This is a genomic window from Streptomyces sp. NRRL WC-3618 (assembly GCF_001280005.1).
Lineage (GTDB): Bacteria > Actinomycetota > Actinomycetes > Streptomycetales > Streptomycetaceae > Streptomyces.
Map to the genome: position 1 here is coordinate 57114 of NZ_LGDW01000348.1, position 55165 is coordinate 112278.

Annotated in this window: 58 protein-coding genes and 1 riboswitch (2 of these 59 only partly in view); of the genes, 32 read left to right on the forward strand and 26 right to left on the reverse strand. The window is 71.0% G+C overall.

All coding sequences use genetic code 11. From position 1 onward, the window contains the following. Positions 1-50, forward strand: the 3' end of a protein-coding gene (locus ADL01_RS25570; protein WP_078960754.1) for a phosphodiester glycosidase family protein. 1186 nt of this gene lie to the left of the window's left edge; 50 of the gene's 1236 nt are visible here — the last part of the coding sequence; the start codon falls outside the window, past its left edge; its stop codon occupies positions 48-50. A gap of 22 nt (positions 51-72) precedes the next feature. Here the strand turns inward: ADL01_RS25570 and ADL01_RS25575 are convergent, their stop codons facing one another. From ADL01_RS25575 to ADL01_RS25600, 6 genes are all read right to left on the reverse strand, one after another. Beyond that, the gene (locus ADL01_RS25575) at positions 73-267 is read right to left on the reverse strand and encodes a hypothetical protein (protein ID WP_053744360.1); all 195 of its coding nucleotides are present in this window, start codon (positions 265-267) and stop codon (positions 73-75) included. A 157-nt stretch (positions 268-424) separates the two neighbouring features. Then, positions 425-1288 (reverse strand): phosphatidylinositol-specific phospholipase C/glycerophosphodiester phosphodiesterase family protein, encoded by an 864-nt coding sequence (locus ADL01_RS25580; protein ID WP_053744361.1) that lies wholly within the window; start codon positions 1286-1288, stop codon positions 425-427. Between the two features lie 185 nt (positions 1289-1473). After that, positions 1474-2556 carry an acyl-CoA dehydrogenase family protein gene (locus ADL01_RS25585; protein WP_053744362.1) on the reverse strand — a complete coding sequence of 361 codons (1083 nt, stop codon included), beginning with the start codon at positions 2554-2556 and terminating at the stop codon, positions 1474-1476. Then, complete coding sequence (locus tag ADL01_RS25590) at positions 2553-3770, reverse strand: acyl-CoA dehydrogenase family protein (RefSeq protein ID WP_053744363.1); 1218 nt, start codon at positions 3768-3770, stop codon at positions 2553-2555. Before ADL01_RS25590 ends, ADL01_RS25585 begins: the two co-directional genes overlap by 4 nt. Continuing rightward, positions 3767-4744 (reverse strand): NADPH:quinone oxidoreductase family protein, encoded by a 978-nt coding sequence (locus tag ADL01_RS25595; protein WP_053744364.1) that lies wholly within the window; start codon positions 4742-4744, stop codon positions 3767-3769. The genes ADL01_RS25590 and ADL01_RS25595 overlap by 4 nt, the downstream gene beginning before the upstream one ends. 117 nt (positions 4745-4861) lie before the next feature. Then, positions 4862-5479, reverse strand: coding sequence for a helix-turn-helix domain-containing protein (locus ADL01_RS25600; protein WP_053744365.1), 618 nt, complete (start codon positions 5477-5479; stop codon positions 4862-4864). Between the two features lie 77 nt (positions 5480-5556). Here ADL01_RS25600 and ADL01_RS25605 point away from each other — a divergent pair, with 77 nt between their 5' ends. From ADL01_RS25605 to ADL01_RS25625, 5 genes are all read left to right on the forward strand, one after another. Beyond that, the gene (locus ADL01_RS25605; protein WP_234354792.1) at positions 5557-6498 is read left to right on the forward strand and encodes an NAD(P)/FAD-dependent oxidoreductase; all 942 of its coding nucleotides are present in this window, start codon (positions 5557-5559) and stop codon (positions 6496-6498) included. Between the two features lie 251 nt (positions 6499-6749). Further along, positions 6750-8288, forward strand: a complete 1539-nt coding sequence (locus tag ADL01_RS25610) for an ATP-dependent DNA ligase (protein ID WP_053744366.1) — start codon at positions 6750-6752, stop codon at positions 8286-8288. A gap of 20 nt (positions 8289-8308) precedes the next feature. After that, on the forward strand, positions 8309-8785 hold the full coding sequence (locus ADL01_RS25615) for an NUDIX domain-containing protein (RefSeq protein WP_053744438.1): 477 nt from the start codon (positions 8309-8311) through the stop codon (positions 8783-8785). A gap of 99 nt (positions 8786-8884) precedes the next feature. Then, a complete protein-coding gene (locus ADL01_RS25620; protein WP_053744367.1) occupies positions 8885-10279 on the forward strand; it encodes an NADP-dependent succinic semialdehyde dehydrogenase in 1395 nt (464 codons plus the stop codon). 25 nt (positions 10280-10304) lie between these two features. Next, positions 10305-10541 (forward strand): DUF6213 family protein, encoded by a 237-nt coding sequence (locus ADL01_RS25625; RefSeq protein WP_053744368.1) that lies wholly within the window; start codon positions 10305-10307, stop codon positions 10539-10541. A gap of 116 nt (positions 10542-10657) precedes the next feature. Here ADL01_RS25625 and ADL01_RS25630 read toward each other — a convergent pair whose 3' ends face one another. Beyond that, positions 10658-11884, reverse strand: a complete 1227-nt coding sequence (locus ADL01_RS25630) for an acyl-CoA dehydrogenase family protein (RefSeq protein ID WP_053744369.1) — start codon at positions 11882-11884, stop codon at positions 10658-10660. A 169-nt stretch (positions 11885-12053) separates the two neighbouring features. Here ADL01_RS25630 and ADL01_RS25635 point away from each other — a divergent pair, with 169 nt between their 5' ends. Then, positions 12054-12698, forward strand: coding sequence for a TetR family transcriptional regulator (locus ADL01_RS25635; protein WP_053744370.1), 645 nt, complete (start codon positions 12054-12056; stop codon positions 12696-12698). 80 nt (positions 12699-12778) lie between these two features. Here ADL01_RS25635 and def read toward each other — a convergent pair whose 3' ends face one another. Further along, a complete protein-coding gene (gene def / locus ADL01_RS25640; RefSeq protein ID WP_199834925.1) occupies positions 12779-13324 on the reverse strand; it encodes a peptide deformylase in 546 nt (181 codons plus the stop codon). A 147-nt stretch (positions 13325-13471) separates the two neighbouring features. Between def and ADL01_RS25645 the strand changes: the two genes are divergently transcribed. The 7 genes from ADL01_RS25645 (at position 13472) to ADL01_RS43990 (ending at position 21477) form a co-directional block, all read left to right on the forward strand. Beyond that, positions 13472-14710 (forward strand): MurT ligase domain-containing protein, encoded by a 1239-nt coding sequence (locus ADL01_RS25645; RefSeq protein WP_053744372.1) that lies wholly within the window; start codon positions 13472-13474, stop codon positions 14708-14710. A gap of 37 nt (positions 14711-14747) precedes the next feature. Next, positions 14748-15479, forward strand: coding sequence for a type 1 glutamine amidotransferase (locus ADL01_RS25650; protein WP_053744373.1), 732 nt, complete (start codon positions 14748-14750; stop codon positions 15477-15479). 212 nt (positions 15480-15691) lie between these two features. Further along, positions 15692-16717 carry a 6-phosphofructokinase gene (locus tag ADL01_RS25655; protein ID WP_053744374.1) on the forward strand — a complete coding sequence of 342 codons (1026 nt, stop codon included), beginning with the start codon at positions 15692-15694 and terminating at the stop codon, positions 16715-16717. Between the two features lie 155 nt (positions 16718-16872). Beyond that, on the forward strand, positions 16873-17823 hold the full coding sequence (locus ADL01_RS25660; RefSeq protein WP_053744375.1) for a cytochrome c oxidase assembly protein: 951 nt from the start codon (positions 16873-16875) through the stop codon (positions 17821-17823). 180 nt (positions 17824-18003) lie between these two features. Next, complete coding sequence (locus tag ADL01_RS47305; RefSeq protein ID WP_267889940.1) at positions 18004-19353, forward strand: PASTA domain-containing protein; 1350 nt, start codon at positions 18004-18006, stop codon at positions 19351-19353. Positions 19354-19430: 77 nt separating this feature from the next. Then, on the forward strand, positions 19431-21293 hold the full coding sequence (locus ADL01_RS25670; protein ID WP_053744377.1) for a serine/threonine-protein kinase: 1863 nt from the start codon (positions 19431-19433) through the stop codon (positions 21291-21293). A gap of 13 nt (positions 21294-21306) precedes the next feature. Continuing rightward, positions 21307-21477 (forward strand): hypothetical protein, encoded by a 171-nt coding sequence (locus ADL01_RS43990; RefSeq protein ID WP_107090993.1) that lies wholly within the window; start codon positions 21307-21309, stop codon positions 21475-21477. Between the two features lie 44 nt (positions 21478-21521). Here the strand turns inward: ADL01_RS43990 and ADL01_RS25675 are convergent, their stop codons facing one another. Genes ADL01_RS25675 through ADL01_RS25690 form a run of 4 tightly spaced genes read right to left on the reverse strand, consistent with a single transcriptional unit; the run spans position 21522 to position 25689 of the window. Beyond that, on the reverse strand, positions 21522-22736 hold the full coding sequence (locus ADL01_RS25675; RefSeq protein WP_053744378.1) for a sensor histidine kinase: 1215 nt from the start codon (positions 22734-22736) through the stop codon (positions 21522-21524). Further along, positions 22733-24514, reverse strand: a complete 1782-nt coding sequence (locus ADL01_RS25680) for a cation acetate symporter (RefSeq protein WP_053744379.1) — start codon at positions 24512-24514, stop codon at positions 22733-22735. Before ADL01_RS25680 ends, ADL01_RS25675 begins: the two co-directional genes overlap by 4 nt. Positions 24515-24538: 24 nt before the next feature. Continuing rightward, complete coding sequence (locus ADL01_RS25685) at positions 24539-24904, reverse strand: hypothetical protein (RefSeq protein WP_053744380.1); 366 nt, start codon at positions 24902-24904, stop codon at positions 24539-24541. A 17-nt stretch (positions 24905-24921) separates the two neighbouring features. After that, positions 24922-25689 (reverse strand): LytR/AlgR family response regulator transcription factor, encoded by a 768-nt coding sequence (locus ADL01_RS25690; protein ID WP_053744381.1) that lies wholly within the window; start codon positions 25687-25689, stop codon positions 24922-24924. Between the two features lie 100 nt (positions 25690-25789). On the opposite strand from ADL01_RS25690, the gene ADL01_RS25695 reads away from it, so the two are divergent. The 5 genes from ADL01_RS25695 (at position 25790) to ADL01_RS25715 (ending at position 30513) form a co-directional block, all read left to right on the forward strand. Continuing rightward, complete coding sequence (locus ADL01_RS25695; RefSeq protein WP_053744382.1) at positions 25790-26305, forward strand: Lrp/AsnC family transcriptional regulator; 516 nt, start codon at positions 25790-25792, stop codon at positions 26303-26305. Positions 26306-26429: 124 nt separating this feature from the next. Further along, a complete protein-coding gene (gene ddaH, locus ADL01_RS25700; protein WP_053744383.1) occupies positions 26430-27242 on the forward strand; it encodes a dimethylargininase in 813 nt (270 codons plus the stop codon). Further along, positions 27239-28489: an ornithine--oxo-acid transaminase gene (rocD, locus tag ADL01_RS25705; RefSeq protein ID WP_053744384.1), complete on the forward strand. Its 1251-nt coding sequence runs from the start codon at positions 27239-27241 to the stop codon at positions 28487-28489. The genes ddaH and rocD overlap by 4 nt, the downstream gene beginning before the upstream one ends. Before the next feature lie 177 nt (positions 28490-28666). Then, on the forward strand, positions 28667-29404 hold the full coding sequence (locus ADL01_RS25710) for a lysophospholipid acyltransferase family protein (protein WP_053744385.1): 738 nt from the start codon (positions 28667-28669) through the stop codon (positions 29402-29404). A gap of 86 nt (positions 29405-29490) precedes the next feature. Continuing rightward, positions 29491-30513, forward strand: a complete 1023-nt coding sequence (locus ADL01_RS25715) for an NAD-dependent epimerase/dehydratase family protein (RefSeq protein WP_107090994.1) — start codon at positions 29491-29493, stop codon at positions 30511-30513. Positions 30514-30597: 84 nt separating this feature from the next. Here the strand turns inward: ADL01_RS25715 and ADL01_RS25720 are convergent, their stop codons facing one another. The 8 genes from ADL01_RS25720 to ADL01_RS25755 all read right to left on the reverse strand — a co-directional run bounded on the left by ADL01_RS25720 (position 30598) and on the right by ADL01_RS25755 (position 37843). After that, positions 30598-32193, reverse strand: coding sequence for an alpha/beta hydrolase (locus tag ADL01_RS25720; RefSeq protein WP_053744387.1), 1596 nt, complete (start codon positions 32191-32193; stop codon positions 30598-30600). Positions 32194-32381: 188 nt separating this feature from the next. Next, positions 32382-33185, reverse strand: coding sequence for an urease accessory protein UreD (locus tag ADL01_RS25725; protein ID WP_053744388.1), 804 nt, complete (start codon positions 33183-33185; stop codon positions 32382-32384). Next, positions 33149-33829 carry an urease accessory protein UreG gene (gene ureG / locus ADL01_RS25730; protein ID WP_053744389.1) on the reverse strand — a complete coding sequence of 227 codons (681 nt, stop codon included), beginning with the start codon at positions 33827-33829 and terminating at the stop codon, positions 33149-33151. The genes ADL01_RS25725 and ureG overlap by 37 nt, the downstream gene beginning before the upstream one ends. A gap of 216 nt (positions 33830-34045) precedes the next feature. After that, positions 34046-34711 carry an urease accessory protein UreF gene (locus ADL01_RS25735; protein WP_053744390.1) on the reverse strand — a complete coding sequence of 222 codons (666 nt, stop codon included), beginning with the start codon at positions 34709-34711 and terminating at the stop codon, positions 34046-34048. A gap of 28 nt (positions 34712-34739) precedes the next feature. Next, complete coding sequence (locus tag ADL01_RS25740) at positions 34740-36461, reverse strand: urease subunit alpha (RefSeq protein ID WP_053744391.1); 1722 nt, start codon at positions 36459-36461, stop codon at positions 34740-34742. After that, positions 36454-36765 carry an urease subunit beta gene (locus tag ADL01_RS25745; RefSeq protein ID WP_053744392.1) on the reverse strand — a complete coding sequence of 104 codons (312 nt, stop codon included), beginning with the start codon at positions 36763-36765 and terminating at the stop codon, positions 36454-36456. The genes ADL01_RS25740 and ADL01_RS25745 overlap by 8 nt, the downstream gene beginning before the upstream one ends. Before the next feature lie 13 nt (positions 36766-36778). Then, positions 36779-37081, reverse strand: coding sequence for an urease subunit gamma (locus ADL01_RS25750; protein ID WP_053744439.1), 303 nt, complete (start codon positions 37079-37081; stop codon positions 36779-36781). Positions 37082-37192: 111 nt separating this feature from the next. Further along, a complete protein-coding gene (locus ADL01_RS25755; RefSeq protein ID WP_053744393.1) occupies positions 37193-37843 on the reverse strand; it encodes a TetR/AcrR family transcriptional regulator in 651 nt (216 codons plus the stop codon). 157 nt (positions 37844-38000) lie between these two features. Here ADL01_RS25755 and ADL01_RS25760 point away from each other — a divergent pair, with 157 nt between their 5' ends. Further along, complete coding sequence (locus ADL01_RS25760; RefSeq protein ID WP_063783587.1) at positions 38001-39050, forward strand: ABC transporter permease; 1050 nt, start codon at positions 38001-38003, stop codon at positions 39048-39050. A gap of 151 nt (positions 39051-39201) precedes the next feature. On the opposite strand, the gene ADL01_RS25765 is transcribed toward ADL01_RS25760, so the two are convergent. Beyond that, positions 39202-39480, reverse strand: a complete 279-nt coding sequence (locus tag ADL01_RS25765) for a type II toxin-antitoxin system Phd/YefM family antitoxin (RefSeq protein WP_053744395.1) — start codon at positions 39478-39480, stop codon at positions 39202-39204. 177 nt (positions 39481-39657) lie between these two features. Between ADL01_RS25765 and ADL01_RS25770 the strand changes: the two genes are divergently transcribed. The 3 genes from ADL01_RS25770 to ADL01_RS25780 all read left to right on the forward strand — a co-directional run bounded on the left by ADL01_RS25770 (position 39658) and on the right by ADL01_RS25780 (position 41659). Further along, the gene (locus ADL01_RS25770) at positions 39658-40302 is read left to right on the forward strand and encodes an ATP-dependent Clp protease proteolytic subunit (RefSeq protein ID WP_053744396.1); all 645 of its coding nucleotides are present in this window, start codon (positions 39658-39660) and stop codon (positions 40300-40302) included. A 7-nt stretch (positions 40303-40309) separates the two neighbouring features. Further along, positions 40310-40618, forward strand: a complete 309-nt coding sequence (locus ADL01_RS25775) for a hypothetical protein (RefSeq protein WP_053744397.1) — start codon at positions 40310-40312, stop codon at positions 40616-40618. A 384-nt stretch (positions 40619-41002) separates the two neighbouring features. Then, a riboswitch (cyclic di-AMP (ydaO/yuaA leader) is annotated at positions 41003-41182 on the forward strand. 3 nt (positions 41183-41185) lie between these two features. Then, entirely contained in the window at positions 41186-41659 is a 474-nt protein-coding gene (locus tag ADL01_RS25780; protein ID WP_053744398.1) for a C40 family peptidase, read from the forward strand. 333 nt (positions 41660-41992) lie between these two features. Here ADL01_RS25780 and ADL01_RS25785 read toward each other — a convergent pair whose 3' ends face one another. Next, a complete protein-coding gene (locus ADL01_RS25785; RefSeq protein WP_053744399.1) occupies positions 41993-42454 on the reverse strand; it encodes an ATP-binding protein in 462 nt (153 codons plus the stop codon). A gap of 212 nt (positions 42455-42666) precedes the next feature. Here ADL01_RS25785 and ADL01_RS25790 point away from each other — a divergent pair, with 212 nt between their 5' ends. Together ADL01_RS25790 and ADL01_RS25795 are read left to right on the forward strand one after the other, a co-directional pair. Continuing rightward, entirely contained in the window at positions 42667-43524 is an 858-nt protein-coding gene (locus ADL01_RS25790) for a helix-turn-helix domain-containing protein (protein ID WP_053744400.1), read from the forward strand. A 9-nt stretch (positions 43525-43533) separates the two neighbouring features. Continuing rightward, entirely contained in the window at positions 43534-43758 is a 225-nt protein-coding gene (locus tag ADL01_RS25795) for a DUF397 domain-containing protein (protein ID WP_053744401.1), read from the forward strand. Positions 43759-43845: 87 nt separating this feature from the next. Here ADL01_RS25795 and ADL01_RS25800 read toward each other — a convergent pair whose 3' ends face one another. Continuing rightward, positions 43846-44973: an 8-amino-7-oxononanoate synthase gene (locus tag ADL01_RS25800; RefSeq protein WP_053744402.1), complete on the reverse strand. Its 1128-nt coding sequence runs from the start codon at positions 44971-44973 to the stop codon at positions 43846-43848. Between the two features lie 154 nt (positions 44974-45127). Here ADL01_RS25800 and bioB point away from each other — a divergent pair, with 154 nt between their 5' ends. Genes bioB through bioD form a run of 3 tightly spaced genes read left to right on the forward strand, consistent with a single transcriptional unit; the run spans position 45128 to position 48289 of the window. Continuing rightward, a complete protein-coding gene (bioB, locus tag ADL01_RS25805) occupies positions 45128-46291 on the forward strand; it encodes a biotin synthase BioB (RefSeq protein ID WP_053744403.1) in 1164 nt (387 codons plus the stop codon). Continuing rightward, a complete protein-coding gene (locus ADL01_RS25810) occupies positions 46284-47564 on the forward strand; it encodes an adenosylmethionine--8-amino-7-oxononanoate transaminase (RefSeq protein ID WP_053744404.1) in 1281 nt (426 codons plus the stop codon). Before bioB ends, ADL01_RS25810 begins: the two co-directional genes overlap by 8 nt. A 2-nt stretch (positions 47565-47566) precedes the next feature. Then, the gene (gene bioD / locus ADL01_RS25815) at positions 47567-48289 is read left to right on the forward strand and encodes a dethiobiotin synthase (protein ID WP_053744405.1); all 723 of its coding nucleotides are present in this window, start codon (positions 47567-47569) and stop codon (positions 48287-48289) included. 46 nt (positions 48290-48335) lie between these two features. On the opposite strand, the gene ADL01_RS25820 is transcribed toward bioD, so the two are convergent. Further along, entirely contained in the window at positions 48336-50564 is a 2229-nt protein-coding gene (locus ADL01_RS25820) for a helix-turn-helix transcriptional regulator (RefSeq protein WP_053744440.1), read from the reverse strand. A 217-nt stretch (positions 50565-50781) separates the two neighbouring features. On the opposite strand from ADL01_RS25820, the gene ADL01_RS25825 reads away from it, so the two are divergent. Together ADL01_RS25825 and ADL01_RS25830 are read left to right on the forward strand one after the other, a co-directional pair. Further along, positions 50782-51468, forward strand: a complete 687-nt coding sequence (locus ADL01_RS25825; protein WP_053744406.1) for an esterase/lipase family protein — start codon at positions 50782-50784, stop codon at positions 51466-51468. 48 nt (positions 51469-51516) lie between these two features. After that, positions 51517-52212: a class I SAM-dependent methyltransferase gene (locus tag ADL01_RS25830; RefSeq protein ID WP_053744407.1), complete on the forward strand. Its 696-nt coding sequence runs from the start codon at positions 51517-51519 to the stop codon at positions 52210-52212. Here ADL01_RS25830 and ADL01_RS25835 read toward each other — a convergent pair. Continuing rightward, positions 52207-52545, reverse strand: a complete 339-nt coding sequence (locus ADL01_RS25835; protein ID WP_053744441.1) for a hypothetical protein — start codon at positions 52543-52545, stop codon at positions 52207-52209. The genes ADL01_RS25830 and ADL01_RS25835 overlap by 6 nt on opposite strands. Positions 52546-52582: 37 nt before the next feature. Further along, on the reverse strand, positions 52583-52834 hold the full coding sequence (locus tag ADL01_RS25840; RefSeq protein ID WP_053744408.1) for a hypothetical protein: 252 nt from the start codon (positions 52832-52834) through the stop codon (positions 52583-52585). Positions 52835-53003: 169 nt separating this feature from the next. Between ADL01_RS25840 and ADL01_RS25845 the strand changes: the two genes are divergently transcribed. Next, the gene (locus tag ADL01_RS25845; RefSeq protein WP_053744409.1) at positions 53004-53852 is read left to right on the forward strand and encodes an ABC transporter ATP-binding protein; all 849 of its coding nucleotides are present in this window, start codon (positions 53004-53006) and stop codon (positions 53850-53852) included. Between the two features lie 6 nt (positions 53853-53858). Continuing rightward, positions 53859-55165 carry the 5' portion of an ABC transporter permease gene (locus tag ADL01_RS25850; protein ID WP_053744410.1) on the forward strand. It continues 1261 nt past the right edge of the window, so the window shows 1307 of its 2568 coding nt (coding positions 1-1307); the start codon lies at positions 53859-53861; the stop codon falls past the right edge of the window.

The following is a 55165-nucleotide window of genomic DNA, read 5'->3' on the forward strand; positions in this document are numbered from 1 at the left end:
GCGCCGAGCGACCCGTCCCGAACGCCATCGGAGTCTTCCTGACGTCCTGACGGCGACCTCAGGGTGTGAGGGTCAGGGCCTGAGGCTGCTCACCATGTCGGTCGTCGCCGTGAGCCCGCTGTGGATGGTCGGCGCCATGTTCGTGCTGGCCAGATAGAACCCGAGCAGCACACAGACCACGGCGTGGCTGGGCTTCAGCGCTCCGTTGCGCAGAAAGACCACCGCCAGGATCAGGAGCAGCACCACCACAGAGATGGAAATGGCCATCGTCAACCTCCTCCGCCACGCCGGTTTCGCGGCTTTAGGCCGCAAGTGTGGCGTAGCGGAGGGTTCGTCCGTGCGGCTGACGTGTCGGCCGAACGTGTGGTCTCTCACGAGTACTACGGCATGACTACGGCACGACGACGCCATGCCTGCACCACGCCTACGGCGTCTCGTGGCCGTCGAGGAACGCTTCGAGCCCGGTCAGGTCGTCCGTGTTGAGGTAGTCGACCCCGGCGGCGAGGAGTTCGCCCCAGAGCGCGTCCCGAGCCGGGCCGGCCGCGTCGGGCGTGGCCCAGAAGCGCACCTGCTGCCCACGGGCATGGGCCGCCGAGACGATGCCGTTCAGCTTGGCGCGCTCGGCCTCCGGGAACGTACCGATGCCGAGCCAGGTGAAGTTGAGCGTCCAGTTGTCGGAGATCAGCGGCACGAAGGAGGCGGGCGCCGACGTGGCGAGGTCGGCGAGACGCCCGTCGTAGAAGGCCCGCCGTACGCTCTGGGCCTCCATGGGCCCCCGGGCGGCGCGGTCGCCCGAGATCACGGCGGTGACCGGGCCGGGATGGACGCGGCCGTGGGCGTACGTGGTGAACAGGCCCGGGTAGCGGCGGAGATGGCGGTCGAGTTCGCGATACGTCGACGAGCCCTCGGTCTTGATGTCGACGAGGAGCTGGAGCGGCCGACGGTAACCCCGGTACACGGAGCCGTGGTTGGCCTTGACGCGGGCGGCGAGGGTGTCCAGGTAGAGGGATTCGAGGGTACGGGCCGGGTCGAGGTCCGCCGGGTCGTGGGCGACGAGGAGCTGGTCGCCGGCGAGGTGGATGTCGGCCTCGACGCTGTCGAAGCGGTGGTCGAGGGCGTCGAGGAGGGGACGTGGGTGCTCGTAGTCGTTGTGGGCGTGGGCGCGCCACAACGGGCGCGGACCGTATGTCGGTTCTCCAGCGACGGCACGCGCGGCGGGCAGGGCGACGCTGCCCGCGAGGACGGCACCGAAGGCGGTGAGGGCTCTGCGACGGGTGGTGGGGGCCATGCGGCTGCCTCCCGGGTGGGGCCGGTGGTGGACCCACCGAGTATGCGAGCCGGAAGGGGGCAAGGGGCAGCGCCGGACGGGGAGTTGGCCGGACCAACGTCGTTCGTTCACTTGGCCGGCCGTACCAGCACGGGAAAGCCCGCCCCGGTTGGGGCGGGCTTTCACCGCGCTTCTCCAGGTGTACGTCAGGGGGCGCGCAGGTCGACCAGGTCGGCCAGCGCCTCCCGGTGGGCGCCCGCCGTGCCGTACGCGAGGGAGTCGGCCTTCGCCCGCTTCAGGTACAGGTGGACCGGGTGCTCCCAGGTCATCCCGATCCCGCCGTGCAGTTGCAGCGCCTCCTCGGCCGTGCGGACGGCGACGGGGGCCGCGTAGGCCTGGGCGACGGCGACCGCCACATCGGCGTCGACTCCGTTCGCCAGGGCGTCGGCCGCGTTGCGGGCGGCGGCCCGCAGGCTGACGACCTCCAGCCACAGCTGGGCGAGCCGGTGCTTGAGCGCCTGGAAGCCGCCGACGGGCCGGTTGAACTGCGTGCGCTCCTTGAGATAACGGACCGTCTCGGTCAACGTCCACTCGGCGAGGCCGAGTTGCTCGGAGGCGAGCAGTCCGGCCCCGGCCCGCAGGGCCCGGCGTACGGCGGGTTCGGCGTCGCCCAGCAGCCGGGCCGGCGCTCCGTCGAGGGTGACCGTGGCGACCGGCCGGGTGAGGTCGAGGGAGACCTGCGGGGTGACGGTGGCCGCGGCGGCGTCCACCGCGTACAGGCCGCCGTCGTCGGCGGGCACCAGCAGCACATCGGCGACGGCCGCGTCCGCGATGCCGGTCAACTCCCCATGCAGGCCGCCGTCCTCGAACCGTACGACCTTGTAGGCACTGCCGGCGGGAACGCTCAGCGAGACCGCGAGGGCGCCGATCGTCGTCGCGGACGCCAGCTGGGACAGCAGGTCCTCGGTCCCGCACTCCAGCAGCGCCTCGGTGGCGACGACGGCACTGGTCAGATACGGGACGGGGGCGACCGCACGCCCCAACTCCTCCAGCACGACGGCGACTTCCCGGTGGGTGGCGCCCTGACCGTCCAGTTCCTCGGGGACGAGCAGGCCGGCGAGGCCCATTCCCCCGGCGAGGGCCTTCCAGAGCGGGATGTCGTGCGGGGTGTCCGACTCGACGCGCGCGATCACACCGGCCGCGTCGCAGTGGTCGGCCAGCAGGTCGCGGACGGCCGCGCGGAGGGCGTCCTCCTCCTCCGAGTACAACAGGTCGGGCTGCGTGCTCATCGGGCGAGGTCCTTCCAGGCGACGTCCTTGTCGGTGCGCGGTTCGCTGGGCAGGCCCAGGACGCGTTCGGCGACGATGTTCAGCAGGACCTCGCTGGTCCCGCCCTCGATGCTGTTGCCCTTGGAGCGGAGGTAGCGGTACCCGGCGTCGCGGCCGACGAAGTCGACCAGTTCGGGCCTGCGCATGGTCCAGTCCTCGTACAACAGGCCTTCCTCGCCGAGGAGTTCGACCTCCAAGCCGCTGATCTCCTGGTTGAGGCGGGCGAAGGAGAGCTTCATGCCCGCGCCCTCGGGACCGGGCTGGCCGACGACGAGCTGCTGGCGCAGCCGCTCCCCCGCCAGCCGGGCGACCTCGGCCTCGACCCACAGCTTGAGCAGGCGTTGATGCAGGTCGGGGGTGCGCAGCTCCGGGCGCTCGCGCCAGGTCTTCGTGACCGGGCCGATCATGCCGCCCTCGCGGGGCAGCCGCATTCCGCCGATGGCCACGCGTTCGTTGTTCAGCGTGGTCTGCGCGACCCGCCAGCCGTCACCGACCTCACCGAGGCGATGGGCGTCCGGGATACGGACGTCGGTCAGGAACACCTCGTTGAACTCGGCCTCGCCGGTGACCTGCCGCAGCGGCCGCACGTCGACGCCCGGGTCGGTCATGTCGCAGACGAAGTAGGTGATGCCCTTGTGCTTGGGCACCTCCGGGTCGGTGCGGGCGATGAGGATGGCCCAGCGGGCGAGATGGGCGCTGGACGTCCACACCTTCTGCCCGTTGACGATCCAGTCTCCCCCACTCTGGGCTTCGCTCGAGCGGGAGGGGCCCCCATCGGACCGCACGGCCCGAGTGCCCAGCGCGGCGAGGTCGGAGCCGGCCCCCGGCTCGGAGAACAGCTGGCACCAGACCTCCTCCCCCACCCACAACGGCCGCAGGAACCGCCGCTTCTGCTCCTCCGTGCCGTAGCGGAGGATGGTCGGGGCGGCCATGCCCAGGCCGATACCGATGCGCCGGGGGTCGTTGTCGGGAGCCCCCGCGGCCTCCAACTCGGCGTCCACGACGGCCTGGAGGGCGCGTGGCGCACCGAGCCCGCCCAGCCCTTCCGGGTAGTGCACCCAGGCGAGCCCGGCGTCGAAGCGGGCCTTGAGAAAGTCGATCCGGTCGGTACTGGCAGGCGGCTTCGCAGCCAGCAACTCCCGTGTCCGGCGGGTGAGTTCAGCGGCGTCGGTCATGCGGCGGCTCCGTTCTCCAGCGACGGCAGCACGGCGACCCGGCCGGTGGTGACGCCGTCGGCGACGCGCTGCACGGCGGCCGAGGCACCGCTCAGCGGCACGCGCTCGCTCACCAGCGGCGTGATGGCGCCCCGGGCGGCCAGCTCGGTGAGCTGCTCGTGGCAGTGCTGGACCAGCTTGGGGTTCTTGGTGTTGTACAGGCCCCAGTGCAGTCCGAGGATCGAGTAGTTCTTCACGAGGGCGTGGTTGAGGGCAGGGCTGGGAATGGCCCCGCTCGCGAACCCGACGACCACGATCCGCCCCTCGAAGGCGACGACCTTGGTGGACTGGGTGTAGGCCTCCCCGCCGACGGGGTCGTAGACCACGTCGACACCGCGTCCGCCGGTGGCCTCCTTCACCGCGCCGACGACGTTCTCCGTACGCCGGTCGATGACGATGTCGCAGCCCAACTCCCGTGCCACGGACACCTTCTCGGCTCCGCCGACGACGCCGATGACGGTGGCCCCGGCAGCCTTCCCGAGCTGTACGGCCGCGCTGCCGACCCCGCCCGCGGCGGCGTGCACGAGCAGTGTCTCGCCCGCTTCCAGGGCGGCCCGCCGGTGCAGTCCGAACCAGCCTGTCTGGTAGCCGATGAGGAGGGCGGCGGCCTCGGCGTCGTCCAGCGACTCGGGGGCCGGGAACAGCCCGCGGGAGTCCGCGACGACGTACTCGGCGAAACCGCCGTACGGCAGCGCGGGGTTCCCGATCACCCGGCGGCCGTCCTCGGTCTCGCCGCAGATCTCCACCCCGGGAGTGAACGGCAACGGCGGCCTGACCTGGTACTCCCCACGGCACATCAGCACGTCCGGGAAGTTGATGGTCGCGGCACGCACCTTCAGCAGCACCTGGCCCTCGCCGGGCACCGGCCGCTCCACGTCACCGAGAGCCATCACCTCGCCCGGCTCACCGTTCCGGTGCACTTGCCATGCCTGCATGGGGGGCCTCCAACGGGACTGCGTTCGCTTGTTCGCCTGACCGGACTCGACCGCATACTAAGCGGTCGCTTGCAGATCAGGGAACCGTCGAGGGCAGGTCCGCTCCCGTCACGTACGTCACGCCTGCTCGCCTCTCGCACGGGCGGGGCGCGCCCGTACGTGCATCCGCTCCCCCTGCGGCCCGAACAGGCTGAGGAACTCCGCGGGGCCCTCCCCGGTCGCCCCGAACCAGTGCGGCACGCGGGTGTCGAACTCGGCGGCCTCCCCCGGCCCGAGCACCACGTCGTGCTCGCCGAGCACGAGCCGCAGCCGCCCCGCCAGCACGTACACCCACTCGTACCCCTCGTGCGTACGCGGGTCCGGCTCCTGATTGCTCTCCGGCAGGATCACCTTGAACGCCTGGAGGCCGCCCGGCTGCCGGGTGAGCGGGAGATACGTCCGCCCGTGCCGCACGATCGGCTTTGCCCGCACCCGGGGGTCGTCGACCGGCGGGGCGCCGACCAGCTCGTCGAGAGCCACCCGGTGCGCCCGCGCGATGGGCAGCAGCAGCTCCAGACTGGGGCGCCGCAGTCCCGACTCCAGCCGCGACAGCGTACTGACGGAGATCCCGGTGGTGGCCGACAGCCCCGCGAGCGTCGCCCCCCGCTCCTTGCGGATCCGCCGCAGCCGGGGCCCCACGTCGGCAAGAACCTGGTCGGTGGCGAGGCCGTCGTTCGTGTCGTTCGTGTCGTCCATGCCGTCATTGCAGTTTCGGCAAAGAGGTTTGTCAATACGGCAGCACCGGCGTGACGCTCGCGGTGGAGGTGGTCACCATGACCGAGCAGTACGAGGCCGACGCATACGAGGTCGTCGTCATCGGAGGCGGTGCGGCCGGGCTGTCGGCGGCGCTGGTCCTCGGCCGGGCCCGTTGCCGCACGCTGGTCGTCGACGCGGGCGAGCCGCGCAACGCTCCGGCGGCGCACATGCAGGGCTATCTGTCCCGCGACGGCATGCCACCGGCCGAGTTCCTGGCGGTGGGGCGCGAGGAGATCGCGCGGTACGGGGTGGAGCTGGTCGCGGGCAGGGTGATGGACGTCGCCAAGGGCGAGGACTTCACGCTGACGCTGGCCGACGGGGACCGGACCGTACGTGCCCGACGGCTCGTCGTCGCGACGGGGCTGCGGGACGAACTCCCCGCCGTACCTGGCGTCGCCGAGCATTTCGGGCGGGACGTGCTGCACTGTCCGTTCTGCCACGGCTGGGAGGTGCGGGACCGGGCGTTCGGCGTGCTGGCCTCGACCTCGGCCGGCGTGCACCAGGCGATGCTGGTCGCCCGGTGGTCGAAGGACGTGACCCTGTTCCTGCACACGGTCACGGAGGACGAACTCACCGACGAGGCCCTGCGCGGGCTCGCGAGGGCAGGGGTGACGGTCGTCCCCGGCGAGGTCGAGCGCCTGACGACGGACGCCGGCCGGGTCACCGGCGTACGCCTCAGGAACGGCACGACGCACGCCCGCGAGACGGTGTTCGTCGCACCCCGGGCCGTTCCGCGCAACGCCCTGTTCGAGACCCTGGGCGCGGAACTGACGGAAACCCCGTTCGGCACGTACCCCAAGGTGGACGCGACAGGCCTGACGACCGTGCCGGGTGTCTGGGCGGCGGGGAACGCGATCGGCTTCGCCGAGCAGGTGATCCACGCGGCGAGTGGCGGCTACCGCGCGGCCGCGGCGATCGTGGCGGACCTGGTGTTCGCGGAGGTGCCGCCGGGCGCGTGAGGCGTCCAGGAACTGGCCGTCGTCCCTGTATGCGGCGCTTGGATGGGTGACACCGTGAACCACTGCGTCAACGGCAACGTGCTCTCCCACCAGGAAGTCGCACCAGGAAGTCGCACCAGGTAGTCGCACCAGGTAGTCAGTCGCACGAGGGAGTCGCCATCCCGCCCCGGCGGCCTGAGCACCGGCCGCCGGGGCGGGGCACCGATGCCCGCCCGGATGTGCATCCGCCACCCCCGTTGCACCATGGCTGCATGCTGCTGAGCAGGCTCGCCCACGTGTCCCAGGAGGTCGCCGCCACCTCCGCCCGGTCGCACAAGATCGCCCTGCTGGCCGAGCTGTTCCGGGACGCCGGCCCGGAAGACGTTCCGATCGTCATCCCTTATCTCGCCGGGCGGCTGCCGCAGGGCCGGCTCGGTATCGGCTGGAAGGTGCTGGACCAGCAGGTTCCCCCCGCCGCCGAACCCTCCCTCACCGTCCTCGACGTCGACGCCCGGCTCACCGCGATCGGCGCGGTCACCGGAGCGGGCTCGCAGGCCGAACGGGGGCGCCTGGTGGGCGAGTTGCTGGCAGCCGCCACCGCGGACGAGCAGCGGTTCCTGTTCGCGCTGATCACCGGTGAGGTACGGCAGGGCGCCCTGGACGCGGTCGCCGTGGAAGGGCTCGCGGCGGCCACCGAGGCCCCGCCGGCGGACGTACGGCGGGCGGTGATGCTCGCCGGATCGATCCAGCCCGTCGCGCAGGCCCTGCTCGCCGACGGACCCACGGCCCTCGCCCGTTTCCGGCTCACCGTGGGCCGGCCCGTCCTGCCAATGCTCGCGCACAGCGCCACCTCGGTCGCGGAGGCCGTCGAGAAGCTCGGGGCCTGTGCCGTCGAGGAGAAACTGGACGGCATCCGGGTCCAGGTCCACCGGGACGGCGACGACGTACGGCTCTACACCCGCACTCTCGACGACATCACCGACAGACTGCCCGAACTGACCACGGCCGCACGGACGTTGAGAGGCGAGCGGTTCATCCTGGACGGCGAGGTCATCGCCTTCGACACGGCCGGCCGCCCGCGGTCCTTCCAGGAGACCGCCGGGCGCGTCGGCTCACGCGTGGACGTGGAAACGGCCGCCCGGGACGTCCCCGTCTCCCCCGTCTTCTTCGACGCCCTGTCGGTCGACGGCCACGACCTCCTCGACCTGCCCTTCGCCGAACGGCACACCGCTCTGGCCCGTCTGGTCCCCGAGCCGATGCGCGTACGGCGTCTGCTCGTCGGCGGCCCCGCCGACCTGCCCGCCGCCGAGGAGTTCCTCGCCGACACCCTCGCGCGCGGCCACGAGGGCGTCGTGGTCAAGGCCCTCGACGCCCCCTACAGCGCGGGCCGGCGCGGTGCGGCCTGGCTGAAGGTCAAGCCCGTACACACGCTCGATCTGGTGGTGCTGGCGGCCGAGTGGGGCCATGGACGCCGTACCGGCAAGCTGTCGAACCTCCACCTCGGGGCCCGCAACCCCGACGGGTCCTTCGCCATGCTCGGCAAGACCTTCAAGGGCATGACCGACGCGATGCTGACCTGGCAGACCGAACGGCTCCAGGCGCTGGCCGTGTCGGACGACGGCTGGGTGGTGACCGTACGGCCCGAACTGGTCGTCGAGATCGCCTACGACGGCCTGCAGCGCTCCACCCGCTATCCGGCCGGCGTCACCCTCCGCTTCGCCCGCGTCGTCCGCTACCGCGAGGACAAGACGCCGGAAGAGGCGGACACCGTACAGACCCTGCTGGCCGCGCACCCGGAGGTGGCCCCGTGACCAAGAGGGCGACAGCGAGGCTGCGGCGCAGCGCCGGTCTGCTGCTGTTCCGGCGGGCCGCGCCCGGTCGGGAGACCGACGGTCTGGAGGTGCTGCTCGGGCACATGGGCGGGCCCTTCTTCGCCGGTCGCGAGGCCGGGGCCTGGACCATTCCCAAGGGTGAGCACCCGGACGGGGAGACGGCCTGGGACGCGGCGCGCCGCGAGTTCCGGGAGGAACTGGGGCTGGCGCCGCCCGAGGGCGAGGCCGTGCCGCTCGGTGAGGTCCGGCAGGCCGGCGGGAAGGTCGTCACGGCGTGGGCGGTCGAGGCGGACCTCGATCCGGCGGCCGTGGTGCCGGGCACGTTCCGGATGGAGTGGCCCCGGGGATCGGGGCAGGAGCGGGAGTTTCCCGAGCTGGACCGGGTGCGGTGGTTCGGGCTCGATGCGGCGCGGGCGGTGATCGTGAAGACGCAGGGCGGGTTTCTGGACCGGCTGACGGAGCACTCGGAGCGCTGAGACCGCGCCGGTGGTCGGCGTCGTACGCGTTGCGGGGGCCATCGACGCGCGGGAAGGTCGAGGGACAGCCCTCGAGCAACCTCGAGCAGGAGGCACGGTATGCCCATCGCGACGGTGAACCCGGCGAACGGCGAGACGCTCAAAACGTACGAGGCGATGCACGGCGAGGAGATCGAGCGCAGGCTCGCGACCGCCGACGCCGCGTTCCGTACGTACCGCACGACCGGTTTCGCCGAGCGCGCCCGGCTGCTGGGCCGGGCCGCCGGGCTGCTCGACGAGGACCGGGACGACATCGCCCGCACCATGACGCTGGAGATGGGCAAGCCGATCGCGCAGGCCCGCGCGGAGGCCGCGAAGTGCGCGAAGGCGATGCGCTGGTACGCCGAGCACGCCGAGGAGCTTCTCGCCGACGAGGAACCCTCCGCTGCCGACGTCAAGGACTCCGGGGGCTCCCGTGCCGTGGTCCGTTACCGTCCGCTCGGCCCCGTGCTCGCGGTGATGCCGTGGAACTTCCCGCTCTGGCAGGTGATCCGCTTCGCCGCGCCGGCGCTGATGGCGGGCAACGTGGGCCTGCTCAAGCACGCCTCGAACGTGCCGCAGACCGCCCTCTATCTGGAGGACCTGTTCCGCAGGGCGGGCTACCCCGAGGGCTGCTTCCAGACGCTGCTGATCGGGTCGGGCGCCGTCGAGGACATCCTGCGCGACCCCCGGGTGCGGGCGGCCACGCTCACCGGCAGCGAGCCCGCCGGACGCGCGGTGGCGTCCGTCGCCGGGGACGAGGTCAAGCGGACGGTGCTGGAGCTCGGCGGCAGCGACCCCTACATCGTCCTGGCGTCCGCCGATGTCGAACGGGCCGCGCAGGTCGCGGTGACTGCGCGTGTGCAGAACAACGGGCAGTCGTGCATCGCCGCCAAGCGGTTCATCGTGCACACGGACGTCTTCGACGCGTTCGCGGAACGCTTCTCGACAGCCATGGCCGCGCTGAAGGTCGGCGATCCGCTGGCCGAGGACACGGAGGTCGGGCCGCTCTCCAGTGAACGAGGGCGCGAGGATCTGGAGGCGCTGGTGGACGAGGCGGTGGAGAGCGGCGCGACGATTCTGTGCGGTGGCGAACGTCCCGAGGGGTTCATGGACCGCGGCTGGTACTACGCGCCGACGGTCCTCGCCGACGTCACAAGCGAGATGCGCATTCACCAGGAGGAGACGTTCGGCCCGGTCGCGACGCTGTATCGCGCCGCCGATCTCGAGGAGGCGTTGGCGATCGCCAACGACACGCCTTTCGGCCTCAGTTCGAACGTGTGGACCCGTGACGAGGCCGAGGTGGACCGTCTCGTGCGGGACCTGGAGGCGGGCGGCGTGTTCGTCAACGGGATGACCGCGTCACACCCGGCGTTCCCGTTCGGTGGGGTCAAGCGGTCCGGATACGGGCGTGAGCTGTCGGGACACGGAATCCGCGAGTTCTGCAACATCACCACGGTATGGCACGGAGCGTGAGCGTTCCGCGGTTACGATCGCCCCTGTGAACCGCGAAGTGACTCTGCCTCTGATCGTCGACGACCGCGGCACGTTGCAGGTTGCCGCCTCCGACGTCAGCAAACTGCTGCGCACGGTCGGCGGCCGCTGGCTGCATCTCGTGGAGGCCGGCCAGGACCTCGACGAGGACACGGTGGCCGCCCTCACCATCGAACTAGCCAAACTGGCCGACCGAATCGACGTGGCCTGCATCGCCCACAGCAGCGGCAGCACATCCGGGTAGCGGGTGCGCTGACCGGCCGTCGTTTAAGGGCGCGGGGCTCTGACATGTGCGGCTCCGCCGCGGGGCGCGACAAGCCACAACGCACCCGCAGCCCGAAACCCGCACCCCCCACGGCGCTACCGAATCGGCATCCCCGACAGAGTCCGCGCGATCACCAGCCGCTGGATCTCACTCGTACCCTCAAAGATCGTGTAGATCGCCGCATCCCGGTGCATCCGCTCGACCGGGTACTCCCGGGTGTACCCGTTCCCCCCGAGTATCTGAATCGCCTGCCCAGTAACCTTCTTCGCCGTCTCACTCGCGAACAGCTTCGACATCGACCCCTCCGCCGCCGTGAACGGCTTCCCGTTGATCGCCATCCACGACGCCCGCCACGTCAGCAGCCGCGCCGCGTCGATGGACGTACGCATGTCGGCGAGCTGGAAGGCGACCCCCTGGTTGTCGATGATCGGGCGGCCGAACTGCTCACGCGTCTTGGCGTAGTCGAGGGCGACCTCGTACGCCGCCCGGGCGGTGCCCACGGCCATCGCCGCGACGGCGGGACGGCTCGCCTCGAACGTGGCCATCGCCGCGTTCTTCACGCGCTCGCCGCCGGACTTCGCGCGCTCGCGGGCCCGGGCGAGGCGCTCGTCGAGCTTCTGCTTGCCGCCGAGCAGGCAGGAGCCGGGGACGCGCACGTTCTCCAGGACGACCTCGGCGGTGTGCGAGGCGCGGATGCCGTGCTTCTTGAACTTCTGGCCCTGGGACAGGCCGGGCGTGTTCGGCGGCACGATGAACGAGGCGTGGCCCTTGGAGCCCAGGTCCGCGTCGACCACGGCCACGACCACGTGGACGTTGGCGATGCCGCCGTTGGTCGCCCAGGTCTTCGTACCGTTGAGGACCCACTCGTCCTTGGCCTCGTCGTACACGGCACGCGTGCGCATGGAGGCGACGTCGGAGCCGGCGTCCGGCTCGGAGGAGCAGAAGGCGGCGACCTTGACGTCGGCCGCGTCACCGTACATCTGCGGTATCCAGGTACCGATCTGCTCCTCGGTGCCGTTGGCGAGGACGCCCACGGCGGCGAGGCCGGTGCCGACGATGGAGAGGGCGATGCCCGCGTCACCCCAGAAGAGTTCCTCCATGGCCATCGGGATACCGAGGCCGGTGGGGTCGAAGTACTGCTGGGCGTAGAAGTCCAGGGAGTAGATGCCGACCTTCGCGGCCTCCTGGATGACCGGCCAGGGAGTCTCCTCGCGCTCGTCCCACTCGGCGGCGGCGGGGCGGATCACGTCAGCGGCGAACCCGTGGAGCCAGTCGCGGACCTCCCTCTGTTCGTCGTTGAGCTCCATGGTGAATTCGGCCATGACCCCTCCATCGCTGCACTAGCATGTTACCTACGGTAACCAGAGTCTGTTACTCGCCGGTAGGAAAGTCAACTCCCCGTCCACGGTCGGCAGCCCGTTCGATCCGCATAAGCCGATCAGTGCTAGTTTGCGCAAGCGTCACCGATATCAGCACGGGTGGGGAGAAACCATGGACACCACGCAGCAGAACGATCAGCAGCGGTCCGCCGACCGCCGCCGGCGCGAGCTGCTGGAAGCCGCGGACCGAGTGGTGCTGCGCGACGGCCCCGGCGCGTCGATGAACGCCATCGCCGCCGAGGCGGGCATCACCAAACCGATCCTCTACCGCCACTTCGGCGACAAGGGCGGACTTTACGCCGCCCTGGCCAAGCGGCACACCGACGCCCTGCTCAACTCCCTGCGGGCCGCGCTGGACGCTCCGGCGGAGCGGCGGGAACGGGTCGAGGCCACGTTGGACACCTACCTCGCGGCAATCGAGGCGCGGCCTCAGGTGTACCGGTTCCTGATGCACCCCGCCGACGGAGTGTCACCCGGCGATCCCGGGTTCGATGTGCGCAAGCACTCGTTGCCGTTGCTGCGGCTGATGGGCGAGGAGTTGGCCCAGGTGATCGAGGATCGGCTGGATCTTGGTCCCGGCAGCCAGCAGCTGGCTCGGGTGTGGGGGCACGGGATAGTCGGGATGATGCATGCGGCTGGGGACTGGTGGTTGGGTGAACGGCCCTGCGCGCGGGCCGAGTTGGTGCGGAGTCTGGCTGATTTGCTGTGGGGGCGGTTGGCTGCCGCCGGGGACCGTGTCGGGGGTCCGGGGTTCTGAGGGGTTGTGTTTCGGGTGCGGGTGCGTTGTGGCTTGTCGCGCCCCGCGGCGGAGCCGCAAATGTCACAGCCCCGCGCCCCTTATTGTGCCCGGTGCCACGAAGCGCCGGCCGCCTGTCGCATGAGCCTCTTGTGGCGCCAGCCCTTTACGCGGTCCGCGTACGTTCTGCCCTCCAAGTGGTCCGTCTCGTGTTGGAGGCATCTCGCGAAGAAGCCCGTGCCCTCGATGCGTACCGGGTCGCCTGTTGTCGTGAAGCCCTCGACCACCGCCTCGTCGTGGCGTTCGGTGCCCGCCTCCAGGCCCGGGAGGGACAGGCAGCCTTCGGGTCCACGGAGGACCAGCCCGGTCGCCTCGACCAGGCGGGGGTTGACCACATGGCCGACGTGGCGGACGTCCTCGTCGTCGGGGCAGTCGTAGACGAAGACCCTCAGGGCGCTGCCGATCTGGTTCGCGGCGAGGCCCACGCCCTGGGCGGCGTACATCGTCGCGAACATGTCCTCGACGAGTGCGGCGAGTTCGGCGTCGAAGTGTGAGACTTCCGCGCAGGGGGTGTGCAGAACGGGGTCGCCGAGCAGTGTCAGGGGGCGAACGCGCCCTCGGGTACCCGGGATGGAGCCTGGTCGCATGGCCGCAAGGGTACGGTCACCCATGTCGCGCGGGCGCCGTGGTGGTGCCGCGATGCGGATCCCGTCAAAGGATCTCGATAGGCTGAGGTCCACACCACGTGGCCGGAGGCACAGGCGCGGCGCGTACGCAAGGAGGATCGAGATCTGATGGCAGGCAACTCGGACCCGCTCACTCCGCGGGCCAAGCTGGCGGTGACGGCCGGTAAGGCCGTCGCGGCGGCATCGCGTGCGGCGGGGCGCGGCAGCGGGTCGGTGATCGGCGGCAAGGTAGCCCTCAAACTCGACCCCGACCTCCTCGCCCGGCTCGCCCAGCACCTCGACGTGATCCTCGTCTCGGCGACGAACGGCAAGACCACGACCACGCGGCTCATCGCGGAGGCCCTGCGCGCGGCCGGACCGGTCGTGTCGAACGCGCTCGGCGCCAACATGCCCGCGGGCATCACCTCGGCGCTCGCGGGCGGCTCGGACGCCAAGTTCGGGGTCATCGAGGTCGACGAGAAGTACCTCGCCGGCGTCGCCCGGGACACGGCCCCCAAGTGCATCGCGCTGCTCAACCTCTCCCGCGACCAGCTCGACCGCGCCGCCGAGACCCGCATGCTCGCCGAGAACTGGCGTGAGGGGCTCGCCGGTTCGAAGGCCGTGATCGTCGCCAACGCCGACGACCCGCTGATCGTGTGGGCCGCCTCCTCCTCCCCCAACGTGATCTGGGTCGCAGCCGGACAGATGTGGAAGGACGACGCCTGGTCCTGCCCGTCCTGCGGTGGCGTGATGCAGCGCCCCGGCGACGACTGGTTCTGCGGCCAGTGCGGCTTCCGCCGTCCGACGCCGAGTTGGGCGCTGTCCGGCGACCACGTGCTCGACCCGCACGGCTCCGCCTGGCCGATCCACCTCCAGCTCCCGGGTCGCGCCAACAAGTCCAACGCGGCCGCCTCCGCCGCTGTCGCCGCCGTGTTCGGCGTACCGCCGCAGGTCGGTCTGGAGCGCATGTACCAGGTGCAGGCAGTGGCGGGACGGTACGACGTCGTGCAGTTCATGCAGCGCGATCTGCGGCTGCTGCTGGCCAAGAACCCGGCCGGCTGGCTGGAGACGTTCTCCCTGATCGACCCGCCGCCGACCCCGGTCATCCTCTCCGTGAACGCGCGGGGCGCCGACGGCACCGACACCTCGTGGCTGTGGGACGTCGACTACACGCAGCTCACCGGGCACCCGATCTTCGTCATCGGCGACCGCAAGCTGGACCTCGCGGTACGGCTCGAGGTGGCGAACCAGCACTTCCAGGTCTGCGACAGCGCCGACCAGGCCGTGCAGATGGCGCCGCCCGGCCGGATCGAGGTCATCGCGAACTACACCGCCTTCCAGGACCTGCGCCGCCGCGTCGGCAACTGACCACCGCCGGCAACCGACCACTAAGGACGATCACTTCATGGCCGACAACCAGCTGCGTCTGGTGTGGATCTACCCGGACCTGCTCAGCACCTACGGCGACCAGGGCAACGCACTCGTCCTGGAGCGCCGGGCCCGCCAGCGCGGCCTCGACGTGGCGCGGCTCGACGTGCGCAGCGACCAACCGATCCCCACCTCCGGCGACATCTATCTGATCGGCGGCGGTGAGGACCGGCCGCAGCGGCTCGCGGCGGAACGTTTGCGCCGGGACGGCGGTCTGCACCGGGCCGTCGGCAACGGCGCGATCGTGTTCTCCGTGTGTGCCGGGTACCAGATCCTGGGCCACGAGTTCATCAACGACCTCGGTCAGCGCGAGCCCGGCCTCGGGCTGCTCGACGTGGTCTCGGTGCGCGGCGAGGGCGAGCGGTGCGTGGGAGACGTACTCGGGGACATCGACGCGCGCCTCGGCCTGCCTCCGCTGACCGGCTTCGAGAACCACCAGGGCGTCACCCACCTCGGCCCCACCGCCCGCCCGTTCGCGAAGGTGCGGCTCGGCAAGGGCAACGGCACGGGGGACGGCACGGAGGGCGCGTACAACGACACGGTCTTCGGTACGTACATGCACGGGCCCGTGCTCGCCCGTAACCCGCTGATCGCGGACCTGCTCCTCAAGCTGGCCCTCGACGTCAACGCGCTGCCGCCGACCGACGACCGCTGGTACGAGGCGTTGCGGGGCGAGCGGATCACGGCGGCGCAGCAGCAGCCCGCCTGACCTGCGCGCACCCCAACTCCCGCGCCGACCTGTACACCTGCTGTCCGCGTCGGCGTCACCGGCCCGTCTGTCGGGGCATCCGCACAGGTGAGCGCGGCCGTCCAGTACGCGGACGCGTGCTACGGCCAGGGGCCCCGCCGCCGGTATGGTGGCGGGGATCGAGCCGGACAGCGTGGTCCGGTCCCGGCCCACGTGGAGAAGGATTTCGGGCGATGCGCATTGGTGTCCTGACGTCCGGCGGCGACTGCCCCGGCCTGAACGCCGTCATCCGTTCCGTCGTGCACCGCGCCGTCGTGGACCACGGTGACGAGGTGATCGGCTTCCGGGACGGCTGGAAGGGCCTCCTGGAGTGCGACTACCTGAAGCTCGACCTCGACGCGGTGAGCGGCATCCTCGCTCGCGGCGGCACCATCCTCGGCTCCTCCCGGGTCCGCCCCGAGCATCTGCGGGACGGCGTGGAGCGGGCCAGGGGCCATGTCGCCGAGCTCGGGCTCGACGCGATCATCCCGATCGGCGGCGAGGGCACCCTCAAGGCGGCCCGGCTGCTGTCCGACAACGGCCTGCCGATAGTCGGCGTACCGAAGACCATCGACAACGACATCGCGGTCACGGACGTCACCTTCGGCTTCGACACGGCCGTCGGGGTCGCCACGGAGGCCCTGGACCGGCTCAAGACGACCGCCGAGTCCCACCAGCGCGTCCTGATCGTCGAGGTCATGGGCCGCCACACCGGCTGGATCGCCCTGCACTCCGGTATGGCCGCGGGCGCCCACGCCATCGTCGTACCTGAACGCCCCTTCGACATCGAGGAGTTGGCCGCGCGCGTCGGCGAACGCTTCGAGGCGGGGAAGCGGTTCGCGATCGTCGTCGCCGCGGAGGGCGCGAAGCCGCGCGAGGGCTCGATGGAGTTCGACGAGGGCGGCAAGGACGTGTACGGCCATGAGCGGTTCGCCGGGATCGCCCGGCAGCTCTCCCTGGAGCTGGAGGAACGGCTCGGGAAGGAGGCGCGGCCGGTGATTCTCGGGCATGTGCAGCGGGGTGGGACGCCTACGGCCTATGACCGGGTGCTGGCTACCCGGTTCGGGTGGCATGCGGTGGAGGCGGTGCATCGGGGGGAGTTCGGGCGGATGACGGCCCTTCGGGGCACTGACATCGTGATGGTGTCTCTTGCCGAAGCCGTCGAGACGCTCAAGACCGTTCCCGAGGCTCGGTACGCCGAGGCGGAGTGCGTGCTTTAGCCGTTGACGGTTGTTCGTCGGGTGCGGGTTCGCTGTGGCTGGTCGCGCCCACGCGGCGGAGCCGCACATGTCAGAGCCCCGCGCCCCTAAAGGCGAAAAACCTTCCACCGCCCCCCGGTCCCAGTCGTGACCGGGGGCGGTTCTACTCTTGGGGGATGGAGCACAGCGGGCACGGTATGACCATGGATCTTCTGCCCTTCACCTTGGGGCGGGGGCTCGGGTGGTCCGCCGATCCGTTCTTTCTGGTCGCCTGTCTGGTGGGGCTCGGGCTCTACGCGTGGGGTGTTGTGCGGCTCGCGCGGCGTGGGGACTCGTGGTCCGTCGGGCGGACCGTGTCCTTCGTGCTCGGTGTGCTGACCGTCATGCTCGTCATGTGCACCAGGCTCAACGACTACGGCATGGTCATGTTCAGCGTGCACATGGTGCAGCACATGGTGATCAGCATGGTCTCGCCGATCCTCATCCTGCTCGGTGCGCCGATCACCCTCGCGCTGCGGGCCCTGCCGGTCGCGGCCCGGGGACGGAAGGGGCCGCGTGAGCTGCTGCTCGCGCTGCTGCACAGCCGGTACATGCGGATCATCACGCATGCGGCGTTCACCATCCCGCTGTTCATCGCCAGCCTCTACGCCCTGTACTTCACGCCGGTCTTCGACTTTCTGATGGAGTCGAAGACCGGGCACGTCGCGATGATGTGTCACTTCCTCGCCGTCGGGCTGATCTTCTTCTGGCCGATCATGGGCGTCGACCCCGGCCCGAACCGGCCCGGCTATCTGATGCGGATGCTGGAGTTGTTCGCGGGCATGCCGTTCCACGCGTTCTTCGGGATCGCGCTGATGATGGCGTCGGCGCCGATGGTCGAGTCGTACAAGAATCCGCCCGCCTCGCTCGGCATCGACGCGCTCTCCGACCAGAACGCGGCCGGCGGGATCGCCTGGGCGTTCAGCGAGATCCCGACCGTGCTCGTCCTGCTGACGCTGCTCTTCCAGTGGTACAGCTCCGAGCAGCGGCAGGCGAAGCGTCAGGACCGGGCCGCCGACCGTGACGGCGACAAGGAACTCGAGGCGTACAACGCCTATTTGGCCTCACTGAACGCACGCGGGCGCTGAATCAACTTTTATTCCCGTTGCCTGAAACACTTTCTTATTCAGTAGCATGTACGTGATGTATCCGCCGGGGGGAGCGGTATGACACTGCGTGCTTTCAAAAAACTAGGGCTTCACCACCTGTCCGTCGCACTGTTGTGCGTTCTTTTCGTCAGTAGTTGCGAAAGAGAGTCGCCGCCGACGGTGGTGAAGGCGGTGGCCTCGGGGGTGGCCTCCCTCGCGCCGTTCTTCGACGAGAGCAGCGGCCTGGGCCATGACGCGCACGTCCGTTCGCAGCCCGCGCACGGCAGCAGCCTGCAGCAGGGCAGTACGCCCGGGCTGTACGGGGGCACGAGGAAGCCGACGGTCTGTGACGTCGACCGGCTGAAGCAATTCCTCACCGACCCCCGCAACAACAGGAAGGCCCAGGAATGGGCACGTGTGGTCGATATTCCGCAGAGCGGGATTCCCGCCTATCTCGACCGCCTCACACCCGTTCTCCTGCGTCACGACACCCTCGTGAAGAACCACGACTACAAGAGGGAAAAAGCGGTCCCCTTCGACGCACTGCTCCAGGCGGGAATCGCGGTGCTCGTCGATGAGGCGGGAGTTCCCGCCGTGAAGTGTTCATGCGGAAATCCGCTGAAGTCGTTCAAGGGTGCGACCGACCGTATTTCCGTCCAGTTCGAGGACGGCAACAAGAAGTGGCGGGACTACGACGCCGACGAGGTCGTGCTCGTACGCCCCGCACCCAGCAAGGTCGACCGGTTCGCGCTCGTCGACGTGGACGAACCCGAGCGGGGCATCTACCGGCAGACCGGGACCAAGGGAGAGGCCGACACGGTCTTCGACACCCGCGAGCGGCATCAGGTTCCGCGCTTCTCCGGAACGACCTTCGGCGCCGCGAGCAGCCTACTGACGAACCTGGGCCTGGCGACGGCGTACGACAGCGCCGGGCTGCCCCCGCCGGACGCCACCGTCACCGGGTCGCACCCGGGTCCGGGAACCGCGCTCCCCTTCGGCTCGTACGTCACCCTGAACGTCCACATCGAGTCCGGGTCGGCGGACGACGGCAGCGGAGGAGCAAGGGGAAGCGGCGGCGCCACTCCCTCCTGGCCGGGGTCGGGTACGGGTTCGGGTTCGGCGCCTGGTTCGGGGGCGAGCTCGGCTCCAGGGTCCGACAGCCCGTCACCCGGCGGGACCGGTGCCTCGGCGTCTCCCTCCGCCTCTCCCTCCGTATCTCCCTCGTCCCCGCCTCCGTCCAGCGACGAGCCCAGTCCCCCGGCATCCGAGCCCCCGCCGTCCGAGCCGCCGACATCCGATCCCACCCCCTCCGGCCCCGGCACCAGCACCCCCGACACCGACCCCCCGAGCGAGGCACCCTCCTCCGAACCTCCTCCACCACCGCCTCCCGCTCCGCCTCCCTCACCCCCACCGCCGTCGAGCGACGAGCCCAGCGCACCGCCGGACCCGACCAGCGCGTCCCCCGACCCAGGCAGTCCGCCTCCGTCGACCACCACGACTTCGGCCTCCTCGGAATCGCCGGGTGCGTAATCGCGCCCTTCGACCAGCCCCCACCGGCGGGCAGCCAACGAACCGCCCATCCAGCGGGTAGACGCGGGAGTCACCGGATGCCATCAGGACCACCCCCAGGACCACCCACCTCGGGAGTCGGCCGGGTCATCGCCGGCCGTTACCTTCTGCTCAACCAGCTCGGCAGCGGCGGCATGGGCCACGTCTGGCTCGCCCACGACCAGAGACTCGCCTGCGAGGTCGCCCTCAAGGAGATCGTGTTCCGCGACCCGGCCGAGGCCTCCGACGAGCGCACCGCCCGGGTCGCCCGGGCCCGCGCCGAGGCACGGCACGCGGCCGTGCTGCGCGGCAACCCGAACGTGGTGACCGTGCACGACGTACTCGAACACGAGGGCCTGCCCTGGATCGTCATGGAGTACGTGGCGGGCGCCCTCGACCTGCGCGACCTGATCGGCATGCGCGGCCCCCTCGCGCCGGCCGAGGCCGCCCGGATCGGCCTCGCCGTCCTGGACGCGCTGACCGCCGGACACGAGCAGGGCATCATGCACCGGGATGTGAAGCCCGCGAACATCCTGCTGGCGCCGGACCGCAGCGGGACGCCGTACGCCCGGATCCTGCTCACCGACTACGGCATCTCGGTGCAACCGGAGACGGGCGAGCCCCGGTACACGATGACGTCCACCCTGGTCGGCACGGCGGGGTATCTGGCGCCCGAGCGGGCCACCGGCGGGCCGCCGACCGCCGCCGCCGACCTGTTCTCGCTGGGCTGCACGCTGTACTACGCCGTCGAGGGCGTCGGGCCGTTCGAACGGGACACCGATCTCGCGGAGATCACCGCCGTGGTCATGGAGGAACCCCGCAAGCCGGAGCGGGCGGGCGCCCTGGGACCGGTGCTGGAGGCGATGCTCGCCAAGGATCCGGCGCTGCGGATCACGGCGGACCTGGCGGAAGCGGCCCTGGACCGGATCGTCACCCCCGAGGCCCACGCGTACGAGCGCTCCCGGACGGACCCGGGGTCGCTTCCGCCGTGGGGTGCGCCGGAGCAGTTGTACGGGCCTGTGCAGGCGCCCTCCCCTCCGGGCGGGCCCGACCCCACGCCCGCGCAGGGCTTCAGTCCGCCCGTCCCGCCGCCTCCCCGTCGCCACCGCCTGCTCCCGGCGGCGTTGGGTGCCCTGATCGGAGTCGTGCTGGCCGGTGTCGGGGTCTGGTTCATGCTGGGCGACCCGCCCGGCGGCGGCGAGCAGAGCGTCGGGAAGCCGTACGGCGGCCCCGTCGGGCTCGCCGCGCCGTTGGCGGTGGGCGACTGTGTGATCGCCGACTGGCCCGGCGGTGCGCGCTTCAAGGGGGCGCCGCGGCTGACCGTGGACCCGACCTGCCGGGACACGTCGCCGGACGGGCAGGTGCTGGCGGTCGTGGCCGACGGGTCCGTCGCCGAGGCGCGGGAGCAGGGGCCGGCCCAGTGCGAGGAGCGGACCCGGGATCTGCGGGAGAAGCTCGCGGACGTACGCGGGTACGCCGTCGTGCCGGCCGAGGGCGGGTTCGAGGCGACCGGAAGGCGTACGGCCTGTCTGCTGCTCGGCGCGCACGGCCCGGTGTACGGGCCGCTCGGGCCGTTCCGTGAGCCGGGGCAGGCGTTCAGCGACACGGCCTCCATGCAGAAACGGGACTGTCTGCGGTCGCCGTCGGGCCGGGAGGCACGGCTGGTCGCCTGTACCGAGCCGCACGACGAGGAGGTCCTCGGGTTCACGCGGCTGGACGCCGGTGTCCCCTTCGAGAAGGCGCGGGACATGTCGGACACGGCCTGCGCGAAGGACGTGCCGCCGACCGACTACGGCTTCGATCCGTCGGTCTACCGGGCCGGGTCCTGGACGAGCCGTGGAGCGTGGGACTCCGGAACGCGTTTTGTCGTCTGCACTGTTCGAAAGCAGAACGGGGGCACCATGGAGGGAGAAGAGCCATGAGGAGGGTGTTGCGATGCCCGGTTCCACGAACGGTTCCACGAAGACCATGGGGGTGCTCACCGTAGGCGGGCTCGTCGTGGTGACGGCCTACACGGTGGCGCTCGGCAGCAACGGCTGGCTGTGGTTCGGCTGGGTGGTGCTGGGCCTGATCACGCTCGGGATGGTGGTCACCCGGCCCACCTGAGCTCCGTACACCCGAACGGGCTAATAGGTTCACGGCGGGTCGGGTCAGTTCTCGAAGAGGCGGCCCGCCGAGTGCACGCCCGGCTGGTACTTCGGCAGCCGGGCGGTGATCTTCATGCCGGCTCCGAGCGCTGTCTCGATGACGAGGCCGTGGTCGTCGCCGTAGACCTGCCGGAGCCGGTCGTCCACGTTCGAGAGGCCGATGCCGCCGGACGGGCTGACCTCGCCCGCGAGGATACGGCGGAGCAGTACCGGGTCCATGCCGACGCCGTCGTCCTCGATGACGACCAGCGCCTCGGCGCCCGCGTCCTGCGCGGTGATACTGATGTGGCTCCCGCCTGCGGACGCCCCCTTGCCCTCCAGACCGTGTTTGACGGCGTTTTCCACCAGGGGCTGGAGGCAGAGGAAAGGCAACGCGACCGGGAGCACTTCGGGGGCGATCTGGAGGGTGACGGAGAGACGGTCGCCGAAGCGGGCCCGGACGAGCGCCAAGTAGTGGTCGATGGCGTGGAGTTCCTCGGCGAGGGTGGTGAAGTCGCCGTGCCTGCGGAACGAGTAGCGGGTGAAGTCGGCGAATTCCAGGAGCAGTTCGCGGGCGCGCTCGGGGTCGGTGCGCACGAACGAGGCGATCACCGCGAGCGAGTTGAAGATGAAATGCGGGGATATCTGGGCGCGAAGTGCCTTGATCTCGGCCTCGATCAGGCGGGTGCGGGACTGGTCCAGGTCCGCCAACTCCAGTTGGACGGAGACCCACCGCGCGACCTCTCCGGCCGCGCGGACGAGGACCGCCGACTCGCGGGGCGCGCACGCGACGAGGGCGCCGTGGACCCGGTCGTCGACGGTGAGGGGGGCCACGACGGCCCAGCGCAGGGGGCAGTCCGGGGCGTCGCAGGTGAGCCGGAAGGCTTCGCCGCGGCCGGTTTCGAGGGGTCCGGCGAGGCATTCCATGATCTCGGCGCGGTGGTGTTCACCGACACCGTCCCAGACGAGGACCGACTTCTGGTCGGTGAGGCAGAGGGCGTCCGTGCCGAGCAGGGTGCGCAGCCGCCGGGCCGAGCGGCCGGCGGTCTCCTCGGTGAGGCCGGCGCGCAGTGGCGGTGCGGCGAGGGAGGCGGTGTGCAGGGTCTCGAAGGTGGCGTGCTCGACGGGGGTGCCGAGGCCGCCGAGGCGTTCGGGGCGGGCGGCGCGCCGGCCCAGCCAGAACCCGGCGGCCAGCAGCGGGAGGACGGCCACGCAGAGTCCGGCGAGGAATCCGCTCATGTCCGGGTCACCTCCGTGCGTGCCGGTCCCCCGAGACCGTGGCCGCCGTGGCCGCCGTGGCCGCTGTGGCCGCCGTGCGCCCCGGACAGCTCCTCCGGCAGGTGGAAGCGGGACAGGATGGCCGCCGTGCCGGCCGGGACGCGGCCCGGGGTGGCCAGGGACACCAGGATCATGGTGAGGAATCCCAGGGGTACGGACCAGAGGGCGGGCCAGGCGAGCAGGGCGTGCAGGGCGCCCGTGCCCGGGAAGCTCGCCATGGTGGCGGCCACGGCGAGGAGCGCGGAGCCCCCGCCGACCAGCATCCCGGCGGCGGCGCCCGGCGGGGTCAGCCGGCGCCACCAGATGCCGAGGACGAGCAGCGGGCAGAAGGAGGACGCGGAGACGGCGAAGGCGAGCCCGACGGCGTCGGCTACGGGGAGCCCGCCGACGATGGCGCTGGCGGCGAGGGGTACGGCCATGGCGATGACCGTACCGAGGCGGAAGTGCCGTACTCCGCGTGAGGGCAGGACGTCCTGGGTGAGGACTCCGGCGACGGCCATGGTGAGGCCCGACGCGGTGGACAGGAACGCGGCGAAGGCGCCGCCGGCCACCAGTGCGCCCAGCAGGTCGCCGCCGAGGCCGCCGATCATGCGGTCGGGCAGCAGGAGGACGGCGGCGTCGGCGTCGGAGGTGAGGGCCAGTTCGGGGGCGTAGAGGCGGCCCAGGGCGCCGTAGACGGGCGGGAGGAGGTAGAAGGCGCCGATGAGGCCGAGGACGGCGACGGTGGTGCGACGGGCGGCGACGCCGTGCGGGCTGGTGTAGAAGCGGACCACGACGTGCGGCAGGCCCATGGTGCCGAGGAACGTGGCGAGGATCAGGCCGTACGTGGCGTACAGCGGGCGTTCCTCGCGGCCTTCGGCGAGGGAGGTCGACATGCCGCCGTTGGTGCCGCGGTCGGCCTGGGGGACGGCGGCGCCCTTGGCGAAGGTGAGGCGGGTGCCGCGGTCGATGTGGTGGGTGCCGGTGGGGAGGTGGAGGACCTGGTCCGTGTGGGGGCGGCCGTCGACCGTGCCGGTCACGGTGACGGTGAGGGGGGCCCTCAGTTTCAGGTCGAGGCCGTCCGCGACGCGCACGACGCGCTGTTCGCGGAAGGTGGCGGGTTCGTCGAAGGCGTGGCGCGGGGCGCCGTCGCCCTGCCAGGCGAGGGCGAGGAAGAGGGCCGGGACGAGCATCGCGGTGAGCTTCAGCCAGTACTGGAAGGCCTGCACGAAGGTGATGCTGCGCATGCCGCCGGCGGCGACGGTGGCGACCACGACGACGGCGACGATGACCCCGCCGGCCCAGTCGGGCGCGTCGGTCAGGACCGCCAACGTCAGCCCCGCGCCCTGGAGCTGGGGCAGCAGGTAGAGCCAGCCGACCCCGACGACGAAGGCTCCGGCGAGCCGCCGTACGGCCTGGGAAGCGAGGCGGGCCTCGGCGAAGTCGGGGAGCGTGTAGGCGCCGGAGCGGCGCAGCGGGGCGGCGACGAAGAGGAGCAGCAGGAGGTAGCCGGCGGTGTAGCCGACGGGGTACCAGAGCATGTCGGGGCCCTGGACGAGGACGAGGCCGGCGATGCCGAGGAAGGAGGCGGCGGAGAGGTACTCGCCGCTGATCGCGGTGGCGTTGAGGCGGGGGCCGACGGTGCGGGAGGCGACGTAGAAGTCGGAGGTGGTGCGGGAGATGCGCAGGCCGAACGCGCCGACGAAGACCGTCGCCACGACGACGAGGGCGACGGCCGGGACGGCGTAGTTCTCGTTCACAGGGGCCTGTTCCCGTTCATGGCGTCAGCGGTCCTGGTCCTCGACCAGCCGGACGAAGTCCCGTTCGTTGCGTTCGGCGCGCCGCACGTACCAGCGGGCGAGCAGCACCAGGGGCGCGTAGAGGCCGAAGCCGAGGATCAGCCACTTCAGGTGGTGGGCGTCGGGCAGCGCGGCGAAGAGCAGCGGCAGCGGCGCGACGAGGAGTGCGAGGACCGCGAACACGGCCAGGGCGGCGCGGAGTTGGGAGCGCATGAGGGAGCGGACGTAGGTGTGGCCGAGGGTGGTCTGCTCGTCGATCTCGGTGCGCGGCCGGTAGTAGCCAAAGGTGCGGCGGGCGCGCCGGGGCGGCCCGGTGACGACGACGCGGCGTTCGGCGGGATCCTGGGGCATGGATGCGGTTCCGTCCCTCAGCTCGCGGGCCGGCGCATCAGCAGGTCCCGTAGCTCACGGGCGTGGCGCCGGCTGACCTGGAGTTCCTCGGCGCCGACCAGGACGCTCACGGCGCCGGCGTCGAGGCGGAGTTCACCGATGTGGCGCAGGGCGACGAGGTGGCGGCGGTGGATGCGGACGAAACCGCGGGCGCGCCAGCGCTCCTCCAGGGTGGAGAGCGGGATGCGTACGAGGTGGCTGCCCCGGTCGGTGTGCAGACGGGCGTAGTCGCCCTGGGCCTCGACGTGGGTGATGTCGTCGACGGCGACGAAGCGGGTCACTCCGCCGAGCTCGACGGGTATGTGGTCGGGGTCGGGTTCGTGCACGGGTATGGGCGCGGGCAGGGTCGGGGTGTTGTCGCGCAGTTCGGCGGCTCGGCGGACGGCTTCGGCGAGGCGTTCCTTGCGTACGGGTTTCAGTACGTAGTCGACGGCCTTGAGGTCGAACGCCTGGACGGCGAAGTCCTCGTGGGCGGTGACGAACACGACGAGCGGCGGCTTGGCGAACCCGGTGAGGAGACGGGCGAGGTCGAGGCCGTCGAGACCGGGCATGTGGATGTCGAGGAACACCACGTCGATGGCCTCGGGTCCGCCGGGCCCCGACTGGAGGGCGCGGTTGATGCGGCGCAGCGCCTCGGTCGCGTCACCGGCTCCCTCGGCGGTGCCGATCCGTGGGTCGGCGTGCAGCAGATAGAGCAGTTCCTCGAGGGAGGGGCGTTCGTCGTCGACGGCGAGGGCGCGCAGCATGAAGGTGGAGTGTAGGTGGAATTCGTACGTGTGCACATGTGCCGGGTGGGTAAGCCGCCGATGGGGCGCGGTGCCCGCCGTCGCTGGATACAGTGCCCGGATGAACAGCAGGCCGGCGCCTTTCGACGAAGTGGACCGGAAGATCATCACCACCCTGATGGCGAACGCCCGTACGAGCTTCGCCGAGATCGGCGCGGCGGTCGGGTTGTCGGCCACCGCGGTGAAGCGGCGGGTGGACCGGCTGCGTGAGACGGGCGTGATCACCGGGTTCACGGCGACGGTGGAGCCGTCGGCGCTCGGCTGGAGCACGGAGGCGTACGTCGAGGTGTACTGCGAGGGCGCGGCGCCGCCCCGGCGGCTGGCGGAGGTGGTGCGCAACCATCCGGAGATCACGGCGGCGATGACGGTGACGGGCGGCGCGGACGCGCTGCTGCATGTGCGGGCGACGGATGTGGAGCACTTCGAGAACGTGCTGGAGCGCATCAGGACCGAGCCGTTCATCCGGAAGACGATCAGCTACATGGTGCTGTCCCACCTCCTCACGGAAAGCCCGGAGGCGGGGGCTACCCATCCTGCCCCGAACAACACATCGAAAGGCGCATCAGACCTGCGTTGATGCCGTCAAAGACGCAGGATTCCTGCGCCGACACGCAATCGTTGTCACTTGTCGAGCGTCGGGCTCAGTTCCTACCGTGGTGTACATCCCACTGGAGCTTTGCAGGAAGCGGAGGAACCCCTCTGTGCCCGACAGCCGTGTGCCGCTCCCCCGGCGCTTTCTTGTCTGTGAACCCAGACATTTCGCCGTGCAGTACGCGATCAATCCCTGGATGAACCCCGACATCAGGGTCGACGTCGATCTGGCCCAGGAACAGTGGCGCTCGCTGATCAGCGCCTACCGCGCCCACGGCCACACCGTGGACACCGTGGAGCCGGTCGCCGGCCTGCCCGACATGGTGTTCGCCGCGAACTCGGCGGTCGTCGTCGACGGCCGTGTCTTCGGCTCCTCCTTCCACGCCCCCGAACGCCGCCCCGAGTCGACCGCGTACGAGACGTGGTTCAAGTCGGCGGGCTACGACGTGTACCGCCCGGAGTCGGTGTGCGAGGGCGAGGGAGACCTGGTCCCGGCCGGCCGCTGGATCCTGGCGGGCACGGGCTTCCGTACGACCCGTGAGGCCCATCACGAGGTGCAGGAGTACTTCGGCGTCCCGGTGATCAGCCTCAAGCTGACGGACCCGTACTTCTACCACCTGGACACGGCGCTGTTCGTCCTGGACGAGACCAACATCGCGTACTACCCGGACGCGTTCTCGCCGGGCAGCCGCGAGGTGCTGGCGCGGCTGTACCCGGACGCGGTCGTCGCGACCCGCGAGGACGCGCTCACGTTCGGGCTGAACTCGGTCTCGGACGGCCACCACGTCTTCATCGACCCGGGCGCCACGGCCCTCGCCGCCGAACTGACGCGCCACGGCTACCTCCCCGTTCCCGTCGACCTGTCGGAGTTCCGCAAGGCCGGCGGCGGCATCAAGTGCTGCACTCAGGAGATCCGCTCATGACCGCACCGACGAGCACGAACACGGGCGCAGCCACCGCCACCCGCACCTCCGCGGACCTCATCCGCGCCGAGGAACCGGTCCTCGCGCACAACTACCACCCGCTGCCCGTGGTCGTGGCCCGCGCCGAGGGCGCCTGCGTCGAGGACGTCGAGGGCCGCCGCTATCTGGACATGCTGGCCGGCTACTCGGCCCTGAACTTCGGCCACCGCCACCCGGCGCTGATCGAGGCGGCGCACCGCCAGCTGGACCGCCTCACCCTCACGTCCCGCGCCTTTCACAACGACCGGCTGGCCCAGTTCGCCACCTCCCTGGCCGAGTTGACGGGCCTGGACATGGTCCTGCCGATGAACACCGGCGCCGAGGCGGTCGAGAGCGCCGTCAAGGTGGCCCGCAAATGGGCGTACGACGTGAAGGGCGTCCCCGCCGACCGGGCGACGATCGTGGTCGCGGCGGACAACTTCCACGGCCGTACGACGACGATCGTCAGCTTCTCCACGGACGAGACGGCCAGGGCGGGATTCGGCCCGTTCACCCCGGGCTTCCGGATCGTGCCCTACAACGACCTGGCGGCCCTGGAGGAGACGATCGACGAGACGACGGCCGCGGTCCTCCTGGAGCCCATCCAGGGCGAGGCGGGCGTCCTGATCCCCGACGACGGCTATCTGACCGGCGTACGCGAACTGACCCGCCGCACGGGCTGCCTGTTCATCGCCGACGAGATCCAGTCGGGCCTGGGCCGCACCGGGCGCACGCTGGCGGTGGACCACGAGAACGTCGTGCCGGACATGCTGCTGCTCGGCAAGGCCCTGGGCGGCGGCATCGTGCCCGTGTCGGCGGTGGTCGCGCGCCGGGACGTCCTCGGGGTGCTGCGGCCGGGCGAACACGGCTCGACGTTCGGCGGCAACCCCCTGGCCGCGGCGGTCGGCCAGGCCGTGGTCGAGCTGCTGGAGACCGGCGAGTTCCAGCGCAGGGCGGCCGAATTGGGGGTCGTCCTGCGTGACGGTCTGACCGGGCTGGTCGGCAAGGGCGTCGTCGGCTTCCGGTCGCGGGGACTGTGGGCGGGGGTCGACGTCGACCCGGCCATCGGGACCGGACGGGAGATCAGTGAGCGGCTGATGCGGGAGGGCATCCTGGTCAAGGACACCCACGGGTCGACAATCCGGCTGGCGCCGCCGCTGACGGTCACCGGGGAGGAACTGACGACGGCTCTGGGCGCGCTGGAGCGGGTGCTGACGCGGGGGGCCTGACGGCGGACGGCACGGCGGATGCTCCGACCGCCGTGCCGTCGCGGCTCAACGAGGTCTTTCCGGACGCACCCGAGCTGATCACCCCGTTACAGGTAACCGCCTCGACACATACACTGACGTCCTGACGCGCACCCCGTTGACCTGCGTTGACCTGCATTGATCTGAGGAGCGACCCCCTTGTTCTACTACGTACTCAAATACGTGCTGCTCGGGCCGCTGCTGAGACTGGTCTTCCGGCCTCGGATCGAGGGGCTCGAAAACGTCCCGTCGTCGGGCGCCGCGATCGTCGCCGGGAACCATCTGTCCTTCTCCGACCACTTCCTGATGCCCGCGATCCTCAAACGGCGCATCACCTTTCTCGCGAAGGCCGAGTACTTCACGGGTCCTGGGATCAAGGGGCGGCTGACCGCGTTCTTCTTCCGCAGCGCCGGGCAGATTCCGGTGGACCGGTCCGGTAAGGAGGCGGGGCAGGCGGCGATCCGTGAAGGGCTCGGGGTGCTGAGCAAGGACGAGCTGCTCGGTATCTATCCGGAGGGCACCCGGTCGCACGACGGACGGCTCTACAAGGGCAAGGTCGGGGTCGCCGTCATGGCGCTCAGGGCCCAGGTGCCCGTCATCCCGTGCGCGATGATCGGCACCTTCGAGGCGCAGCCGCCGGGCAAGGTCATCCCGAACGTCCATCCCGTGGCCATCCGCTTCGGCAAGCCCCTCGACTTCTCCCGCTACCTCGGGATGGAGGACGAGAAGGCGGTTCTGCGGGCCATCACGGACGAGATCATGTACGCCATCCTCAACCTCTCCGGGCAGGAGTACGTCGACCAGTACGCGGCCGTCGCCAAGGCGGAGGAAGCCGCAGCGAAGAAGGCGGAGAAGGAGCAGCGGGCGCGCAAGTTCCCGCGTATGCCGCTCAGTTGAGGCCGCCGACGCTCTTCACCACATCCGCGATCTGCTCGTGGCTAATCTCCTGCTGCCCTGGCGCTCTCAGCGGTTACGGTCGCTCCATGAAACGAGCTGTGGTGATCGGAGCAACCGGGCAGATCGGACGGGTGGCCGTGGGGGCGCTCGCCAGGGACGGGTGGGAGGTGACCGCCGTCTCGCGGGGCGGCGGACGGGACGGCGACTGGCCGGACGAGGTGCGGGTCGCGGCCGCCGACCGGGCTGACGACACGGCGCTCGGGGCGGTGGTCGGCGACGGGTGCGATGTCCTCGTGGACATGGTGGCCTACGGGCCCGAGCACGCACGGCAGTTGGCCGGTCTCGCCGGCCGGGTCGGGTCGGCCGTGGTGATCTCCAGCCTGTCCGTGTACGAGGACGACAAGGGCCGCAACTTCGACACGCAGGAGGAGCCCGACGGCTTCCCCGAGTACCCGGTGCCCATCACCGAGGAACAGCTCACGGTCCGGCCGGGCGAGAGCTCGTACAGCACCCGGAAAGCGGGCCTGGAGCGCGAACTCCTCGCCCTCGGCGACCAGTTGCCGGCCACGCTGCTGCGGGCGGGCGCGATCCACGGGCCGTACTGCCGTAGTCCGCGCGAGCTGTACTTCGTCAAACGCAACCTGGACGGGCGGCGCCGGCGCGTCCTCGCCTACGGCGGCGGGAGCCGTTTCCATCCGGCGAGCGTCCACAACATCGCCGAGCTGATCCGGCTGGCCGCCGCGCGTCCGGGTGCCCGGGCCCTGAACGCCGTCGATCCCGAGGCGCCGACGGTGGCGGAGATCGCCGGGGCGATCGACTCCGTGATGGGGGTCGAGGTGGAGACCGTTCTGGTGGACGGTCCGCCGCCGGTGCCCACCGTGGGCGACACCCCGTGGTCGACGCCGGTGCCCGTGGTGTGCGACATGTCCGCCGCCGAACGGGAGTTGGGCTACCGGCCCGTCGTCACGTACGCCCAGAGCCTGCCGGAGACCGTCGCCTGGATCGAGGGGCAGTTGGCCGGGCGGGACTGGCGGGAGGCGTATCCCAAGATGTACGAGACGTACGGCGATCTCTTCGACTACGCGGCGGAGGACGCCTGGTCGGCGTGACAGGAGGCGCGTGACGGGTGTGGGGCGGCCGGAAGAATCTCCGGCCGCCCCACACCTCGTACGACTGACTGCTGCAACTGGCTGCTACGGCTTGGGGGTGGCGTGCGGGGTGCAGGTCACGTCCGCCGCGTCCACCTTGCCGGTGAGCAGGTAGGTGTCGACCCGCGCGTTGATGCACGGGTTGACAAGCCCGGTCACGCCGTGGGAGCCCGCGTCCTTCTCCGTGATCAGGCGGGAGCCCTTGAAGCGCTTGTGCAGTTCGACGCCGCCGTCGTACGGGGTGGCCGCGTCACGCGTGGACTGCACGATCAGCACGGGCGGCAGGCCCTTGCCGGACTTCACGTTCACTGGCGTCTGCTGCTTGACCGGCCAGGTCGCGCACGGCAGGTTCAGCCAGGCGTTGGCCCAGGTCATGAACGGGTAGTCCTTGTGCAGCCGGGTGTTGTCGCGGTCCCACTTCTTCCAGCTGGTGGGCCACTTGACGTCGGTGCACTCGACGGCCGTGTAGACGGCGGTGCTGTTCTCGGAGGCCACGTTGCCCGCGGTGTCCGTGAGGTCGGGGGCCGCCGCGTCGACGAGCGCCTTGGTGTCCCCGGCGACGTACTTGCTGAACACGGTGGCGACCGGGATCCACGACGAGTCGTAGTACGGGGCGCTCTGGAAGAAGGAGATCAGCTCGGCCGGTCCGACCAGCCCGCCGATCGGGGCCTTCTTCGCGGTGGCCCGCAACTCCAGCCACTTCGCCTGTACTTGGGCCCGGGTGGTACCCAGGTGGAAGACGGCGTCGTTCTTCGCGATCCAGTCCTGCCAGTCGTTCCAGCGCGTCTCGAAGGCGACGTCCTGGTCGAGGTTGGCCTCGTACCAGACCTTCTCGCGGGACGGGTTGACCACACTGTCCGCGATCATCCGGCGGACGTGCCCCGGGTACATCGTCCCGTAGACGGCCGCGATGTACGTCCCGTACGACACACCGAGGAAGTTGAGCTTCTTCTCCCCCAGCGCGGCACGGATGACGTCCAGGTCGCGCACCGTGTTCGGCGTGGTCATGTACCGGAGCATCTCGCCGCTGCGCTCGTAGCAGCCCTCCGCGTACTCACGGGCCAGCGTGCGCTGGGCGCGCTTGTCCGCCTCCGAGTCCGGCACCGGGTCCAGCTTGGGCGCCTTCACGAACTCCTGCGGGTCGACACAGGAGATGGGCGCCGAGTGGCCGACTCCGCGCGGGTCGAAGCCCACGAAGTCGTACGCCTTCGACACGTTGGTCCACAGCGGGTTGTTCGTCGTGACCCGGCGCGGGAAGCGCAGTCCGGAGGCGCCCGGCCCACCCGGGTTGTAGACGAGCGCGCCCTGCCGGTCCTTCTTCGTCCCCGTGTTGCCGATGTGGTCGACGGCGAGCTTGATCTGCTTGCCGTACGGCTTCGCGTAGTCGAGCGGCACCGTGACCCAGCCGCACTGGATCGGCTTCTCCAGGCCCCAGTCGGCCGCGCAGTCCTGCCAGTCGATTCCGGCCTTCGCGGCTCGTGCGGCGGCGATGGTCGCGCCGCGCGTCTCACGGTCCTGGCCATGGCGGGCGTCCGCGCTGGCCGAGGGCGCCGCGACGGCGCCGGCTATCAGAGTCGCCGTGATGAGCGCTCCGGCGGAACCGAGCGCCGCGGCTCGTTTCGTCGCCTGCGTGCCTCTCAAGTGAGACCTCCCCGTACATAGTTGGTGTCGGTCGGTGACGGGGATCGATCCTTGCCGCTGCGCGGGACCCGTGAACAGGGGGAGACGGCGTTCTTTACCAATCCGATAAACGGTGAACAGGGTTTCGCTCAGCGGACATTGGGTGCGGTGTGGGGATTTGCCCGCTGATCGGCGGGCGGCCCCGTCGATCAGCCGCCGCGGGCCGGTTCCAGGATCGCCAAGGCCTCGTCCAATACCCTGCGCAGCCCCAGCGCGTCCGGCGCGACCGCGGTCACCAGTGCGGCGGGTCCGGCGAGCGGAACGAGCGCGGCGCCCTCCCCCAGCATCCGAGCCTCGACCGGCGCGTCCACGAACTCCGGCCGTACGACGATGAGTTGACCGAGCGCGCGATGCCCCGCCAGCACGGCCGGCCCGTCCCAGCCGCCCGGCGCCCCGGGTCCGCAGGCCAGCTCCTGGTCGAGGACGACCCGTCCCCCGACCCGCACCGTGAGACGGCTGCCGAGCCGCCCCGGGTCCTCACCGGAGCGACCGAGCACCTGCTCCTCACGGAACACGAACCGGGCGTCCGGCGCGAGATCGACACGGGTGCCGACATACAGCTCGCTGCCCTGGGCGCAGATCAACTGCTCCGGCAGCCAGCGGAGTTCGCCGCCGTCCGCGACAGCGATCCGTACGTCGTAGCGGGCCTCGCCCTTCGCCTGGCCCGGCAGTGCGATGGTGGCCGCGGCCGACGCGAGATGCAGTCGGGCGCCCTCCCCCACCTCCGCCTCCACAGCGAGGTGGTCGCCGCCGAGCGGCCCGCTCATGGCGCCGACCAGCATGACGCGGGCCTCGTCGCCGTGCGCCCGGATGCGGCGCAGCGCCAGCGGTCCGTCTCCGTCGAGCACCGGCAGGGCGGTGCCGCCCCGGCCGTCCGCCCGGGCGACGATCCGCGCGGTGGCCCGTACGCCGACGGTCATGCCGTCCACGCCGTGAGCTGCGCCCGCACCCATCCGGCGACCTCCGTGACGCCGGCCTCACCGCGCAGCGACTGGAAGACGACGGGCATGTTCCCACGCGCCGCCTTCGCGTCGGCGGCCATCCGGCCGAGGTCGGAACCGACGTACGGCGCGAGGTCGGTCTTGTTGACGACGAGCAGGTCGGCGGTGGTGACGCCGGGGCCGCCCTTGCGCGGGATGTCGTCCCCGCCGGCGACGTCGATGACGAAGATCTGCGCGTCCACGAGCCCCTTGGAGAAGGTGGCGGTGAGGTTGTCGCCGCCGGACTCGACGAGCACGAGGTCGAGGGGGCCGGTCTCGTCCTCCAGGTCCTCGACGGCCTCCAGGTTGGCGGAGATGTCGTCGCGGATCGCGGTGTGCGGGCAGGCGCCCGTCTCCACGGCGGTGATCCGCTCGGGCGGCAGGACGGCCTCGCGCAGCAGGAACTCGGCGTCCTCGCGGGTGTAGATGTCGTTCGTGACCACGGCGAGCGACAGCTCTTCGCGCAGGGCGCGGCAGAGGGCGGCGACGGTGGCGGTCTTGCCGGACCCGACGGGGCCGCCGAGCCCGATGCGCAGGGCGCGGCGGGTGCCGTCGGGCCGACGCGCGTCGGCACTCACGGCTGCGCCGGGCTGGGGGTGGGAGTGGTCGAGGTGCATGGATACGACTCCGGTTCTGTTCTCTGTCACTACTGCTGCTGCGTGCCGTCCTCGGGGGCGCTGCCCCCGAACCCCCGCTCCTCAAACGCCGGAGGGGCTGAAATACCAGCGCCGGCCGGCACCTCCAGCCCGTCCGGCGTTTGAGGACGAGGCCCCTTCAGGGCCGAACGGGGGTTCGGGGGCAGCGCCCCCGAGGACGGGCGAAGAAACGCGCCCCTAGGACGCGAACAATCGCACCGCCCACCCCGCATGCGCCTCCGCCCCCACCTCCAGCATCGGCGCCGCAGCCGCGGGCAACGCGTCCACTTCCCCCACGGCCGCCGCCTCCACCGCCCGGTCCACCACCCGGTCCAGCTCCGGCGCCAACCGCGCCAACACCCCACTCGCATCGAACGGATCAAGGCTCAGCAACCGAACCGTCGCCGTCGCGGGCCCGCTGACGCACTCGTACACGGAGCAGTACGCCGCGTCCTGTGGCCCCAGCCCCGCCGCCCGCGCCGCGAGCCCCAGGACCACCGGCTGATGCGCGCCCTTGGGGAACTCCCGTGCCAGCGCGTCGAGTTCCGCCGACGGCCAGGTAGCCCGTGCCGCCCTCATCAACTGCCGCCCCAGCTTCCGCGCGGCGACGCGCAACGCCGGGGACGGAGTGCGCGCGTCCGCCGCGCCGTCGAGCGCCACCGGATCGACACCACTGGCCGCGGCGGCGGCCAGGGCCGCCGACACGAGCCCCGTCGTGTGCAGCCGCCCCCGGCAGAACTCCTCCAGGCTCGCGGCCCCCGTGATACGCCCCGCCTTGACGGCGGCCTCGGCCCCGCCGGAGTGCGCGTGCCCTCCGGCGGGGAACCGGCCGTCGGCCAGGACGAGCAGCGCTGCCCTGCTCATCAGGCCCTCCCCTTGACGAACGTGCCCATCAGAAGAGGAAGTACCGCTGGGCCATGGGCAGTTCGGCGGCCGGAGTGGCCTCGACCAGCTCCCCGTCGATGTGCACGGCGAAGCTGTCGGGGTTGATCCGTACGTCCGGACGCGCGTCGTTCTCCCGCATGTCGGCCTTGGTCACCGCGCGGGTCGACTCGATCGCGACGAACCGCTTGCCCAGCTGGAGCCGCTCCGGCAGCCCGTCGTCGATCGCCAGCTGCGAGACGAAGTTGAACGAGTTCGAGGCCGGTGCCCGTCCGATCGCCCCGAACATCGGCCGGGGCAGGATCGGCTGCGGAGTCGGGATCGAGGCGTTCGCGTCGCCCATCTGCGCGTACGCGATCTGTCCGCCCTTGATGACGAGATGCGGCTTCACCCCGAAGAACGCGGGCTCCCAGAGGACCAGGTCGGCGAGCTTGCCCGTCTCCACGGAGCCGATCTCCCGCGCGAGGCCCTGCGCGAGGGCCGGGTTGATCGTGTACTTGGCGACATAGCGACGTACACGGTGGTTGTCGGCACTGCCGTCGCCCGGCAGGGCTCCCCGGCGCCGCTTCATCACGTGGGCGGTCTGCCAGGTCCGCATGATGACCTCGCCCACCCGCCCCATGGCCTGGGCGTCGGACGAGATGATGGAGATCGCGCCCAGGTCGTGAAGGATGTCCTCCGCGCCGATCGTCGACGGCCGGATGCGTGACTCGGCGAACGCCAGGTCCTCCGGCACCGCCGCGTTCAGGTGGTGGCAGACCATCAGCATGTCGAGGTGTTCCTCGGCGGTGTTGACGGTGTACGGCCGCGTCGGATTCGTCGAGCTCGGCAGGACGTGCGGCTCGGAGACCACGGACATGATGTCCGGCGCGTGCCCGCCGCCCGCACCCTCGGTGTGGTACGCGTGGATGCCCCGGCCCGCGATGGCCGCGAGCGTGTCGGCCACGAATCCGGCCTCGTTGAGGGTGTCCGTGTGGATGGCGACCTGGATGCCCGTGCGGTCGGCGACGGTGAGGGCCGCGTCGATGGCGGCCGGGGTCGAGCCCCAGTCCTCGTGGATCTTCAGGCCGAGGGCGCCGCCGCGGATCTGGGAGAGCATCGCGTCGTGCGAGACGGTGTTGCCCTTGCCGAGCAGGCCGAAGTTGAGGGGGTACTGCTCCATCGCCTCCAGCATCCGGGCGAGATGCCAGGGCCCCGGGGTCACCGTCGTCGCCTTCGAGCCCTCGGCCGGTCCCGTGCCGCCTCCGACGAGGGTCGTGATGCCCGAGGCGAGCGCCTCGTCGGCGATCTGCGGGCAGATCAGATGGACGTGCGCGTCGATGGCGCCCGCCGTCACGATCCGGCCGTTGCCGGCGATGATCTCGGTCTCGGGACCGATGACCAGGTCGGGATGGATCCCGTCCATCGTGTCGGGGTTGCCCGCCTTGCCGATACCGGTGATCCGGCCGTCGCGGATGCCGATGTCGGCCTTGACGATCCCCCAGTGGTCGACGATCACCGCCCCCGTGATGACCGTGTCCGGGGTGCCGTCCGCGCGCGTGGCGCGCGCCTGGCCCATGGACTCGCGGATGACCTTGCCCCCGCCGAACACCGCCTCGTCACCGGCGAGACCCGGACCGCCGGAACGATCCTCCTCGATCTCGATCAGCAGGTCGGTGTCGGCGAGCCGGATGCGGTCGCCGGTGGTGGGGCCGAACAGGTCGGCGTACGCGGCACGCGAGATCTCAGGCATCGAGGGCACCTCCGGTCTCCCCGCGCAGTCCGGGCACGATGCGCGCGCCGGCGAGCGGAACGAGTTGTACGTCGACGGGGATCCCGGGTTCGAAGCGCACGGCGGTACCGGCGGCGATGTTCAGCCGCTTGCCACGCGCAGCCGCGCGGTCGAACTCCAGGCCGGGATTGGCCTCGGCGAAGTGGTAGTGGGAGCCGACCTGGACGGGCCGGTCGGCGGCGTTCAGCACGGTCATCGACGTGACCTCGCGGCCCTCGTTGTATGCAACGGGTCCGTCGGCGAACAGGATCTCTCCGGGAATCACGGCAGCCCGCCCCTCAGACGATCGGGTCGTGGACGGTGACGAGCTTGGTGCCGTCCGGGAAGGTCGCCTCGACCTGGACGTCGTGGATCATCTCGGGGATGCCCTCCATGACGTCTTCCCTGGTCAGCAGCGTGCGCCCGGAGGACATCAGCTCGGCGACCGTACGGCCGTCACGGGCGCCCTCAAGGATGTGCGAGGTGATCAGCGCGACCGCCTCGGGATGGTTCAGCCGGAGCCCACGGGCCCGGCGCTTCTCGGCCACGTCCGCCGCCACATGGATCAGCAGCCTCTCCTGCTCGTGCGGGGTCAGTTGCACGGCTTCCCACCTCATATCCTCGCTCCGGACCGTGCGGGGTCCGGTTGCCCGATGCCACCAAAACCGCTGGTAGCGAGATGGGCACGCTAGTTGGCCGGAGTTTCAAGGACGTTAACCGGCCCGTGATCCACCCGGGTCGCGTCGAGCGGGCCCACCCAAGCTCATCAGACCGCGCAGGCCCTCCTGGAACACGTCGACCGACACGCCGCCGAAGAGGGCCATTTGCGCGATGAAGCCCTGGGCCGCGGCGATCATGGTCCGGGCGACACTCTCGGCCGGTACGTCGGCACGCATCAGCCCGGCTTCCTGATAGCGCTCGACCAGCCGCACCCACGGCTCGTGGACCTTGGCGTAGCCCTCGGCGAGCACCTTCGACAGCTCCGCGTCGCGCAGGGTCTCGGCCCACACCTGGACGATCAGCCGGGGGAAGACGGCCACCCCCTTGTGCGTCAGCCCCGGTCGCAGACCCAGCATTCTGCCCATCACCTCGCCCACGATCACGTCCAACGGCGGGAGCGGGTTCCGCTCACCCGCCGTCCTGAAGGCGTCCCCGACCTCCTGGAGCACCTCGGTGACGATGGCGGCGATCAGCTCCTCCTTACCGCTGAAGTAGCGGTAGACGGCTCCGGCGGACAGATCGACCTCCTTGAGCACGTCCTGCATCGACGTGGCATGGAAGCCGTTGCGGGCGAAGCAGAGTGCCGCGCCGTCGAGGATCTGACGGCGTCGGGCGTCCAGGTGTTCCTGGGATACGCGGGCCATGCCCCACAAACTAAAACGAACATTCCTTCTTGACAACACATCCCGTCGGCGGGACGGTGGGACCGCACCTAAAACGAACGATCCTTCTTTTTAGATTCCGGATGAGATCCGCCAGATGAGCTCCGTCAGTCGAGATCCGTCAGATTGGAGGGAAACCATGCCTCCCACCACGTCCACCACGTCCACCGCGAGCACCCAGGGGCACCACCGCCGTGTGATCGCCGTCGTCGTCCTGGCCCCCGTCCTGGTCGCGCTGGCGCTCTGGGCCTTCGCCTGGCCCGCCGCCCGCATCGCGCCTCGCGACCTGCCGCTCGGCGTGGCCGGCCCGGCCGCCGCGGTCACCCAGGCGGAGCGGCAACTGTCGGCACACGAGGGCGCGTTCGAGATCCACCGCTACGCCGACGAGGCCGCCGCCCGGGAGGCCATCGAGGACCGGACCGTATACGGTGCCGTCGTCGTCACGCCCCGGGGCCCGAAGCTGCTGACCGCGTCGGCCGCGAGCCCCGTCGTCGCCCAGATCCTCCAGCAGGCGGTGACCGAACAGGCGGCGCGGACCGGTGGATCGGGCGCCCAGGTCAGCACCGTCGACGTCGTCCCCGCCGCCGCGAACGACCCGCGCGGCGCCGCCTTCGGTGCGAGCGTGCTGCCACTGGCGCTCGCCGGTGTGGCCGCCGGCGCCGTGGTCACCTTGCTCGGTCTGCGCGGGGTGCGGGCGGCCGGTGCGCTGGTCGCCGCCGCCGCGCTGGTCGGGATCACCGCCGCCGCGGTCGCGCACAGCTGGCTCGGCGTGCTCACCGGCGACTGGTGGGCGGAGGCCGGCGCGCTGGGACTGACGGCGCTCGCCGCGAGCGGCGCGGTCGCCGGACTGGCCGCGCTGCTGGGCACCCCGGGTATCGGCCTCGGCAGCCTGACCGTCGTCCTGCTCGGCAACCCGTTCTCCGGGGCGACCAGCGCCCCGCGACTGCTGCCCGACCCGGTCGGCACGATCGGTCAGTGGCTGCCGCCGGGTGCGGGCGCCTCACTGCTGCGCTCGGTGTCGTTCTTCGACGGCGCGGCGGCCCTGGGGCCCGCCCTGACGCTGACCTGGTGGGCGGCGCTGGGCCTGGGTGCGGTGCTGCTGGGCAGCTCGCTCAAGCGCCGTAAGGAGGACGGGAACAGCGAACCGGCGCCTGCCGTCGCCGAGCGGGAACCGGCCCTCGCGAACTGACCGAACGCATCGAACACACCGGAAGTCGGGCGCGACAAGGACCGGGTGCCCCCGCCGTGGCCGACGGGGGCACCCGGTCCTTGTCGCGCCACGCCTTTTCGCGCCACGCCCTGTCGCGCCACACCGTGTCGGCACCCCCGCGTCCGTCCGCTCAGCGCGCTCCAGGCCTCTGGTGCTCTGCCGCGATGCCGAACCGCTGCCGCTCGACGGGCGCGGCGGCGGCGACCTCCCGGACGCTGGAGACCGCGCTGATGACCTGCCCCTCCGCCGCGTCGAGCTCGTCGAGGCGTTCCAGGTCGGCCGCGGAGACCAGGGCGACCAAGGGCTTGCCGTGCCGCGTCACGACGACGCGCTCACCGCCGTACACCACCTTGTTGATCAGGTCGGCGAGTTCAGCCCTGGCTTGCGTCACCGGAATCTCGTAGGCCATGTGTTCCAGCTTAGACCCGCCCTCCAGCACCCCACGTGTCCGGATTTCCCGCGCTTGTGGAGATCCGGACCCACGCGCGGCGCGTGATCGCGGCGAGTTTCGACGAGAAGAACCCTCGCTTTGCGCTCTGTACGTCCTGTACATTTTTTTACGGAAGCCATCGAGGAGGCGCACGCCATGAACGACTTCGACGACCCGTCAGCCCGTTATGTCCTGCCCGAGTTCACGGAACGCACCAACAGCGGGAGCCGGACGCTGGATCCGTACTCGAAGCTCCTGGAGGAACGGATCGTCTTTCTGGGGACGCCGGTCGACGACGTCTCGGCGAACGACGTGATGGCACAGCTCATGCATCTCGAATATCTGGCGCCCGACCGGGACATCTCGCTGTACATCAACTCCCCCGGCGGCTCGTTCAGCGCGATGACGGCGATCTACGACACGATGCAGTTCGTCACCTGCGATGTGGAGACCACCTGCCTGGGCCAGGCGGCCTCCGCGGCGGCCGTCCTGCTGGCCGCGGGTACGCCGGGCAAGCGCAGCGCGCTGCCGGGGGCCCGGGTGATGATCCATCAGCCCGCGCTGTCCGAGCCGATCCACGGCCAGGTGAGCGATCTCGCCATTCAGGCCCTGGAGTTGGACCGGGTCCGTAGCCTGCTGGAAGAGCTGCTCGTACGGCACACCGGCCAGAGCCCGGAGCAGGTCGCCGCGGACATCGAGCGGGACAAGATCCTGGACGCGCGGGCCGCGCTGGAATACGGGCTGGTCGACCGGATCGTGCCCAGCCGCAAGTCGTCGCACCCCGCCCCCGGCCCGAGGTGAGCCACCGATGCTTCCGCCCGAACTGCCTCCGCTGCCCGCCCTGACCCGCGCGGAGGGCGAGCTGATCGACCGTTACCTCGAAGTGGCCGATCTGCTCGGCCGTATCAACCCGGCTTATCACGGGGACACGTACCGCGGGCTGCGGGCCGCGCAGGCCCTGGTCGCCAAGGCGGTGGCCCTGCGGGACGCGCTGGAGTTGATGCACCAGCGGGGCGAGACGGAGGTGCACGCGGATACGCTGGCGCGTGCGCTGCGCGTCCTCGACGGGGAGCGCCGCACGGCGCGTGTCATCGTTCCGCGTGAGCCCGCCAGTTGACGCGTTCGGGCCGTCGGCCGGTAGCGGGCGCGCCCGGTCGGCCCGCCCACGGCCTTGGCCGGAACGGGCCGGGAAACGACTGGAAGTCATCCCCCTTTCGGAGTAGTCGCGCATCCCTCAACGGGACCGTTCGGGTTGCGACACGCGCGTAGTTCGCAGGCGAAATTGAAGCGTTCCCACCCTGGTCCGAGGGTGCGCCACCCCCTCGAAAGTCGTTCGGGGGCACGGGTGTCCACTCGAATGGGTCAGCGGTGAGTAACGCCACAAAGGGCCGATTCCATTGGGAATTTCCCGCTTCCATGAGCCAAGATCCCTTCCTGACGACAAGCCCCCGCCACAAGCGGCGGGGCGATCCGGGCGGACGCCGAGTCCTGCCGCCGCCCGGATGACCGGTCGACAGATGTGCATCGGCAGGAGTGGAGGACCCAGGCACGACGGGTCGCCGGAACGGTCACGCCATGACCGGGCCGAGCAGCCCTTGGGGTGAAGCCGCGTGAGCGGCCGGGCAACTTCGCCAGCCCGAATCCGACAGGTCATCCTTCACAGGCGGCTGACGAAGGGTTACGCATGTCTGCGCTCAATCGTGTCCCGTCGATGATGACCAGGGCCGGTACGGCTTCGGCCCTCACCCTCGCCGCAGTGGGCGGCAGCCTGGTGCTGCCTGGTGTCGCCACCGACGCCGCGGCGGTCACACCACCGACAAAGGCACTTCAGATCGCGGCCTCCAAGAAGGGCGCCCCGTACAAGTACGGGGCTGCCGGACCGAGGAGGTTCGACTGCTCCGGCCTCACGCAGTATTCGTTCAAGAAGGCGGGCAAGTCCCTGCCGCGTACAGCGGCGGCCCAGTACAACAAGACCAAGCACATCTCCGCCAAGAGCCGCAAAAGCGGAGACCTGGTCTTCTTCCACTCGGGCAAGAACGTCTACCACGTGGGCATATACGCCGGAAAGGGAAAGATCTGGCACTCCCCGAAGACCGGGGATGTCGTGAAGCTCCAGAAGATCTGGACGAAGAGCGTGTGGTACGGCCGGGTCAGCTGACCCGCCCGGGGCGGGACGGCGGCTCCAGGCCACCGTCCCACCCCGTCCGCCGCCGCACAGCGACAGCAGCACCCCGAAGCCCGTGAACGCGGCGCCGGTGACCGTCTCGAGCGGCCCGGAGGCCCCTCGGCCGGTGAGCGGCGGCCGGTGCGCGCGGCGGTTTCCGCACCGAGCGCGCCGGTGACGAAGCCCCGCCGCCTCGGACGTACGGCGGCCCGTGCCTCCCCGGGTTCCGCGGCCCGGGAACGCCACGGGGTGCGGAAGCAGCCCGCGGTGACTCCCAGCGCGCACCCGGCCCCCCGCCGCGCGGCCATGCGCACCGCACCGCTACCGCTACGGCTCCTGCTGGACCGCCGTCGTCACCCGTGGCCCGACCGGGACCGTCCACGGGAGCTCGATCGAGACCGTCTTGCCGCCCTCGCGGGTGGGGCGGACGCGCAGTCTGCCGCCCGCCTCGGCGGTCAGCCAGCGGATGATGACCATCCCTCGGCCGTTGTCCTGCTGGACGGCGGCGGGCAGGCGCTTGGGGAAGCGCGGGTGGCTGTCGGTGACCCCGAGGCGCAGGTTCTCGTCACGGTCGAGGGCGATGTCCACCGTGAAGGTGGGTGACAACCCGAAGGTGTGCTGTACGGCGTTGGTGGCGAGTTCCGAGACGATCAGACGGATGGTGTCGGCGGCTTCGGTGTCACCCGGCAGGCCCCATTCCGCCAGCACGCTGGCCACATACGCGCGGGCGGCGGAGACCGAGGCGGGATCGCTCGGCAGAGTGACGGATGCTTCCAGGTGGTCTGCCATGGCGAGGTCGTCCCTTTCCCACGGAACCGGAGCCCGACACGGAGCGGCTGGTTCGAGTACGGTCCCGGACTGGTGCTTCGCGCCAGACTGCCATTCCGGTGCCGGTCATGGGGTGCGATCCACCAAGATATGCATATATCTGTCGCTCGAAGCGGTGAACTCTGCGACCCCAGAGCGTATTTCGGCGGCTCGTCAGGAGTAAGGAGTGGCCCATGCAGTACGGCCCCGCGGTTCGCCGCCGAAAGCTGGGTGGCGAACTGCGCGCTCTGCGCGCCCGGGCCGGTCTCACCAGCGGTGAGGCGGCCCGCCTGGTGGGTTGGCACCAGTCGAAGGTGAGCCGGATCGAGACGGGCGCGAGCGGGGTGAAACCGGCGGACGTACGGTTACTTCTGGACGCGTACCAGGTCCCGGACGGCGAGTCGCGCGAGCTGCTGCTCGTGCTGGCGGGCGGCGAGGACGGCGGCCGGCACCACTGGTGGCACGCCTACCGTGGCGTACTGCCGCCCACCTACCGGGACTTCATCAGCCTGGAGTCGCAGGCCAGCACGATGCGCACCCTGGAGACCTCGGCGGTGCCGGGGCTGTTGCAGACCCCCGAGTACGCCCGCGCGATGACCCGGGCCGCCATGGACGGCCTGGAGGAGAGCCGGCTCGATGCCCTGGTCGAGGTGCGGATCGCCCGGCAGGACGTGCTGCGTTCGGATCCGCCGCTGGTGCTGAGCGCGGTCCTCGACGAGGCGGTGCTGCGCCGTGAAGTGGGCGGTCCCGAGGTGATGACGCGTCAGCTGGGGCGTCTCATGGACGCGGCCCGGCTGCCTCAAGTGCGGCTGCAGATCCTGCCGTTCAGCGCGGGTGCGTACATCGGCATCACCGGGCCTTTCGTTATCTTCTCCTTTCCGAGCACTTCCGACTTGGATGTGGTTGTTCTTGACCAAATGATGAGTAGCCTCTACCTGGAACGGAAAGAAGACCTCCGGGCCTACAGCGAGGCCTTCAACACCCTTCAGATCCACGCCCTTTCGCCCGAGGATTCGTTGGATTTCATCGCCGGTCTGCATCACGGCGGGTAAGGAGGCATCATGTCCGCTCTGCCTCGGAACGTACCGTCGTTCGTCGATTCGCCCGGTGTGCGGTGGCTGCGCAGCAGTTACAGCACGGGCGCGAACAATTGTGTGGAGACGGCCCGGCCGGACACCGAAGTCCAGGCCGGACCGCTCGCCGTACGCGACTCCAAGAACGCTGCCGGACCCGTCCTGCTCTTCTCCCACGAGAGCTGGCAGGGATTCCTCACCGCGTTCCGGTGATCGCCCTACGACGCACGGCCACGGTTCACCGACTCATGGTCGCGTGTCACTGATTCAACGGCACAACGGATCTACGGATCTGTGCGTCTACGGTCGGTTCTCGCCGATCACCTGTACCGCCCGTGCGATCTGTTCCTCGGCCAGGTCCGCGCGGGCGGTCAGCCGCAGCCGGGACACCCCGTCGGGGACGGACGGCGGACGGAAGCAGCCGACGCCCACTCCGGCGGCCCGGCAGTCGGCCGCCCAGCGCACGGCTCCCTCCGGGGACGGCGCGCGCACCGAGACGACGGCCGCGTCAGGTCGTACGGCCGACAGCCCCTCGGCCGTCAGCCGGGTGTGCAGCTCACGCGCCACCGCACGCGCCCGTGCGGCCCGTTCCGGCTCGCGGCGCAGCAGCGTGAGGGCCGCCAGGGCCGCGCCCGCCGCGGCGGGGGCGAGTCCGGTGTCGAAGATGAACGTACGGGCCGCGTTGACGAGGTGCTCGATCACCCGGGCGGGTCCCAGTACCGCGCCCCCCTGGCTGCCGAGCGACTTGGACAGCGTGACCGTCACGACGACGTCCGGCGCGCCCGCGAGCCCGGCCGCGAACGCCGACCCCTGCCCGCCCTCGCCCAGCACACCCAGCCCGTGCGCGTCATCGACGACAATCCCCGCGCCGAACTCCCGGCAGACGGCGGCGAGTTCACTCAGCGGTGCCGCGTCCCCGTCGACCGAGAAGACCGTGTCGGACACGGCGACGGCCGGCCCGGTGTGGGTGCCGAGTGCCTTGCGGAAGGCGTCCGGGTCGGCGTGGCCGACGACCTGGGTCGTGCCCCGGGCCAGCCGGCAGCCATCGATGAGCGAGGCGTGGTTGCCCGCGTCCGAGACGACGAGGGAGCCGTGCGGTGCGAGCGCGGTGACCGCGGCGAGGTTGGCCGCATAGCCGGAGGAGAAGACCAGGGCGGCCTCGAAGCCACAGAATGCGGCCAGTTCGCGTTCGAGTTCCGCGTGCAGTTCGGTGCTGCCGGTGACGAGCCGCGAGCCGGTGGCCCCGCCGCCCCAGCGCCGGGCGGCCCGGGCCGCGCCCTCGGTGACCTCGGGGTGGCGGGCCAGGCCCAGATAGTCGTTGCTCGCGAGGTCGAGGAGCGGGGAGTCGGCGGGGCGCGGACGCAGGGTCCGTACGAGTCCGGCGCGTCGGCGCGCTTCGGCCTGCTCGTCGATCCAGCCGAACGCCATGGGTCCTCCGGGCAGCCGCGTGATTGTAGGCAGTGGACAGACCCTAGCCGGACCCTCCGACACCCAGGATGTGGCAATACCCACACGTCGAAGCCCCTCTCTTGTACGAACTCTCCTTTCCCTCAGCCCGCCCCATACGTAAGGATCGGCTCCCATGGACCTGCTGACGACGCTGGTGGACAAGGGACTGCGGCGCGAGTTGCCGACCCGTGAAGAGGCGCTGGCCGTGCTGGCCACCTCCGACGACGATCTCCTCGATGTGGTGGCCGCGGCCGGGAAGGTGCGCCGGCACTGGTTCGGGCGGCGGGTGAAGCTCAACTATCTGGTCAACCTGAAGTCGGGCCTGTGCCCCGAGGACTGTTCCTACTGCTCCCAGCGCCTCGGCTCCACCACCGGCATCCTGAAGTACACCTGGCTCAAGCCGGACGAGGCCTCGAAGGCCGCGGCGGCCGGGCTGGCCGGGGGCGCCAAGCGGGTCTGCCTGGTGGCGTCCGGGCGCGGCCCGACGGACCGGGACGTGGACCGGGTCGCCGGCACCATCAAGGCGATCAAGGACCAGCACGAGGGCGTCGAGGTGTGCGCCTGCCTCGGACTGCTCTCCGACGGCCAGGCGGAGCGGCTGCGCGAGGCGGGCGCCGACGCCTACAACCACAACCTGAACACGTCCGAGGCCACCTACGGCGAGATCACCACCACCCACACCTACGAGGACCGCGTCGACACGGTCCAGAAGGCGCACGCGGCCGGACTGTCCGCCTGCTCGGGCCTGATCGCGGGCATGGGCGAGAGCGACGCGGACCTCGTGGACGTCGTCTTCTCCCTCCGCGAGCTCGACCCGGACTCGGTTCCGGTCAACTTCCTCATCCCGGTCGAGGGCACCCCGCTGGCCAAGGAGTGGAACCTCACCCCGCAGCGCTGTCTGCGCATCCTGGCGATGGTCCGGTTCGTGTGCCCGGACGCGGAGGTGCGGATCGCGGGCGGCCGTGAGGTCCACCTTCGGTCGATGCAGCCCCTCGCCCTCAACCTGGCCAACTCGATCTTCCTCGGCGACTACCTCACCACCGAGGGCCAGGCCGGCCAGGCCGACCTCGACATGATCGCCGACGCCGGTTTCGAGGTCGAGGGCTCCGACCAGGTGACCCTGCCCGAACACCGGGCGGCCGGCGGCGGCTGCGGCACGTCATCGTCGGGGGCGTGCGGCACGGAGGCGGGCGCCTGCGCCTCGGACACGGTCACGACGCCCGTGCCCGAACCCCGTACGGACTTGGTCACCGTACGACGCCGAGGTGCCGGAACGGATCTCGCGCCCAATGCCTGACCTGCCCCTGTCCGAGCTGCTCGACCTGGACCGGCGGCACGTCTGGCATCCGTACGGCCCCATGCCGGGCCGCGTCGAACCGCTCGTCGTGGAGTCGGCGAACGGGGTACGGCTGCGGCTCGCGGACGGGTCGGGCGAGCTGGTCGACGGGATGTCGTCCTGGTGGTCGGCGATCCACGGCTACAACCACCCGGTGCTCAACGAGGCGGCGCGCGAGCAGCTGTCGCGGATGAGCCACGTCATGTTCGGCGGGCTCACCCACGAGCCCGCCGTACGGCTGGCGAAGCTCCTTGTCGACATGTCGCCGGACGGACTCGAGCATGTCTTCCTCGCCGACTCGGGGTCGGTGTCGGTCGAGGTCGCCGTCAAGATGTGTCTGCAGTACTGGCGTTCGGTGGGCCGGCCGGCGAAACAGCGCCTGCTGACCTGGCGCCGCGGCTACCACGGCGACACCTGGCAGCCGATGTCCGTCTGCGACCCCGAGGGCGGCATGCACGAGCTGTGGCAGGGCGTCCTGCCCCGCCAGGTCTTCGCGGACGCGCCGCCCACGGAGTACGACGAGTCGTACGCCGATCATCTCCGCTCGACGATCGAACGGCACGCCGACGAACTGGCCGCCGTGATCGTCGAACCGGTGGTGCAGGGCGCGGGCGGGATGCGGTTCCACTCCCCCGCCTATCTGCGGGTGCTGCGGGAGGCGTGCGACGCGTACGGCGTGCTGCTCGTGTTCGACGAGATCGCGACCGGGTTCGGGCGCACGGGCGCGCTGTTCGCGGCGGACCACGCGGCGGTGACGCCGGATGTGATGTGCGTGGGCAAGGCGATGACCGGCGGTTATCTGACGATGGCGGCGACGCTGTGCACGGCGCGGGTGGCCGAGGGCATCTCGCGCGGGGCCGTCCCGGTGCTCGCCCACGGCCCGACCTTCATGGGCAACCCGCTTGCGGCGGCCGTGGCCTGTGCCTCGATCGGCCTGCTGCTCGACCAGGACTGGCGGGCGGAGGTCAAACGCATCGAGGCCGGCCTGCGCGACGGGCTCGCCGGGGCGGCGCGGCTCCCCGGGGTCCGTGACGTACGCGTGCTGGGCGCGATCGGGGTGGTCCAGCTCGACCACGAGGTGGACATGGCGGCGGCCACGGCGGCGGCGGTCCGCGAGGGCGTGTGGCTACGTCCGTTCCGCGACCTCGTCTACACCATGCCGCCGTACGTCACCGGCGACGCGGACGTGACCCGGATCGCACGCGCGGTGTGCGCGGCGGCCAAGGAGGGATGACCATGCCGATCCTGATCATCACAGGGACGGGCACGGAGGTCGGCAAGACCATCGCCACGGCCGCCGTCGCCGCCACGGCCCTCGCTGCGGGCCGTACGGTCGCCGTGCTCAAACCCGCGCAGACGGGAGTACGTCCGGACGAGCGCGGTGACGCCGACGAGGTCGCGCGGCTCGCGGGTGACGTACGGACCCTCGAACTCGCCCGCTATCCCGACCCGTTGGCCCCGGCAACGGCCGCCCGCCGGGCCTCGCTGCCTCCGGTACGACCGGCCGAGGTGGCCGAGGCCGCCGCGAAACTGGCCGCCGAGTACGACCTGGTCCTGGTGGAGGGCGCCGGTGGCCTGCTCGTACGGTTCGACGACGAGGGCGGCACCCTGGCGGACGCGGCCGAACTGCTGGACGCACCGGTCCTGCTCGTCGCGTCGGCGGGCCTGGGCACCCTCAACACCACAGAACTGACGGCCCGTGAACTGTCCCGCAGGGACGTCCACTTGACGGGAATCGTCATCGGCAACTGGCCGGACTCACCGGACCTGGCGTCCCGTTGCAACCTGGCCGACCTACCAACGGTCGCCGGGGCACCCCTGTCCGGAGCGCTGCCTGCGGGGGTGGGGGTACTACCCCCGGTCAACTTCCGCATGGTGGCGGCAAGTTGGCTAGCGCCAAACCTGGGCGGAACATGGGACGCGTCAGAGTTCCGGACACGAGAAGCGCCCCGCTCTTAGGGGCGCGGGGAACTGCGCGACCAGCCCCCACCGGCCCGCAGAGACATCACAACCCCACCTCCCCCAACAACCGCACCAACTCAATCCGCGACCGAATCCCCAACCGCGAGAACACCCCCCGCAGATGGTGATCGATCGTCCGCGGACTCAACGCCAGCCGGACAGCGATCTCCCGATTCGTCGCCCCCTCCGCCGCCATCCGCGCCACCATCAACTGCTGCGCGGTGAGGCGACCAGTGAGATCCACCGTCCCCGAACGGACACTCACCGGCACCCCCAGCGCCCTGAGTTCCGCCCGAGCCTGCGTCGCACAGTGCGGCGCGCCGAACGTCTCGAACGCCTCCAGCGCGCTGTGCAGCCTGTCCCGCGCCTCGGTCCGAAGCCGCAGCCTGCGCAACGCGCTGCCGAACAACAGCTCCGTACGGGCGCGTTCGAAGTCACGGGTGCCCTGTGCGTGCAGGTCCAGGGCCGTGCGGTAGTGGTCGACCGCTTCGGCGCCGGGGGCGAGCAGGGCGCGGCAGCGGGCGCTGAGGGCCAGGTCGTCGGCGCTGCGGACGGCGGTGGCCCAACGGTCGTAGTCGGCGTGGGCGGCCCGTGCGACGCGGGTGTCGCCGGTGCGTACGGCGGCCTCGACGTAGTGCGGGGTGGCCAGGTGCCGGATGGCCCGGTGGCCGTGGCCGGGGCCGAACCCGGCGAGGGCCCGCAGCCGGGCTGCGGCGCTCTCGAAGCGGCCGGTGGACAGGTCGTGGAAGGCGAGCGCCCACAGGGCGAGGGCGGCGGGCAGGCCGAGACCATGGGCGCGGGCGTGGGTACGGGCGGCCCCTGCGCGTTCCCGGCAGACCTCGCCGTCGCCGGTCACCGCCGCGAACATGGCGAGGGCGGCCTGGAGATGACAGGCGCCGTTGTCCTGGCCGGTGGCGTACGCCTGCCAGAGGGCGTCGGCCGCGGCGGCCTCGGCGACGTGTGGGCGTCCGGTCCAGAAGTCGGCGTAGGCCCGGAACTCCATGGCCTGCGGCACGGTCACCGTCTCGCCACGGGCCCGGGCGGAGGCGGCGGCCCGTACGGTGGCGCGTTCGGCGCCGGAGTGGTCGCCGAGGAGCAGCGCGGCGATGCCGGAGTGGATGAGCAGGGTGGGGTCGCCACCGGGACCGCAGCGTCCGGCGGCGGCCTCGAGGAGGTGGCGGGCGTCCTCGTACCGGCCGTCGACCGCGGCGGCGAGTCCGGAGAGGGTGCCGGGCGGGATGATGCCGAGCCGTGCGGACACGGTGGCCGCCTCCCGGCAGCGGCGGAGGTCGCCGGTGTACATGGCGGCCTCGGTGGCACGTGCCAGCAGGTGCACGGCGACGTCCAGGGCGGGGTTGGGGACCTGGCGGGACGACTGTGAGTCCGGGTGCGGGTGCCGGGAGCCGTACGGGTACGGATACGGGCCCTCCAGCAGGCCGGATAACGGCCCGCTCTCCTCGACGGAACGATTCACCGCGCTCCCCTGCTCCAGCGCGGCCCGCGCATGCCGGACCGCGGCAGTCAGCAGCACGTCGAAGGCCTCGGTCGCGTTGCCCGACCGCAGGGCGAGCAGGCCGTCCAGCGCGCTCTCGTCCGAGGACGCCACCAGATGGCGGGCCCGGTCGCCGTCGCCGCGGTGCCAGGCGTCGGCGGCGGCCCGGGAGAGCAGCCGGGACCGTTCGCGCGGGTCGGGCGTGAGGGCGGCGGCGCGCTCGCCGAGGGCGCCGGCCAGGAGGTGGTCGCCGAGTTCACGCGCCTGGTGCGCGGCGGCGCCCAGTTCGGCGGCGAGCCGTGCGCTGGGCCCCAGTGCGCCGGCGCCCCGGTGCCAGGACCGCCGGGGCGCCTCACCGTCGCCGTGCAGGACACGGGCGAGCAGTCGGTGCGCCTCCCGCCGGTCCGCCGACGACCCGGACTCGTAGGCGGCGACGCGTGTCCAGGCGTCGCGGAAGACGACTCCGCTCGTTGCCGCGTGGGCGGTCCCGGCCGCCTCGGCGGCTTCGAGGGCCCGGGTGTCGAGGTGTGCGGCGGCGACCGCGCGCAGGAAGGCGTGGGTCTGCACCGGGTACTGGTCGGCGGCGGCCAGAAGGAGGAGCCGCCGGGTGTCCTCGGGCAGGGCGCGGATCTCCCGGCGGTGCGCCCGCAGCAGTTCGGGGGCGAGTTCGGCGGGCTGTGCCGGGAGCGGGTCGAGGCCGGCCGCCTGCCGTTCGGTGAGGCGCGGTACGAGTTCGGCGGCGGCGCGCGGATCGCCGTACGCGGCACGCAGGACGCGCACGCGGACGCCTTCGGGAAGCGGGGGGCCGAGCTGCTGCCACGCGTTCGTGAGCTGCGGTGACGAAAGGGGCGGCTGAGGCGGGGGATTCACCGAGGTGACCACACAACTCACGTTACTGGCGAGTTACAAGGTGCGTAAAGACCGGCGATCTCACCGATGCGGCGCGCGTAGACCCGGCCTGACACTCCAGCCAACCCCACCCACATCAGGAGGCACCATGCAGCGCCGTACGCGACGCATCACCGCAGCCGTCTCGGCCGTCGTGTCCTCGATGCTTCTGTCCCTCTCGCTCACCGCGACGCCCGCTCAGGCCGCGACCCACGATCCGGTCGTCTTCGTGCACGGCATCAACAGCTCGTCGAGCAGCTGGAACGACTGGGTCGCCGACTTCAGGGCCGACGGCTACTCGGCCTCCGAGCTGGACGCCTGGACGTACTCGTGGACCCAGTCGAACGTCACGACGGCCCAGCAACTGGCCACCGAGGTCAGACGGGTGCTGGCCACGACCGGCGCCTCCAAGGTGGACCTCGTCGTCCACTCGATGGGCGCGATGAGTGCTCGCTACTACCTCAAGAACCTCGGCGGGACCGCCTACGTCGACGACTTCGTCTCCACGGCCGGCGTCAACCACGGCACGTCGCTCGCCTCGTTGTGCGCGTGGCTGTACACCTCGTGCGCCGAGATGAACACGGGAAGTGCGTTCCTGACCTCGCTGAACTCGGGCGACGAGAGCCCGGGCAGCGTGTCGTACGCCAGTTTCTGGTCCAACTGCGACGAGGCGATCAACCCGGACAGTTCGGCGCTCCTCAGCGGCGCCACGAACGTCGAGGTCGGCTGCATCTCGCACGACGAGATGAACAACGACTTCGGCGTCTACCAGCAGGTGCGCGACTTCATCTCCTAGGGAGGACAATCGCGGTAAGGCCAGTCCTCCCCAGCCCAGGAGGTCCCCATGCCGCTACGGTCCGCCGCGGACTCCGGCAAGGTGCCGCGCGATCCCGTGCACCATCCGCTGTTCGCCCGTTCCTACGCCCGGCTCAGCGTGGCCGCCGAGACCAGAATGGGTCTGGGCGCCGTACGGGGGCGCCTGCTCGCCGGACTCTCCGGGCGGGTGATCGAGATCGGCGCCGGCAACGGACTGAACTTCGCGCACTACCCGGGCACCGTCTCGGAGGTCGTCGCGATCGAACCCGAGCGCCTGCTGCGGCAGTTGGCCGTGGAGGCGGCGACGCGTTGCGACGTACCCGTCGATGTGGTGCCGGGTGTGGCGGAGGCGCTGCCCGTGAAGGCGGAGGCCTTCGACGCGGTCGTGCTCTCGCTGGTGCTGTGCGGCGTCCGGGACGTCTCCCGGGCACTCGGTGAGGTACGGCGGGTGCTGCGGCCGGGTGGTGAGGTGCGGTTCTTCGAGCACGGCGTCGGCGGCGGGCCGGCGATGCGGTTCACGCAGCGCGCGCTCGACCGCACGGTGTGGCCCGCGCTCGCCGGCGGCTGCCATGTGTCCCGGGACCCGGTGGCCTCGCTGCGGGAGGCCGGGTTCGAACTCGGCCCGTATCGGCGGGTGTTGCTTTCCGAGAAGGGGCCGCGGCTGCCCATCTCGTACTGCGTGACGGGCAGCGCGTGGCGTCCGTCGGCGCCGGACGCCTCATAGGCTCCACTGGCGCAGCTCGTGCGCGATGTCGTACACCGTGGCGTTGCCCGTCTTCACCAGACGGGCCAGTTCACGCACCTGCTCGGGCGACGTCACGACCTTGACCCCGCTGGCGATGAGGTAGGCGTAGGCGACCGCGGAGGCGAACAACGCGTTGGAGCGTTCCAACGCCGGTACGTGCAGCAGGAGTTGGAGAAGGGCTGCGGCACGGGCGTGCGGGTTGTCGTAGACGGGGATGTCGAAGATCTCGGCCTCGTGGCGGGCGACGGCGGCGACCAGGGCGCCCCAGTCGGAGACCTGGGGGTCACCGGGCGTCTTCCGTTCGGCGATCATGAGGAGCCAGGCGAGGTCGATCCTGAGGTTGTCGAAGTTATCCAAGGGGTCGGTGACGACCTTCGCGCTTGCCTTCGCGGTCCGAGCCGAACTCTTCCGCGAAAACGGACTCGTACTGCTTCATGAAGTCGGCCGCCGCCTCCACGAAGGTGTGGCCCGCCTCGCCGGTGTCGTGTCTGACCAGCTCCTCGATGTAGCGGTTGACGCTCATCCCACGGGCGAGGGCCTTTTCGCGCGCCGCCTGGGCGGTGCCCTCATCCACCCGGACGTTCAGCTGAGTCTTGGGCATACCTCGAAGCTAGCGCATATGTGCTAGCACCGGCAAGAGGGCCACCCGGGGGTGAAAAGGGATACCGAGTGTGCGCCTCGTCACACTACGCTCGGCCGGGACAAGGATCGAGGGACGTCGGTACGACATCGGGCCGGCCACGACCAGCAAGCCACCGAAGGAGGCACCCTTGTCCACACCTGCTGCGGAGCACGCCCCGGGGCACACGGAGGCGGACGGAACCGCTGCCCGCGCCCGCGCGCTGACCAAGGCGTACGGGTCGGGCGAGACGACCGTGCTCGCCCTCGACTCGGTCGACGTGGACATCGCGCGCGGGAGCTTCACCGCGGTCATGGGGCCCTCCGGTTCGGGGAAGTCCACGTTGATGCACTGTCTGGCGGGGCTCGACACCGTGTCGGCGGGGCAGGTGTGGCTCGGCGACACGGAGATCACGGGGCTGAAGGACCGCGATCTGACCCGGCTGCGGCGGGACCGGATCGGGTTCATGTTCCAGTCGTTCAACCTGATCCCGACCCTGAACGCGGTCGAGAACATCACCCTGCCGATGGACATCGCGGGCCAGAAACCCGACCAGAAGTGGCTGGACCAGGTCATCGACACACTGGGGCTGCGGGACCGGCTCAAGCACCGGCCGACCCAACTGTCCGGCGGGCAGCAGCAACGCGTGGCCTGTGCCCGGGCGCTCGCCTCGCGCCCCGAGCTGATCTTCGCCGACGAGCCGACCGGCAACCTCGACTCGCGCGCCGGGCTGGAAGTCCTCTCGTTCCTGCGCCAGGCCGTCGACGACCTGGGCCAGACGGTCGTCATGGTGACCCATGACCCGGGCGCCGCCGCCCACTCCGACCTGGTGCTCTTCCTCGTCGACGGACGGATCGTGGACGAGATGGCACAGCCCACGGCGGAAGCGGTCCTGGAACGTATGCGCCTCTTCTCCGGCGGACAGACCCAGGCCCCCTCGCCCGGCGCGCCCGGCGGTCCCAACACTCCGTCCCTCACCAAGCCCACCGACGAGGACTGACGCCCCGTGTTGAAGGCAACGCTCAGGAGTTTCCTCGCCCACAAGGGCAGACTGCTGCTCTCCGCGCTGGCCGTCGTCCTGTCCGTGGCGTTCGTCGCGGGCAGCCTGATCTTCTCCGACACGGTCACCCGTACCTTCGACCGGCTCTTCGCCTCCACCTCCGCCGATGTCACGGTGAACCCCCACAAGGACTTCGACTCGTCGGTGCCGTCCGGCGCCGTCCTGACCCTGCCGGCCTCGCTGGGGCGGCGGGTCGCCGGGGTCGACGGCGTCAAGGATGCCCACGCCGACACGTCCGTCGAGAACCTCACCGTCGTCGACGACCGGAACAAGTCGGTCTCACCAACCTCCGGCGCCCCCACCATCGCCACCGACTGGTACCTCACCGACCGCAGCCCCGTGCAGCTCACCTCCGGCCACGCCCCCCGGGGCGACGGCGAGGCGCTGCTGGACGCGGACACCGCCGACAGCAAGCACGTCGGCATCGGGGACACGCTCACCGTCCACGCGCAGCCGGGGACGTTCAAGGTCAGGATCGTCGGGATCGCGACCTTCACCACCACCAACCCGGGCGCGGCGCTGCTCTTCCTGGACACGAAGACCGCGCAGACCCGGCTGCTGGGGGCGCCGGACCGGGCCACGAGCATCTCGGTGACCGCCGCGAGCGGGGTGAGCGACGCCGAACTGAAGAGCCGTATCGCACGACAGATCGGCACCAGGGACTACGAGTTGAAGACGGCCGCCGAGCAGGCCGAGTCCGCCGCGAAACAACTCGGCGGATTCCTCGACGTGATCAAGTACGTGATGCTGGGCTTCGCCGGGATCGCGGTGCTCGTCGGGGTCTTCCTGATCGTCAACACCTTCTCCATGCTGATCGCCCAACGCACCCGCGAACTGGGCCTGTTGCGGGCGCTCGGCGCCGACCGACGGCAGGTGCGCCGGTCCGTGCTGACGGAGGCGGTGCTGCTCGGCCTGGTCGGCTCGACGCTCGGCCTCGCCGCCGGGATCGGTCTCGCGACCGGGCTGATCCAGCTGATGAGCGCGTTCGGCATGAACCTCACGTCGGCCGACATGGTGGTGGGCTGGGTGACTCCCGTGTCGTCGTACGCCGTCGGACTCGGGGTCACCTTCGTGGCCGCCTATCTGCCGGCCCGGCGGGCCGCGGTGGTCTCCCCCATGGCCGCGCTCTCGGACGCCGAGATCGCCGGTGTGGGAAGGCCGTTGCGGGTACGGGCGGTGGTCGGCGCGATCGTCGGGGCGCTCGGCGGCGCCGCACTCCTGGGCTGCGCCACGGCGGACAAGACGTCGACCTC

Excerpts from the sequence above, each read along its gene's own strand:
- ADL01_RS25575 (WP_053744360.1), bottom strand. The coding sequence starts at position 267 with ATGGCCATTTCCATCTCTGTGGTGGTGCTGCTCCTGATCCTGGCGGTG.
- ADL01_RS25580 (WP_053744361.1), bottom strand. The coding sequence starts at position 1,288 with ATGGCCCCCACCACCCGTCGCAGAGCCCTCACCGCCTTCGGTGCCGTC.
- ADL01_RS25585 (WP_053744362.1), bottom strand. The coding sequence starts at position 2,556 with ATGAGCACGCAGCCCGACCTGTTGTACTCGGAGGAGGAGGACGCCCTC.
- ADL01_RS25590 (WP_053744363.1), bottom strand. The coding sequence starts at position 3,770 with ATGACCGACGCCGCTGAACTCACCCGCCGGACACGGGAGTTGCTGGCT.
- ADL01_RS25595 (WP_053744364.1), bottom strand. The coding sequence starts at position 4,744 with ATGCAGGCATGGCAAGTGCACCGGAACGGTGAGCCGGGCGAGGTGATG.
- ADL01_RS25600 (WP_053744365.1), bottom strand. The coding sequence starts at position 5,479 with ATGGACGACACGAACGACACGAACGACGGCCTCGCCACCGACCAGGTT.
- ADL01_RS25605 (WP_234354792.1), top strand. The coding sequence starts at position 5,557 with ATGACCGAGCAGTACGAGGCCGACGCATACGAGGTCGTCGTCATCGGA.
- ADL01_RS25610 (WP_053744366.1), top strand. The coding sequence starts at position 6,750 with ATGCTGCTGAGCAGGCTCGCCCACGTGTCCCAGGAGGTCGCCGCCACC.
- ADL01_RS25620 (WP_053744367.1), top strand. The coding sequence starts at position 8,885 with ATGCCCATCGCGACGGTGAACCCGGCGAACGGCGAGACGCTCAAAACG.
- ADL01_RS25630 (WP_053744369.1), bottom strand. The coding sequence starts at position 11,884 with ATGGCCGAATTCACCATGGAGCTCAACGACGAACAGAGGGAGGTCCGC.
- ADL01_RS25635 (WP_053744370.1), top strand. The coding sequence starts at position 12,054 with ATGGACACCACGCAGCAGAACGATCAGCAGCGGTCCGCCGACCGCCGC.
- def (WP_199834925.1), bottom strand. The coding sequence starts at position 13,324 with ATGCGACCAGGCTCCATCCCGGGTACCCGAGGGCGCGTTCGCCCCCTG.
- ADL01_RS25645 (WP_053744372.1), top strand. The coding sequence starts at position 13,472 with ATGGCAGGCAACTCGGACCCGCTCACTCCGCGGGCCAAGCTGGCGGTG.
- ADL01_RS25650 (WP_053744373.1), top strand. The coding sequence starts at position 14,748 with ATGGCCGACAACCAGCTGCGTCTGGTGTGGATCTACCCGGACCTGCTC.
- ADL01_RS25655 (WP_053744374.1), top strand. The coding sequence starts at position 15,692 with ATGCGCATTGGTGTCCTGACGTCCGGCGGCGACTGCCCCGGCCTGAAC.
- ADL01_RS25660 (WP_053744375.1), top strand. The coding sequence starts at position 16,873 with ATGGAGCACAGCGGGCACGGTATGACCATGGATCTTCTGCCCTTCACC.
- ADL01_RS25670 (WP_053744377.1), top strand. The coding sequence starts at position 19,431 with ATGCCATCAGGACCACCCCCAGGACCACCCACCTCGGGAGTCGGCCGG.
- ADL01_RS43990 (WP_107090993.1), top strand. The coding sequence starts at position 21,307 with ATGCCCGGTTCCACGAACGGTTCCACGAAGACCATGGGGGTGCTCACC.
- ADL01_RS25675 (WP_053744378.1), bottom strand. The coding sequence starts at position 22,736 with ATGAGCGGATTCCTCGCCGGACTCTGCGTGGCCGTCCTCCCGCTGCTG.
- ADL01_RS25685 (WP_053744380.1), bottom strand. The coding sequence starts at position 24,904 with ATGCCCCAGGATCCCGCCGAACGCCGCGTCGTCGTCACCGGGCCGCCC.
- ADL01_RS25690 (WP_053744381.1), bottom strand. The coding sequence starts at position 25,689 with ATGCTGCGCGCCCTCGCCGTCGACGACGAACGCCCCTCCCTCGAGGAA.
- ADL01_RS25695 (WP_053744382.1), top strand. The coding sequence starts at position 25,790 with ATGAACAGCAGGCCGGCGCCTTTCGACGAAGTGGACCGGAAGATCATC.
- rocD (WP_053744384.1), top strand. The coding sequence starts at position 27,239 with ATGACCGCACCGACGAGCACGAACACGGGCGCAGCCACCGCCACCCGC.
- ADL01_RS25715 (WP_107090994.1), top strand. The coding sequence starts at position 29,491 with ATGAAACGAGCTGTGGTGATCGGAGCAACCGGGCAGATCGGACGGGTG.
- ADL01_RS25725 (WP_053744388.1), bottom strand. The coding sequence starts at position 33,185 with ATGGGTGCGGGCGCAGCTCACGGCGTGGACGGCATGACCGTCGGCGTA.
- ureG (WP_053744389.1), bottom strand. The coding sequence starts at position 33,829 with ATGCACCTCGACCACTCCCACCCCCAGCCCGGCGCAGCCGTGAGTGCC.
- ADL01_RS25735 (WP_053744390.1), bottom strand. The coding sequence starts at position 34,711 with ATGAGCAGGGCAGCGCTGCTCGTCCTGGCCGACGGCCGGTTCCCCGCC.
- ADL01_RS25740 (WP_053744391.1), bottom strand. The coding sequence starts at position 36,461 with ATGCCTGAGATCTCGCGTGCCGCGTACGCCGACCTGTTCGGCCCCACC.
- ADL01_RS25755 (WP_053744393.1), bottom strand. The coding sequence starts at position 37,843 with ATGGCCCGCGTATCCCAGGAACACCTGGACGCCCGACGCCGTCAGATC.
- ADL01_RS25760 (WP_063783587.1), top strand. The coding sequence starts at position 38,001 with ATGCCTCCCACCACGTCCACCACGTCCACCGCGAGCACCCAGGGGCAC.
- ADL01_RS25765 (WP_053744395.1), bottom strand. The coding sequence starts at position 39,480 with ATGGCCTACGAGATTCCGGTGACGCAAGCCAGGGCTGAACTCGCCGAC.
- ADL01_RS25770 (WP_053744396.1), top strand. The coding sequence starts at position 39,658 with ATGAACGACTTCGACGACCCGTCAGCCCGTTATGTCCTGCCCGAGTTC.
- ADL01_RS25775 (WP_053744397.1), top strand. The coding sequence starts at position 40,310 with ATGCTTCCGCCCGAACTGCCTCCGCTGCCCGCCCTGACCCGCGCGGAG.
- ADL01_RS25780 (WP_053744398.1), top strand. The coding sequence starts at position 41,186 with ATGTCTGCGCTCAATCGTGTCCCGTCGATGATGACCAGGGCCGGTACG.
- ADL01_RS25785 (WP_053744399.1), bottom strand. The coding sequence starts at position 42,454 with ATGGCAGACCACCTGGAAGCATCCGTCACTCTGCCGAGCGATCCCGCC.
- ADL01_RS25790 (WP_053744400.1), top strand. The coding sequence starts at position 42,667 with ATGCAGTACGGCCCCGCGGTTCGCCGCCGAAAGCTGGGTGGCGAACTG.
- ADL01_RS25795 (WP_053744401.1), top strand. The coding sequence starts at position 43,534 with ATGTCCGCTCTGCCTCGGAACGTACCGTCGTTCGTCGATTCGCCCGGT.
- ADL01_RS25800 (WP_053744402.1), bottom strand. The coding sequence starts at position 44,973 with ATGGCGTTCGGCTGGATCGACGAGCAGGCCGAAGCGCGCCGACGCGCC.
- bioB (WP_053744403.1), top strand. The coding sequence starts at position 45,128 with ATGGACCTGCTGACGACGCTGGTGGACAAGGGACTGCGGCGCGAGTTG.
- ADL01_RS25810 (WP_053744404.1), top strand. The coding sequence starts at position 46,284 with ATGCCTGACCTGCCCCTGTCCGAGCTGCTCGACCTGGACCGGCGGCAC.
- bioD (WP_053744405.1), top strand. The coding sequence starts at position 47,567 with ATGCCGATCCTGATCATCACAGGGACGGGCACGGAGGTCGGCAAGACC.
- ADL01_RS25825 (WP_053744406.1), top strand. The coding sequence starts at position 50,782 with ATGCAGCGCCGTACGCGACGCATCACCGCAGCCGTCTCGGCCGTCGTG.
- ADL01_RS25830 (WP_053744407.1), top strand. The coding sequence starts at position 51,517 with ATGCCGCTACGGTCCGCCGCGGACTCCGGCAAGGTGCCGCGCGATCCC.
- ADL01_RS25835 (WP_053744441.1), bottom strand. The coding sequence starts at position 52,545 with ATGATCGCCGAACGGAAGACGCCCGGTGACCCCCAGGTCTCCGACTGG.
- ADL01_RS25840 (WP_053744408.1), bottom strand. The coding sequence starts at position 52,834 with ATGCCCAAGACTCAGCTGAACGTCCGGGTGGATGAGGGCACCGCCCAG.